Origin of the sequence: Streptomyces sp. RKAG337, from assembly GCF_023701715.1 — a bacterium.
Classification (GTDB): domain Bacteria; phylum Actinomycetota; class Actinomycetes; order Streptomycetales; family Streptomycetaceae; genus Actinacidiphila.
Window position 1 is genome coordinate 1 of sequence record NZ_JAJOZA010000001.1, and the last position, 56,601, is coordinate 56,601.

The following is a 56,601-nucleotide window of genomic DNA, read 5'->3' on the forward strand; positions in this document are numbered from 1 at the left end:
GACCCGGAGCTGCTGGACATCGAGCGGCACCGCGCGGAGGCGGAGCGGCGCACCCGGGCCACGGAACAGAACCAGACACTGCGGAAGGGGCAGTCGCGCCCCGGAGCGGGCGGGGTATGACGCAGGCGCCGCCGTCGTGCCCGGGCCGACGGTGGGCGGTTCGCCGGCGCCGCACTGCGCAGCGGTGAGCCGTTCACCGTGCTGTACGGCCCCGGGTCAGCGACGTCTTCGTCAACAGCGCCTACCTGGTGTGCGACCTGGAACAGACCCTGTGGCAACTGCTGCGGGCCGAAGGGTACGAGCGGATCGCCTTCTGCTCCCTGCAGCACCCGGTGTACTTCCTGGACGCCAGGTCCCGCGACCTGTCGGTCCGGGGCGGCGGCACGGGACGGCGGCCGGCGCGGCGGTCCCGGGACCATGCGCACGCCGGGGATGCGGGTCCGATGGGCAATCTGGTGGTGCCGGCTTCCGCGCCCCGCACCGAACCGCGAGCCCGGGCACCGCTCCCGGCTCGGGCGCAGCCCCGCCCCGCCCCCGGCGGCCCGGCGGACGGGACGCCGGTGGCACCGGCGCCGGGCTGGAGCGACCCGTTCGGGGTGATGACTCCTCGGCTATCTCCAGCGGGCACGGCCCGGACCGCGGTGGTGTTTCCTTCGCCGAGGAACTTCTGGAACACACCGAGGCGGCCCGCCCGCTGGCGAGCGCGATGGCCCAGTGGGCTCAGCACGGCGACGACGGCAACCTGTGGGTGATGGTCTTCCGGAAACCGTCGCTGGAGGACGTGGCGCAGTACGTGGAGGCACGCCGGCACTTCCCCTTCTGGAGACGTTCGTCCGCGGCCAGGCCGCGCTGTCGGGCCGGCCCGGAACGGTGCGGATCGATCACCCGCAGGGGCGGGCTGGAACGGCTGATCCATGTGGCCCGGCTGCGGTGGGGGCTGCGGATCGAGGACTGGCGGGAGCTGGACTCGATCGTCAAGGCGCTGGCGACCCACCCGCGCAGCACCCGCACCTGGCGGGGTCGCTGCGGCAGCTGACCAACCCGCCGGAGCGCGCGCTGAACGGCGCCGTGGTGCGCGACATCCTCGGTGGCGGCGCCGTCACCGACCACCGGGACCCGTGGGAACGCCTGAACGCACTCCAGGGCATGGACGTGATCCGCAACCACTTCGAGCAGCTGCGCGGAGTGGTCGAGGCGATGGAGGAGCTGGGGGCCGGCCGCCCGGCCGGCTTCGAACCGCCCTCCCTGCACCTGGTGTTCACCGGCAACCCGGGTACCGGAAAGACGACGGTGGCCAAGCTGGTCGGCGAGATCTACCGCGATCTCGGGCTGCTGAGCCGGGGCCATGTCGTGGAGGCCAAGCTGCCGGACCTGGTGGCCGGCTTGGTCGGCCAGACGGCCGGGCTGACCGATGCGACGGTCGACCGGGCGCTGGACGGGGTGCTGTTCATCGACGAGGCGTACGGCTCAGCGATCAGCAGGACGGTTTCGGGAGCGAGGCCATCCAGGTGCTGCTGCGGCGGATGGAGGACGACCGGGCACGGCTGGTCGTGGTGGTGGCCGGCTATCCGGACAAGATGGCCGAGTTCCTCGCCGCGAACCCCGGGCTGGCCAGCCGGTTCCCCGCGGACAACGTGCTCAGGTTCCCCGACTACCCGGCGGAGGTCCTGGCGGACATCGCGCTGCGGCGGCTGGCCGGCCACGGCGCCCGCGCGGCCGAGCGGACCGAGGCGCAACTACGGCAGATCGTCGACCGGTTGCACGAGACGCGCGACGAGTCCTTCGGCAACGCGCGGGACATGCGCACCCTCGCCGACGCCGTCTTCACGCGGTGGGCGGCCCGGGTCCGCCGGCGGGTCACGGAGCCGGTGCTGCCCGAGGACATCCCCGAGCGCTACGGCGACTACCTGGACCGCCGCACCCGACCCGGCGGCGCTGCTGGCCGGACTCGACGCCTACGTCGGCCTCGGCCCGGTCCGCGAGGTGCTGACCAGCCTCACCAACCGGCTGCGGCTGCGGCAGGCCAGGGGGCAGAGCGGGTTCGCGGCGCCGCACCTGCTGTTCACCGGGCCCCGGGGACCGGCAAGACGACGGTGGCCCGGATGGTCGGGACGCTCTTCCGCGACCTGGGCCTGCTGCGCAAGGGCCATGTGGTGGAGGCCGGCCGGGCGACCCTGGTCGGCTCGTACCTCGGGCAGACCGCACCGATGGTGCAACAGGCCGTACAGGACGCGCTCGACGGCGTGCTGTTCATCGATGAGGCGTACAGCCTGGTCCAGGACAGCCAGTACGGGGGTACGGGGCCGAGGCGCTCGACACATTGACTCTGGAGATGGAGAAGTGGCGGGGCCGGCTGGTGGTGATCGCGGCCGGCTACCCACGGGAGATGGACGCGTTCCTGGCCGGCAACCCCGGGCTGCCGTCGCGGTTCGCCGAACGGGTGCCGTTCCCGCACTACGCGATCAAGGACCTGGTGGAGATCCTGAGCCGGATGGCCGCCGCCGACGGCTGCACCCTGGGGCCCGGTGTGCCCGAGCGGGCCGCCGCCTGGCTGGAGGACTCCCAGCGGACCGATCCCAGGGGCTTCGGCAACGCGCGGACGGTCCGGAAGTTGCTGGAGACCATGGAGGGGCGGATGGCCGACCGCTTCGTGCGCGGCGGCGGAGAGTTCGCGAAGCCCGACGACCCCGCACGGCACGCACCCGGCCCGGCCGCCCCTCCGAATTCCTCCCGGCCGACGTCCCGGACCCGCCGGGCCGCACGCACCCGGGCAGCCGATGAGCGGGCGGCCCGGCCCGCCGCCGGCACCCGCGCAGCCGGCGGTCCGGCGCCTCAGCCGGTGCGCTGCACCATGAACCGCCCGTCCCGGTCCTGGAGCTCCCGCTCCGCCAGCACCCGGGTCAGCGCGTCGTCCGCCGCACGCAGCCGCCGCTCGATGTCGGCGGCGGCGGTCTCCACCTCGCCAGTGAGATCTGCTGCTCCTCGGTGGCGGTCCCGGCGGCGCGCCCTGCGGCGTCTGCAACGCGCGCGCCAGATCCCGGTCGGCGGCGTACCGCCGCAAGGACGCGAGCTGCCCGCCGCGTTCGCTGCGGATACGCTCCGACCGGTCCTGGTACGCGGCGAGTTCGGCGGCGCTCGCGGCGTGCTCACGCTCCTGGGCGGCCAGCGCCCGCTGGGCGTCGGCGGCCCGCTCCAGCACCTGCCGGGTCTGGGGCGAGCGCGGCCAGCTGGTCGTCGGAGAGCCGGACCAGCGCGTCGCTGCTGGTCCACAGCGCCTCGTCGACGCCGCTGTCCCGGCCCCGCTCCGCCAGCCGCCGGGCGATGACCTCCTGCTGCTCCTGGAGCGCGTCCAGGGCGAGCACCAGCCGTTCCAGCCGCCGCAGTTCGTCGACCTGGCGGCGCAGCCCCTCGTGGGCGGCCAGCCGGTCCCGCAACGCCTCTTCGGTGGCGGCGAGCTTCTCCAGGGCGGCCCGTTCGCCGTCGACCCGTTCGCTGAGATCGGTGAGCTCCCGCATCAGCTCCTCGGTGCGGCTGCCGGGCCCCTGGCCGGGTGCGGCCACGGCCAGCAGCCCGGCCATGGCCTCGGCCAGCCCGCGGCTCTCCTCCAGCGCATCGTCGAGCGCGAACAGCGCGACGAGGGCGCGGCTGCCCGCGGCGCCGCCGTCCACATCCCAGTGCCGCGGCGGACCAGCGCAGTGCCCGGCCGAGGACCCGCAGCGCGGCCTCCGGCTCGCCCACCGCGGTGTCCGCCAGCGTGGCGATCTCCTGCCTGGCGTCGCCCACGTCGGCCACCGTCCCCCGTCGACCGCTCGGCGGGCCGTCTTCTGGGCCGCGCCGCAAGACGGTCATCGTATCGCCGCAAACCCGCGCCGATCCGGCGTTCGGGCTATTACGATCACCGGCAGGGGAGTTCCAACATCCTTGATTCACAAGGCACTTGGGGGCCAATGAGTGAGATCGTGCGTTTCGAGGGTCCGGACGGCACGTCGTTGCAGGTCGAGGTGGCCGATGACGCGCCGGGACTGGAGCGGATCTCCCGGGAGCCGGGCGGAGTGGTGCGGGCCGGGCAGCGGCTGGAGGACGCCCTCGACCATGCCCGGCCGGCACTCCGGTCGGTGATCGACTCGGTACGGGCTGGGACCGGACTCGTACGAGATCGAGTTCGGGATGAAGTTCAACGCGGAGTCCGGCATGGTGATCGCGAAGAGCGCGATCGAGGGCCACTTCACGGTGAAGGTGCACTGGAGCCGGCCCGCCGCCGGCGGCACGGCCTGAGTCCGGTGGCCCGGACCGGGAGCGGCCGCCCTGGCTGGTCAGCGTGCGCCGGTCGGCGACCGGGGACCCGGTCGGCGCCGGCCTGCTGGTGACGCCGCGGCATGTGCTGACCTGCGCCCATGTGGTGCGGTCGGGCCGGGCCCCGGGTGTTCCGGCGGAGCCGGTGTTCGTCCGCTTCCAGTTCGCGTCCGCACGACCCCTTGCCGCGACCGTGGTGGCCGACGGCTGGCACCCGGACGCCGGCGACGAGACCGGCGATGTGGCGGTGCTCGAACTCGGCGCGCCGGCGCCTCCGGAGGCGCTGCCGGCCCGCTGCGGACCACCGGCACCGGCACCTGGGACCACCGTTTCCGGGCGTACGGCTACCCGGCGGAACACCGCGCCAGGGCGTGCCGGTGCGTGGCGAGATCATCGGGCACGCCGGCGACGAGTGGCTCCAGGTGGAAGCCGGACCGCACGCCGGCTGGGGGCTCGAGCAGGGCTTCTCCGGCTCGCCGTGTGGGACGTCAACCTCCAGGGCGTGGTCGGGATGCTGGTGCCCGCGACAAGGTGGTCGCGGTGGACGGCGCACCGCGTACGCCGGTCCGGGTCGAGACGGTGGCCCGGTACTGGCCCGGCCTCGCCCCGTACATCAGGGACACCACCACACCGAGCTGCGCGACCGGCTGGAGAGCCTGCTGTGGCTGCCGCTGCCGGGGACGGCGCGATCCCCCGGGTGGACGAGGTGGATCCGCACGACATCGGGGTCTCCCGCTCCAAGTACAGCGACCTGCGGGACGGCGCGCCCTACGTGTCCGCGCCCCAGGACGACCAGCTGGACGCGTACCTCGCCGAGGAGCGGTTCGTGGTGCTGGCCGGCCGGTCCAAGGCGGGCAGTCCCGCACCCTGTACGAGGCGTTGCTGCGGACGATGCCCGGCGCCCGGCTGATCGTGCGCGCCCGGACGGCCCGGACCGGCGCGTGCTGGACGATCTCAGCCGGCTGCTGCCGCTGCCCACGGCTCGACCCGTGGTGGTCTGGCTGGACGACCTGCACCGCTTCCTGCGGCCGGGGGCCTGGACCTGCAGATTCTCGAACGGTTCACCCGCCAGCGGGGTTCACGGTGGTGGCGACCATCCCGGCCAAGCACCGGGCCGCCCTCACCGGCATGGAGAACGATGTCGGCCGCACCACCCGAACCGTCCTGGCCAAGGCGCGGACCGTGGAACTGCCGTCGCTGCTGAGCACGGAGGACGCGGAGCTGGCCAGGGAGCTGTACCCCGGGAGGACTTCGACGTCCGCGGCATCGGTGAACTCATGGTCGCCGCACCCGGTTGGAGCAGCGCTTCAACGACGGCGCGGACAGCGACCCGGCAGCTGGGCACTGGCGCGGGCGCCACGACTGGCTGCGGATGGGCCTGGCCGAGGGCGTCCCCGAGGAGCGTTGCGGGAACTGTTCGACGCCTACCTCTTCGCCTACCACCCGGAACTCGACGCCGACGACGCCGGGTACCGGACCGCGCTGGCCTGGGCCGGCAGCCGGTGGCCGGCAGCATGCACTGGTCCAGCAGGTGCCGGGGCCGGACGGCGCCCCGGGCATACGCCGCGACCCCGTACATGGCGGAGTACCTGGACACCCGCGACGACGACCCGTCGGCCGCGGTGCCGCGGTTCGCCTGGCAGTACCTCACCGACAGCCGGCCGCCGGCGAGCTGCTGGCGACCGGTACACCGCGTGATCCGCGACGAGACGGAGATCGCGAGCAGACGCTGCTGCGGATCGTCGGGACGGCGTCCGAGGACCGGGACAACCCGGCCTGGGCGGCGCTGATGCTGGGCGAGATGTTCTGTACCTGGCCCGGTTCGGTCCGGCGGTGGAGCAGTTGGGCAGCGCGGTGGCCTCCGATGTGGAGAGCGTGGTGCCGCTGGCGCAGGTCGTACTGGCCGGGGCGCTGATGGTGACCGGCGACCGGGAGGGCCGGGAGCTGCTGGAGGCCGCGGTGGGCTCGCGCGATCCGCAGGTCTCCAGATGGCGCAGGTGGGTCTGGCCGGAGTGCTGGTCAGACAGGGGAGAGCGACCGGGGCGGAGCGGCTGCTGGAGGCGGTGCTCGCCGCGGGGACACCGAGGTGACGCCGTTGGCGCAGGCCCAGTTGGTCAAGGCTCTCACGCTCAGCGACGGCGAACCGGCGGGCGTACGGCCGGCCGCAGGCCGGGCGCGGTGCGCGGCAAGTCCGGGTCGGGAGCCGCCCCGGGCATCGTCCGGGGCGGTCCGGCGGACCGGCCGAGCAGCCGTGGACCTTGTCCCGGGCGGTCGTGAGTCGATCGCCGGCAGATCACCGCGATGGCCCGCGCCAACCTCGGCGGTCTGCTGGTGAACCAGGGCAAGCTGGACCGTGCCGAGGAGCTGCTCCGTTCGGTGCTGGACAGCGGGCAGTTCCACGCGGTGCCGTTGGCCCAGGCCTGCCTGGGTGAACTCCTGATCGTGCGGGGGCGGTACGAGGAGGCCGAGACGCTGCTGCGGCGCTGATCCGCTCCGGCACCCACTGCTGACCCCGCTCGCCAAGGTCTTCCTGGCGATCACACTGCTGCACAGGAGCGCATCGACGAGGCGATGGAACTCTGCTGGAGGTGGCCGGCTCCGACAACCCCGACCAGTCGCGAGGGCGGCCTGCGCGCTCGGCGAGTGCTATTCCGCGCAGGGCGACGGTCCGCGGCCGTCGAGTGGCTGGAGCGGGCGATCGCCACCGGACACCCGGACTGGTCGGTGGCCGCCCTCGTCGACCTCGCCGACGTCGTCATCAGCCTGGCACGGCGCGGTGACGGGGACGGCGCCCAGGAGGGTGCCGGTGACAGCGCCGGGACGAACCGGATGGTGCGGAGCGGGCGGTGACCCTCCTGACCACCGCGATCGCCGCCGGCCACCCGGACCTGTCGCCGGGCGCCGCCGACATGCTCGGCGACTTCCTGTCCCAGAGGGCCGGTACGAGGAGGCGGAGGCCGCGTACCGGACCGCCATCGGCTCCGGGCACCAGCACTGGTCACCCATCGCCCGGATCGACCTCGGCCTGATGCTCAGGGCGCCGGGCAACGAGCCGGACCGGGTGGTGGAGGAGCTGACCGGTGCGGTGGACGCCGGCCACCCCGTCCAGTCGCCGCGCGCCGCCGACCTGCTCGGCGACTTCCTCGCCGGGGAGGGCGGTACGAGGAGGCGGAGGACGCGTACCGGACCGCCATCGACTCGGGGCACGAGCAAGTGGTCGCAGATCGGCCGGATGGACCTCGCCCTGATGCTCGCCGACCAGGGCGACCTGGCGCGCGCCGAGAGCCTGCTGCGGGTCGTCGCGGACTCCGACGACCCCACCGTCGCGACCTGGGCGGTCACCGTACTCGGCATGGTCCTGATCCAGAACGCGCAGCGGCCCGAGGGACTGGGCCACCTGCGGTCCGCGAGCGACGCGAACGTCGCCCCGGCTCGCAGATGGCCCGGTTCCAGCTGGCGAAGTGCTCGTCGAGGACGGCGACGCCGAGACCGCGGAGGAACTGCTGCGGTCCGTGGTGGACGACGAGCCCACCGACGTCACCGAAGTGGCCCGCGCCTACCTCGCGGTCCAGTTGCTGCGCGGCGGCGACGAGGAGGCGGCCGAGGAACTGCTGGCCGGGGTGGAGAACTCCGGTGACCAGGTGGCCATCGTCTCGCCTACCTCGGCACCGGCGAGTACCTGCTGGACACGGGCGAGGTGCAGGCGGCCGGTGAACTGCTGGCCGCCGCCATGGAGATCGCCGATGAGGAGACGCCCCCCGCGCCGCCGTACTGCTCGGCGTCGTACGCCGCTCGACCAACGACCTGGAGGAGGCCCGGCAGCTGCTCTCCGACGCCCTCGCTCCGGCGACACTTCGGTGGAGCCGATGGCCCGCCGCTACCTCGGCAGCACGTTGTTCCGGCTGCTCCAGTACGCCGAGGCGGAGCGGACGTTGCTGCCGCTGGGCACGTCGGACGACACCGAGCACCGGCCGCAGGCGCTGCTGCTGCTCGGCCAGGTGCTCACGGCCGCCGGCCGGCCGGAGGACGCCTACCCGTGGTTCGAGCAGGCCATCGAGTGCGGCGACCCCGAACGGAGGCCGTGGCCCGCTACGACTACGGCCGAGCTGCTGCTGAGCGGGGGCACCGTGACCGGGCCGAGGAGGTCTACACCCGCAGGTGGCCGAGGACCAGGAGGCGCCGGCCGACCTCACCGACCCCGCCGGCCTCGCCGCGCCGGCCGACACCCCGCGTCCCGCACCGGCGGCCCCCGGCGAGCCCGCGCCGAGGCACCGCACCCGCTGCCGGCCGTCGTGCTCGCGCTCCTCGGTGATGTGGCGGACGCCGAGGGTGCCCGGAGGAGGCCCGCTTCTGGTACCGGCTGGCTGGTCGGCCGGTACCGGAACCTGAGCCGGGGCCGGTGGGCGAAACTCACTGCGCCGCCGTCGCGGCGGGATGTCGACGCTCGCGGCTCTGCGGGCCGGCCAGAGCGAGGCGAGCAACGCCCCGGCCAGGCGATGAGCACGCCGAGCGCGAGGCGTCCCAGGGGAGGACCAACGTGTAGCCGCGACGGTCTCCTGGAGGGTGCGCCCGAGCGCCAGCCCAGGAAGACGCCCATGACCGTGCCGAGGGTCGCACCGAGTCCGCCGATGAGCAGGGCCTCCAGGCGGATCATCCGGGTCACCCCGGCGCGGTCCAGGCCGAGGGCGCGCAACGTGCCGATCTCCTTGCGGCGTTCGAGGACCGACATCGCGAGAGTGTTGGCGATGCCCAGTGCGGCGATCACCAGGGCCATGCTGAGCAGGGCGTAGAAGACGTTGAGTTGGTCGCCGATGGGGCCGCTGCCCTCGGCCCGGACGGCTGCTTGATCGAGGACGGCCAGGGCCGGGTTGTCGCCGAGGGGTGGGTGATGGTGCCGAGTGCGGCCCGGCCGGGTCCGCCGTCCGTGGCGACGAGGACCGCGGCGGTGTTCGGGGTGGAGTCGTAGCGGGCGACGAGGGAGTCCGGTGCGGTGATGCTGGGCAGCAGGTCGCTCTGCTCGTCCGCGTGGTAGACGGCGCCGATGGTGACGCTGCCGCGCTGGTCGTCCTGACGCTGGAGGGAAAGGGTCTGGCCACGTGCCAGCCGGCCTGCGCCGCCTTGAAGTCGGCACCGCGATCTGGCCCTTGGCGAGGCAGTCGAGAGAGCCTCGAGCACGTCGTACCGCAGCAGCCGGCCGATGGTGGCGGGGTCGACGCCGGTCAGCACGGAGGAGGTGCGTCCAGCCGGTATTGCGTCGACTGGTTGAGCGGGCTGACGACGGTGCCTGACAGTTTCCTGAGGGCGCCGTGGTGACGGGGGTCATCCGCATGGCGCCGTCGGCGGCTTCACCTGGTAGTCGGCGATGAAGTCGTGGGCGGTCGCGCGGTCGAGGTACTGGGTGGCGGAGGCGCGAGGACGGACAGGCCCGACGCGAGGGTGAGGGCGATGGCGAGTGCGGCGGCGGTGGCGCCGGTGCGGCGCGGGTCGCGCACCGTGTTGCGGGCCGCGAGGTCGCCGTGCACCGGCCGCAGACGCCTCAACAGCGGTTGAACCAGGCCCACGAACGGCCGGGACAGCAGCGGGATCAGGCCGATCGTCCCCGTCAGGGTCAGCGATGCGCCGAGTCCGATGACGGTCCGGGTGTCTTCTCCGTCGTGAGGGCCCGTACACCACGGCAGCGGTGCGGTGAGTGCCAGTGCGGCGCTGAGGCCGGTGCGCAGGGAGCCGGCGCGCGCGGGCGCCGTGGGCTCGGCGGCGCTGAGCGCGGCGACGGCGGGATGGCCATCGCCCGGCGGATCGGAAGCCAGGCGGCGACCATGGGCAGGAGGGTGCCGACCAGCAGGGCGATGATCACGGTGCCCGGGGTGAGGACCAGCGGGCCGGCCGGGGTGTCGGCGGGGGTGAAGAGCGTCTGGAGCAGAGCGGCGACCCCGGTGCCGGCGGCGAGTCGGCGGCCGAGGCGATCGCGCCGACGAGGAGGGACTCGGTCAGCAGGATGCGGCGCACCTGCCGGCGCGAGGCGCCGACGGCCCGCAGCAGGGCCAGCTCCCTGGTGCGCCGGGCGATCAGCATCGTGAAGGTGTTGGAGATGAGGAAGGTGGCGACGAACACGGCGACCGCGGCGAATCCCAGCAGGATCTGGCTCATCGTGCTGCTCGTGCTGGTCGCGAGGTTCGTCTTGATCCGGGCGAGTTGGCCCGGGTGACCGCGCCGGTGCCCTGGGGCAGCGCCGATTCGACGCGGCGCAGGAGCTCCTGCGGCTGTGTGCCGGGTGCGGCCGTGAGCTCGACGCTCCGGTAGCGGCCGGGCCGGAGGAAGAGCCGCTGGGCGGTGGCGTCGGTGAACAGCACCAGGCTGCTTCCGGTGGTGAGCCGCATCCCGTCGGTGCGGAAGACCCCGCTGAGGGTGTAGGACGCGGCGCCTTGTCAGTGCCCACGCGCACGGTGTCACCGACGGGTAGCCGCCCTGTGCGGCGCTGCTCTCGTCGAGGGCGATCGTGTCGTTGCCGGCCGGGCCGGAGCCCTGGGTGAAGCGGTAGGCAGGGTCCGTGCCGTCCGGTCCCGGGGCGAAGTTGGCGCCCTGGTGGGACTCGCCGTGACCGAGCGGGCGGCCGTCGCGGCCGGCGACGGCGGCGAAGCCGTCGACCCGGCCCGCGGCGACGGCGACGCCGGGGACTCGGCCAGGGTGGTCACGGCCTGGGCGTCGATGGCGCCCGGGCCGGGGCCGCCGCCGGGGGAGCCGTTGAGATCGACCTCGACGGCGATGCGCTCGTAGCCGTCGGTGGCCTGGGCGGTGGCGGCACGGTTCAGGCTGTCGCCGAAGACGAGGCTGCCGGTGATGAAGGTGACGCCGAGCATGACCGCGAACGCGGTCATCAGCAGGCGGGCCTTGTGCGCGGACACGTTGCGCAGGGCGGTTCGGAACATGGGTGCGGATCCTGAGTCAGGGGGCGGGCTCGGTGGATGCGAGCGGATGTCTGGTTCGGTGCCGGCGGGCGCCGCGGGTCAGCTCGTGCGCACGGGTCAGCTCGTGCGGGCGCGGGTGTCGAAGGCCTTCATCCGGTCCAGGACCCGGTCGGGGGTGGGCTGTGCCATCTCGTCGACCAGGCGGCCGTCGGAGAGGAAGACCACGCGGTCTGCGTAGCCGGCGGCGACGGGGTCGTGGGTGACCATGACCACGGTCCGGCCCAGCTCGCGCACCGAGTCGCGCAGGAAGCCGAGCACCTCGGCCCCGGCACGGGAGTCGAGGTTTCCGGTCGGCTCGTCACCGAAGATGATCCCGGGGCGGGAGACCAGCGCCGGGCCACCGCGACGCGCTGCTGCTGTCCGCCGGACAGCTCTCCGGGCCGGTGGTCGAGGCGCTGGGACAGGCCGACCATGGCGATCACACGGTCCAGCCACTGCCGGTCGGGCCGACGGCCGGCGATGGTCAGCGGCAGTGTGATGTTCTCCAGCGCGGTCAGCGTCGGCAGCAGGTTGAACGCCTGGAAGATGAAGCCGATCCGGTCGCGGCGCAGCTGGGTGAGCTGCCGGTCGTTGAGCGTGCTCAGTTCGGTGGTGCCGATGCGCACGGAGCCCGAGCTGAACGAGTCGAGCCCGGCGGCGCAGTGCATGAGCGTGGACTTGCCGCAGCCGGAGGGGCCAATGATCGCGGTGAACTCGCCCTCCCGGAACGCGATGCTGACATCGTCCAGGGCGACGACGCGGGTGTCGCCGCTGCCGTAGACCTTGGACAGGCCGGTGACGGCGGCCGCGGCTCCGGTCGTCCGGTGCGCGGTGCGAGCGTCAAGGGGTGCGGCGGTCACGGGGACTCCTCTTCGGTGCCGAATGGTGCGCTTCGAAGGGTGTCCGGGGTACGTATCGGGACCTGGACCGCCGTGTATCGGCGACCGCTCATCTGTGTATCAGTTCTGTAGGGCTGGGTGGTCGGGCGGGGCGGTCCGGCAGGGCGGTCGGGCCGGCACTTCAGGCCGGGCGGTCAGTCCGGCAGGCGCAGGGTGGCGACGGCGCCGCCGTCGGGGGCGTTGTCCAGGAGCAGCTGCGCGCCGAGGAGCCGGGCCTGGCCCAGGGCGATGGTCAGGCCCAGACCGTGGCCCGTGCCGCGCTCCGTCGCGCCTGTGTAGAACCGGCGCGGGCCGTCGCGCAGCAGGTCCGGGGGGAAGCCGGGGCCGTGGTCGCGCACGACGACCGTAGGGCCGTCGACGGTGACCTGTACCGGGGCGGCCCCGTGCCGGTGGGCGTTGCCGACAAGGTTGCTGATGATCCGTTCGAGTCGGCAAGGGTCGGTCTCCACGGTCTCCGTGGTCGGTCCGGTTTGCGCCTCGGCGACGGTGACCGCTGTGTCCAGGCCGGTGCGCGCCACGGCCTCGGAGACGACCGCGTCGAGCGGGACATGGGCGTGGACCGGTTGTTCGGCGCCGGCGTCCAGCCGGGAGATCTCCAGCAGGTCCTCGACCAGGCCGCGCAGGTCGCGCACCCGGGCCCGGAGCAGATCCTCCGTCTCGCCGGGCGGCAGCAGATCGGCGGTGGCCAGCAGACCGCCGACGGGGGTGCGCAGTTCGTGGGCCACGTCCGCGGTGAACCGGCGCTCGGTGCGCAGTTGCCGGCTGAGGCTGTCCGCCATGAGGTCGACGGTGCCGGCGATGTCGGCGACCTCGTCGCGGCCCTTGATGTGCCCGGTCCGGGCATCCAGGTCCCCGGCGGAGATCCGGCCCGCGGTCTCGGAGACCCGGCCCAGCCGGCGGCCGATCAGCCCGGCTCCGTAGACCGCAGGGGCGTGGCCGCCGCGAGGGCGATCAGCGACGCGACCGCCATGACCAGGTCGAGCCGGAACAGTTCGTGGCGCTCCGTGCTCATGTTGACCTGAAGGGCGAGCACCGGGCTGCCCGGGCCGTCGACCCGCTGCGCGGCCCAAACGCTGGGTCCCACATTGCCGTGGACGCTCCCGTCATAGGCGGTGTGGCGGTCATCGTCGGCCGGGTTCCGCAGCGCGTAGGGCAGTTCGGCCGGATCGAGCACGGCACCGCCGGTGAGGGTTCCGGTGCGCCGGTAGGTGTCCACTGCAGAGAACACACCGTTGGAGGCCCGCATTTCGGCTCTGCCCTGGATGTCCTGCGCGGTCCAGACGTGCACCAGCAGCCCGACCGCCACCGCGACCAGACAGGCCGTGGCCGCGGCCAGTGCGGCGATCTTCCAGCGCAGGGGCACACGGGCCGGACGCATGCGGTGGAACGGGTGCACCGGCCTCAACGCCTGAGCTTGTAGCCGAAGCCGCGGACCGTCTCGATCCTGTCCCGGCCCAGCTTCCTGCGCAGCCGCTGCACGCACAGGTCCACGACCCGGCTGTCGCCGTCCCAGCCGTACTCCCACACGTTCCGGAGCAGGGTGTGCCGCTGCAGCACGATGCCCGGGTGCGCGGCGAACTCCAGCAGCAGTTTCAGTTCGGTCGGGGTCAGCGCCACCTGGCTTCCCGCGACGAACACCTCCAGGCCGCCGGTGTCGATGGTCAGGTCCCGAGGACCAGCAGGTCCCCCTCGGAGGGGAGCGGCTCGTCGCCCGCGGTCTGCCCAGGTGCCGGGGCGGGCGGGTAGGTCGCCCGGCGCAGCAGCGAACGGATGCGTGCCACGAGTACGTAGCTGTCCACGGGTTTGACCACGTAGTCGTCCGCCCCGGCCTCCAGACCGGCGACGACGTCGAGTCCGTCGCCGCGGGCGGACATCATCAGCACCGGCACCAGGCTGGTCTCCCGGACCTTGCGGCACAGGCCGATGCCGTCCAGGCCGGGCAGCAGCACATCCAGGATCAGCAGGTCGAAGGTCTCGGCGCGGAAGACCTCCAGCCCCGTCAGCCCGTCGGCCGCGGCCCGCATCCGGTAGCCGTAGCGATCGAGGGCGACGGTGAACGACCGGCGCATCAGATCGTCGTCCTCCACCAGCAGCACGCGAGCGGGTCGCGGAGCGGCCGGGGCCGGGGTGGCGGGGGACACGGGCAGCTGACTCCTGTTCGGACGGCTCGGGCGGTTCGGATGGTTCGGAAGGTCGCGCGGCAGAGGTCCCGGGTGTTCTCACGCGGCCGGCGACCTGGAAGGAACGATATGCCAGACCCTCCGTGGCCCTCTTCGCCACGGCCCGGCGCCCCGATTCGATGGACAACGAAGCGCTCGCCGATACCCGCCCGATACAAAAGACGATGCGGTCGAAGGCGCCGGGCAGAAGCGGCAAACGCACACCCCGCCTACGCCGCGAGCGGCGGGATGTCAGTGGTGTCGGCGATGCTGGGAGGCTCACCACGTCTGCATGCGCATGAAGGAGCTTCCCGATGGCGATCCACGTTGCCAGCCGTCGCCGTGCCGTGGCCTCGTTGGCGGCTGCGTTTCCCGGCGCTGAGATCATTGATGTCACGTCCCGGGCGGTGGATCCGTGGGTGCGGCTGAGTCCGTTCTATCCGCATGGCGGCGTACCGGTCCCGTACGGCGAGGGTGAGACCGGCCAGTGCGTGGAGGGGATCTGGCAGGCGCTGAAGGTCTTCGAGCACGCCGATGTCGACCCGGCGAAGCTCGACGTCACTTCGATGAAGGGTCTCAAGCGGACCGTGCGCCGCTACGGGCCGGTCCGGGGCCACCGCACCGGGCTGCACGGCGAGGAGCTCCTGTCGTACGAGACGGCCCGACGCCGGATCTACCTGCCGGCCTACCGGTGGGTCCTCGACAACCGCGTCGCGGATCTGGTCGGGCAGCTGCGCGGGAAGGCCGAGGTAGTGCTCCTGGACTACACGACCAACGGTGACGTCGCCGATCTGGCCACCCCGCTTTCACATGCCGCGCTCCTTCAGCTGCACATCGAAGGCCGCTGGCCTGACGAGGCGTGAGCCCTGGACGTCAACGACGCGCGGGGCGCCAAGGTCTGTAGCGGGCAGGGCATCGTCGCGGACGTCATCCCGGACGTTGTCGCGGACATCATCGTCCAACCCGCCGGACCTGTGCGTTCACAGCACCCGCACCGGGATCAGTCCGGCCTCATCGGCGGATTCCCGCAACGCCTGGACAACGGCGGACACGACGGGATCCGGTCCCGAGCGGCGGAACAGCGCGGTGATCCTGCGGTGGCCGACGACCGGTACGGCGGGCACCGCGACCGCTGCCGGCGGTGTCGAACCGAGCGCCAGCGTCGGCACGACGGCCGCTCCCGCACCGGCTGCCACCATCGCCAGGACGGTGGGGAACTCCCTGCACAGGTGGTCGCGGCGCGCGGTGAAGCCGTTGTCGGCGCAGATCCGCAGGAGCGCCCGGCCGCAGGCGGTGTCGTCGGGGCTGGCGACCCAGGGGCGGCCGGCCAGGTCCCGGATCGAGGCCGGTCGCGGCCAGCTCGCGGGCGTGACCACGCGGTACTCGTCGTCGGCCACGGGGGAGGAGGCCAGGTCGTGCCCGTCGGAGGCTTCGGCACTCTCGCCGTCGTGTTCGGTGATGACCATGTCGCAACCGCCGGTGCGCAGTTCGCGGAGGGCCGCGGGGCCCTCCAGCTCGACCACCCGCGGTTCCAGCTCGGGATACGCCTCCACGATCGCGCTCAGTGCCGGCGCCACCAGGTGGCAGATCGCCGTGGAGAACGCGGCGATCGTGACCGGTCCGGCCACCCGGCCGCTGAGTTCCGTCAGTTCACGTCGCGCCTCGGTCAGCTCCTGCTCGATGCGTTCCGCGCGGGCGGCGAGCAGGTGTCCGGCCGGAGTGAGTCCGATTCTGCGCCGGGAGCGGTCCACCAGCGGCAGGCCCACCTCCCGCTCCAGCTGCGCGAGCTGCTGGGAGACGGCGGACGGGGACAGGTGCAGTAGCTGGGCCGCGTCCATGACACCCCCGCGCAGAGCGACCGCACGCAGGACGCGAAGCCGCCGGGGGTCGAGTTCCATAAGCAGAACTGTAGTGGCACTTCAGAAAATCGTGATTGAAATACAGCAGGGCTTCACTGATCATCGGAGCATGGAAACCAGTGAGGAATGGCGCGTCCAGTTCGACGCCGATGTCGTCTTCGCCAACGGCGGAGCCCTGCAGACCCAGGGGTTCCGGCTGGACGTGCCGGGTCCTGACATCAGTGACCAGGAGGTCGGGGAACTGCTCGTACGCCACCTCGGTCTGCTGATGGTCGGCGAGGTACGCATCAGCGAGCGGCAGCTGCTGCGCGAGCCCCACAAGGGATCGCGCGGCACCGCGGGGACCGCTCGTGCCGGGGGACGGACCGTGGACCTGAGCCATCCGATCCGTCAGGGCATGGTGACCCTTCCGGGGGTGCCCGGACCCGAGATCGGCGAGCACCTCTCCCGCGAGGCTTCTCGCGGCACCTATGCGCCGGGTACCGAGTTCTCCATCGGACACATCGCGATGGTGGCCAACACGGGTACGTACCTCGACGCTCCCTTCCACCGCTTCGCCGACGGGGACGACCTCGCCGCGCTGGCGCTGGAGCGGCTGACCGACCTGGACGGCGTGGTGGTCCGGGTGACGGGCACCGAGGGGCCCGAAGTCGACCGGTCGCTCCTGCTGCCGCACGACGTGGCCGGCAAGGCCGTGCTGATCCACACCGGCTGGGACCGGCACTGGGGCACCGAGCAGTACGGCGACGGTCACCCCTTCCTGACCGCCGAGGCGGCGGCCTGGCTCGCCGAGCAGCGGCCGGCCCTGGTGGGGATCGACTCACTCAACATCGACAGCACGACCGACGGGACCCGCCCCGCCCACACCCTGCTCCTCGCCGCGGGCATCCCCGTGGTCGAGCACCTGCGGGGGCTGGAGCAGCTGCCGCCCCACGGGTTCCGCTTCACCGCCGCACCGCCGGCGGTCGAGGGCCTGGGCACCTTCCCCGTACGGGCCTACGCGCTCGTGGACCAGGACCGGTAGTTCGATGGAGATGTTCCTGGCGGCCGTCGGCTGGGCGGGAGCGGCCTTCCTGCTGGCGGCCTACGCCCTGGTCTCGGCCGAACGGATCCGTGCCGGCGGCGTCGCCTTCCAGGTGCTCAACCTGTTCGGCGCCGCCGCCCTGACCGCCAACTCCGCGTATCACCGGGCGTGGCCCTCAGCGGTACTCAACATGGTCTGGATCGTCATCGGCACGGCCGCGATCACCACCCACGCCCGCACCCACGCCCCATTGCGGTAGGAGAAGACCCGGTTGGCGCGCGCCCCTCCTTCACCGGCTGCTCGTAGTGGACGACCGCATCATCACGGCGAAGCACGCGGGGAACGCGGTTTCCGCGCACGATCACCCTGCGCCGGCCCCTGCCGCCGCACCCCTGCGTCCGGGGATCCCTCAGGCGTCCAGCACGGCGCTGGTGACCTGGCCCTCCAGGCGGTCGACGGCCGGTGGGCCGGAGCCGCCGAGGGTGCGGATGGCCATGAAACGCGACGGCGCATGCCCGGTCATCGCTTTGAACTCGCGGTTGAAGTGCGCCTGGTCGTAGAAGCGGCATTCCATCGCGACATCGGCCGAGCTCCTCCCCTCGGCCATCATCGTCAGGGCCTGCCGCAGACGCAGCACCCGGCCCGCGCCTTTGGGGGAGAGCCCGATCTGCTCCAGGAATCGGCGTTCCAGGTGGCGCTCGCTCCATCCGGTCGAGGTCGCCAACTCCCGGACGGGCATCGTGCCCCCACTGGCCCGTAACTGATCCCAGGCGTGGATCGTGCGCGGGCAGGGCGTTGCGCCCGTCTCGGTCCAGAGGCGCAGTGCCGTGTCCAGCAGCGCGAAGCGCTCCGGCCATCCCGGCGTCTCGGCCAGAGCATCCGACAGGATCTGGCACCGCGCGCCGATCACCGGGTCGGCCGGCGCCATGGCGTCGGCCAGCTCGCGCATGGGCGTGTCGAACAGGCGGAACGCGGCCCAGGGCTGGAGCGCGACCTCCATGCCGTGCAGCCGGCCGGAGTGTTCACCGATCGAGGGACGGGTGAGCATGCCGGCCACCACCGGTGCCGACGAGGACGCCAGGACGCGCCCGCTGGAGGCACAGGTCACCCGCAGCGGCCGGCCGAAGTTGAAGACGACGGTGACGGACCCGGAGGGTAGCTCCAGCCGGCGTCTGGATCCGCCGAGATCCATGCGGAAGCCGCGATATTGCAGCACCCCTGGTCGCAGTGCGGGATGCGGTAGCTGCCGAGCCACCTCCCACGTTCCGGCCGGACATTTTCGATGCCACACCCTGATTCCCCCATTCGTCGTCGACGGATCCCGTCGACCCCTCCCGGCGGTCAAGGGTCTCGCGTCGGGGGCCTGATGAACAGACCGCATCGGCCGGGAGTATTCGGTTATCCGACAACTCCTCATCTGCATACCCCTATCCGACCCCAGCGAATAAGTAAAGAGAATCGGCGCCAGGTCGGATTTTACAAGAAGCGCGTCGCCGACTGCGAGAGATTGATCGGGCACCGCCGAGCAGAGAGACGAAGCAACGCCCTCGATTCTTCTCCTGGGAATTGCGAATTGTTGTCGCACGGACTGTTGGTCGCAGTCCATCGGCAATGGCTCTCACGCTGGGAAACCGTCGTATCCAAAGAGAGGCACCATCATGAGCAACGTCAAGTCCTGGACTGTCCGCACCCTGGTCGGCGGCGCCTTCGCCGGCGCTCTGGCGCTGGCCACCGTCGCCCCGGCGAGCGCGACGGTCTACGAGTACTCGGGACACTCGGGCTCCCACACCTACGGCTCGACGAGCGTGGTGTGGACGTCCAGCAACAGCAACAAGAAGATCAACATGGTGGTCAACGGCAGCGGGTCCGGGATGGTGCGTGCCCAGTGCACGCGGGCCAACGGCGGAACCAAGTGGTACCAGTCCACGATCGAGGCGTCCCACGGCGGCAACTCGCACTACGACTGCGGCAACAACAGCACCTACGACCACGCGCTCGCCGGCTACGGCATCGACCTGTAGCAGCCGCTTTCCCGGGGTCCGCACCCAGGACTCCAGGTCAGCACGACAACCGATCACGGCGTGAGGGAGAACAGAAATGCAGCGCAAAGTCCTGGTCCTCCCGGTCGCCCTGGCGGTTGCTGCGGCCGTCGGGGTTGTGTCCTCGTGCACGAGTTCCGCAGGACACAACCCCGCCTCCGCACTCACCGCAGCTCAACACGCACGTGCGGACCGCCTCGTCCTCATACTGGCCGGCCTCCTCCCGAATGCGGAAGACAATGCATTCGATCTGGAAAAGGCCGCGGACTCAGAACGCAGAGTGGCCTCATGCATGACCGGGGCCGGTTTCTCCTACACGGCGAAGAACCCGCACAGCCTCGTCGACACGGACGACAACACCGACTTCGCCAGCGCGTCGTACGCAAGGACGCACGGGTTCGGCATATCGGCATGGCCGGCCTTCACGCCGGACAGGACCAACGCACAATACGCGAGCAGTCTGTCGACGGCCGATCAGAAGAAATTCGGCGACACCCTCTCGTCCTGCTCCGAGCACGCGGAGGAGCAGTCCCGGCGGGAGTTCGGCGTGGAGTTCGCCAACAGCCGCTTCGACAGGATCGACGGCTCGGTTCGATCCAGCGCCGCATACAGACAAGCCGCCGACGAATGGCGCACGTGTGCCGGTCGTGCCGGGTACGTGAGCCAGGACAGAACCTCCCTGATCGCCGCTCTGCACTCCCGGTACGACACGCTCATCACCCGCATCACGGGCACCGCCGAACTCACCCCGGCACAGACGGAACAGCGGGCGCAGTCGGACCCGCTCTACCGTGGTTTCCAGCAGGAGGAGATCCGCGCCGCCGTGGCGACGTTCCCCTGCTCGCAGAAACTGGACGCGACCTACCGTGATGCCTTCCGGACGGCAATGAAGAACATCCCGTAGCCCGGCCGCTCACGACGACCGAGCGGCAGCCGGCTCACCTGGAGAGTTCGGCCGGTTCCGCCAGCCGTGTCAACTTCCGTGGGTTTCTCACCAGGTAGACCCGTGTGACCCGCCCGTTCTCCACCACGACACTCAATGCCGTGGCCAACTCGCCGTCGATCTCGATCCGGCCCGCGGGCGCGCCGTTGAGCCATACGGCGGTCGTCTCGAGCGAGGCCACGGCCACCCGGTTCACGCGCGCGAGGACCTGCGCCACCAGGTCGACCCCATGGATCGGAGCCAGAGCGGCGGCCGCGAACCCGCCACCATCGGCGATCAGGACCACGTCCGGAGCCATGACCTCCACCAGTTCCTGCAACTGCCCGGTCCGCAACGCTTCCAGGAAGCGCTCCACCACGGCCTGCTGCTCCGACCGGCTCACCTGCACCCGCGGCCGCCGAGCCGCCACATGTTCGCGGGCCCGCCGCGCGATCTGCCGCACCGTGGCCGCGGACTTCCCGACGGCTTCGGCGATCTCGCCGTACGGGATGTCGAAGACCTCGCGGAGCACGAACACCGCCCGCTCCGTCGGTCCGAGCGTTTCCAGCACGGTCAGCATCGCGATCGAGACACTCTCCGCGAGTTCGACGTCCTCGGCGACATCGGGGGAGGTCAGTAGCGGTTCAGGCAGCCACTCGCCGACGTACTCCTCGCGGCTGCGCGACAACGCTCGCAGGCGGTTGAGCGCTTGCCGTGTGACGACCCGGACGAGGTAGGCCCGCGGGTCGCGCACCTGCGACCGGTCGACGTCGGCCCACCGCAGCCAGGACTCCTGCACGACGTCCTCCGCGTCGGCCGCCGACCCGAGCATTTCGTAGGCGACCGTGAACAGGAGGCTGCGATGGGCCACGAACGGGTTCTCGGTCATGCCGGCGACGCCAGGTCGGACTGAGGACGCGCGGCCAGAGGAATCTCGCAGGCGTCGGAGAAGCCCTGCGACGCGACCCCGTTCGCATTGTTGTTCCGGGTCGCCATGTTGGAGAAGGCGATGAACGCGGTGAGCTCGACCATCGCCGCCGGGCCGAGCCGCTCGAGCAGACTCGCGTACAGCTCGTCGGTGACGGTCAGCGGCGTGTCCGTCATGGCCTCGGCGTACTCCAGCACATCCCGCTCCAGCGGGGTGAACACCTCCGACTCCCGCCAGCGGGGCACTTGGCTCGCCTTGGTCAGGTCCAGGTTCTCGTTCTGCGCCTGGAAGTAGCCGATGTCGAGGCACCAACTGCAGCCGACCTTCGCCGCTACGGCCAGGTGCGCGAACGACTTGAGGCTCGCGTCGGCCGCGTCCCACGTGCCCACCTTGGCCCCGAACTCGATGTTGGACGTCGCGACCTTGGGCTGTGCCACACCACTTCGACGGGCTCGGGCACGGCACCGAGCTGCTTGATCATGCTTTCGCTGAGCTCGGTGGGGAGCTCCGCTTTGGGAACGCGTATCGCCATGGTTTCCTCCTTGGATGTCTGCCTGTTCGACATGAAGACACCGCCGGGTTCGCGAATGTGACATCCCGCATGCCGTGTCCAGCGCTGCGAAGCCCTCCCGGCGCAGGTCTTCGTCACCAGGCCGCTGCTCATGCCCAGGTCGAGGCACCCCCGCCGTGGTCCGCTCCGAGGCGACCGCCGGCCACCCGGAGATGAGGGTCGGTCGACGGCCTGCCAGGGCCTGTACAGATGCCCATCCCACGGCCACGGGTGCACCGTTGCCCATCGCCAGGGAAAGCGCACCGCATGGTGGACCGTTCACCGTGACAGGGAAGGGTCCGCGAGGAACCGCAGGTACTCCTCGGGATCGAGCGGATTGCCGTCGGTCCGGGGGCGGCGAGGAGGAACACCGCGTACGGGGCGGTCCGTGCCGGGGCGGGACCACACGGCGCCTTCTCCGCGGGTGAGGCCGGGAAGGGCGTCGCCCAGCTCCTGCATCCTCGCGGTGGGCAGCTCGGCGCCGAGGGTCCACCGGTCGCCGCTCTCCTCCGTGGCACCGATGGTCCCGCCGAGTTCGGCGATCCGGGCGGCGACCGGTCCCAGGGTGTCCTCGGGGATCTCGGCCTCCACCTCCCTGCACGGCTCGTGGACCCGCGTTCCCGCGCTGCTCAGTGCGCGCATCAGCACCAGCGGCGTCAGCTTGCGGAAGTCGGCCGCGGTGCTCATCGGGGAGGCCCAGCCCGTGCGGATCACGGTGACGGTGCAGTCGGTGACCTCCCAGCCGAGGAGCCCCTGCCGCAGGCCGAGGCGCACCGACTCCTCGATGGCGCGGTGGAACGCGCGGGGCAGCGCGCCCCATTCGGTCTCCCGCGCGTACCGGACGCCGGAACCGTAGGGAGCGGGCTCGACGCGCAGGCCGACCGTGGCGAAGAACTCGCTCGGTCCGGAGCCGAGTTCCTGCACCGCGACGCCGGTGCCGACCGGCCGCTCCCGGTAGACGGGCGTGACCGCGGCGAACTCCGCCGCGATCCCGAACTCCCGCTGGAGGCGGTCCGCGAGGACCTCACGTTGGACCGCCCCGTGCAACAGGAGCGAGAGCGTCCCGTCGGAGGCGGTTCGCGTCCTGATGAACGGGTCTTCGTCCGCAAGGGCGCTCAGCGCGGCGTGCAGGGCGCCCTGCTGGCCGGGGCGGCTCGCGCGCACGACGGCCTCCAGTCCCGGTGGGGCGAGCCGGGCCGCCGGTCGGTCGGCGCGGGCTGCACCGACGCGGTCGCCGACCCGGACGCCCGGAAGGCCGCGCAGGACAGCGATCCCGCCGGGGGTGAGCACCCCCCGGCGCTGAGCGTCGTCGCCGCTCTGCGCGGTCACGACGTCGAGCCGGGAGATCCGCCCGGTGACGGTCATCGTTCCCTCCGCCTCGTCCCGGTGCAGGGCGAGACGCTGCCGTTCGCGCAGCAGGCCGGAGAAGAGCCGGATGTACGCCCGCTTCTCCCCGCCTTCCGCGCGGTCGACGGCGAACACCGTGCCGCACGCGGGGGCGAGTTCGTCCGCGGGCGGTGCGGGCAGCAAGGTCGCGATGCCCTCGGCGAGTTCGGCGATGCCCGCTCCGCTGAGGGCCGAGCCGAAGAAGACGGGCTGCACCAGCGCGGCGGCCGTCTGCCGGAGCAACTGCTCGCGGATCTCGTCCTCGGCGGGTGGCGGGCCGTCGACGAGCCGGGCCAGCAGGGCGGTGTCGTGCTCGGCGAGTACGTCGGCCGCCCCGGGCTCTCCCCGCTCGCCAGCGAGCGGAACCGGGAGCGTGCGGGCGGCCGGGGTGCCGGCGCCGACGGTCGACACGAGCGGAATGAGACGGGGCGCCAGCGCGCGGCGCAGCTCCGCCAGCAGCGCGGCATCACGGGCGCCCCTGCGGTCGATCTTGTTCACGAAGATCAGGGTGGGCAGGCGCAGCCGGCGAAGTGACTTCATCAGGACCCGGGTCTGGGCCTGGATCCCCTCGACCGCTGACACGACGAGGACGGCCGCGTCGAGGACGGAGAGGGCGCGTTCGACCTCCGCGATGAAGTCGGGGTGGCCGGGGGTGTCGACGAGGTTGACGTGGCGCCCCGCCATGATGAGCGGTGCCACGGCTGTGCGGATGGTGATCCCGCGCTCGCGTTCGAGCTCGCCCGCGTCGGTGGTGGTACTGCCCTTGTCGACGCTGCCGAGGGCGGCGAGGGCGCCGTGTTCGAACAGCAGCCGCTCGGTGAGGCTGGTCTTACCGGCGTCGACGTGGGCGAGGATGCCCAGGTTCAGGGGTGTGGTGGTCAAGGTGGTCCTCGGGAGACAGAGAGAGGGCGTGGGGCGACGCGACTGCTCCGTGATGACGGCGCATGTCTCTCTCCTTGCTGCGAGGACGTTCGTACGGGCACGGTGGACGTGCCGGCCGCACGTTACTGCACTCCGCCCGTACGGCGCCGCTCCTTTTCCGCGCCGCTGCCGGCGGCCGGGGCCGGCGTGGTCGACGGCCACCGGGCCGGGGCCGGTCCTCCAGGACCACCGCCACACCGGCGGGCCGCGCGTTCCCGGGGAGGGTCACGGCGTGTCGCCCCGGGTGAGGACGATGGCGTAACGGCATTCGGCCGGGCTGTTGTTGGCGAAGACGCACGGGGCGGGCTCGCCCAGTTCGATCGTGTCGCCCGCGGCGAGTTCGTGCACCGTCTCGCCCTCGTGGAACGTCAGCCGGCCCTCCAGCACCCAGACGACCTGCCGGATGAAGACGAAGGCCGCGGCCGGATACGGCACGCGGGCACCGGCGGGCAGCCGGACGTCGGCGATCTCCGCAGGGAAGTGCGGACCGGTGATCTGGCGCCGGCGGTACCCGGTGGCGGGATCGCGCCATTCCACGGCGTCCGCCGAGCGGCGCACGCCCGCGGTCGCCTCCCCGCTCCCGCCGGTCGCGCCCTCGGCGAGCGCCAGCAGGGAGGAGACACTGAGCTGGAAGGCGGCGGAGAGTTTGCCGAGCACGGCGGCGGTGGGGCTGCTCTCGCCCCGCTCGATCCGGTTGATCATGGCGCGGGACACACCGGATGCGTCGGCGAGTTGCGCCAGCGTCCACTGCCGCCGGGTCCGTTCGGTGTGGATACGAGCTGCGATCTGCCTCACCAGGGGGTCTACTATATTGGACATGAATCCAATATACGAGAACTCGGGGGCGGTGACGGTCCGCCCGGCACAGCTCAAGGACGCGGAAGCCGTTCTCGCCATTCGCAACCATGCGATCGAGCACTCGACGGCCCTGTGGACCACGACGCTGCAGTCCCCGGCCGAGGGGGCCGCCTGGCTCGCCGTTCACCTGGACCGGGGCTCGGCGTTCGTGGCCGAGAAGGCGGGCGAGGTCGCGGGCTTCGCGGTCTACGAACCATGGCGGCCGAAGGACGGATATCGCCACACGGTGGGGAACTCCGTCTATGTGCGCGAGGGCGCCCACGGGCTCGGCATCGGCTCCGCCCTGATGACCGCCCTCGTCGCCTCGGCGCGGCAAGCCGGCCATCACGTGATGATCGCCGACATCGAGGCGCGCAACACCGCCTCGATCCGGCTGCACGAGCGCTTTGGCTTCCGTCACGTGGGCACCGTGCCGGAGGTCGGCACCAAGTTCGGCAGGTGGCTCGACCTGACGATCATGCGCCTTCCCCTGGCCTGAGCGGCATCGCCTCCGACCTGTCGCTGTCCTCTGATGCCTCGCGCGGCTCAGCCCTGTCGAGAAGCGCATGGCTCAGGGCTGGGAGGAGCTCGTCCTGCGCAGCTGCCGCCCCTGACCGGCGGGCCGGCCGTACGTCCCGTCGACGTCAGTTCCGTTGCGGCCTTCTCCGGTGCAGCCGTCGTTTCCTCCGGCAAGATCGTTCGTTGAACCCGGTATGACGGATCGCCCTGTGCGATGGCGTTCTTGTGGTTCGGCGTGAGGGAGGGGCTGTTCATGGCCAGCGTGTTCCAGCGGAACAAGATCAAGGGAATGTTCGCGGCATTCGATGCCGACGGTGACGGCTATCTGCGGAGGGACGACTTCGAGGCCCTCGCGGTCCGTTGGGGCCGACTGCCGGGAGTGGGGCCGGGGACGGAGCTGCGCGCCCGGGTGGAGGCGGTCGTCATGGGCTGGTGGGAGGGGCTGCTGGCGGTCGGCGACGCCAACAACGACGGCAGTGTCGACTTCGACGAGCTCGTCGTGCTCGTGGACCGGCTGCCGTCCATGCGCGAGTGCGTCACGGCGACCGCCGACGCGATCTTCGACGCCGTCGACGAGAACGAGGACGGCCGGATCTCCCGCAGCGAACACCGCCGCCTCATCGAGACCTGGCACGGGCAGAGCATCGACACCGACGAGGTCTTCGACCTTCTCGACCTGGACGGTGACGGCCACCTGAGCCGCCCGGAGTTCGCCGTGCTGTGGGCCCAGTTCTGGATCAGTGACGACCCGACCGAGCCGGGCAATCTGGTCTGCGGGCGGATCCCGCACCAGGGGCACGCGAGCACGGTCGAGGCGTGAGCCGGCAGTACTCCCGGCCTCCTTCCGTTCTTCAGCCCAGGAACGCCGCAGTGGTTGCCACGAACCGGTCGGCGTCATCGAGCCAGGGATAGTGACCCGCCCCCGGCTGCACCACGAGCGTGGCATCGGGGAACAGCGCCGCGAATTCGGCCACCGGCCGAGGGGGACTGTTCAGGTCGAACTCTCCACCGAGCAACAGGACGGGGGCCTCGCAGGCGGCGAGCGCCGCACGCGTGGCCTCCGGGCTGAAGGCGCCCTCGGCCGCGAAGCCCGCGACAGCGTCCTGGTTGCCCGGCCGGGCGACGGCATAGTGCTGCCGCGCCGCGGCATCCCACCGGCCGCAGAAGAACGGAGCGATGGCCTCCCAGTCGCTGCCGGTACCTTCGGTGATCGCCTCCAATGCGGCGAAGGCCACCGGGAACCACGGCTCGTTCCTCCGCAGCTGCGCGAGCTCGCGGCGCGTCTCCCCGCTGATCTCCACCCCGACAGCTCGGGTACCAGGGCCGATCAGGGCGAGTCTGCCGACGTTCGCCGGGTACCGGGCCACGTATTGCGTCGCGATGTTCGCGCCGGCGGAGTGACCGAGGAGATCCGTCCTGGCGAGACCGAGGTGCTCGCGCAGCGCCTCGACGTCGTCGACGAGACGGTCACAGCGGTAGGAGGAGGGGTCCTGCGGAACGGCCGACCCGCCGGTGCCGCGCAGGTCCAGGACGATCAGCTTGCGGTGCCCGGACAGGCCGCCGAGATCGCCGAGGTAGCGGGAGTCGGTGGGACCGCCCGGGATGCAGACGACCGGGTCGCCGTCTCCGTGTACGCGGTAGGAGAGCTGGGTTCCGTCAGGTGCGGAGAAAGTAGGCATGCCGTGGATCCTGACACTCATAACCTGGTTGTACAACCCGGTTATCATGGTGAGGTGCTCAGGGTATATAACCGCTTCATGGCGGGCGAAGAGAACACGCACCAGATCCCCGAGGGACTGACCCAGGGGCTGACCGAGGCGCAGGCCGAGCGGATGCTCGCCGACATGAACGAGGTCATCCGCGCGGGGGAGGAGATGCGGAAGCTCCGCACCGAGATGATCAAGATCTTTGTGGACCTCGGCTGGACCCAGGACAGGATTGCCCGGCTCGCCGACATGAGTCAGCCCGCCGTGTCCAAGCAGGTGGCGAAGTACCGGTTGGGCGAACCGCTGCCCCCGACGACGTTGTCCCTCGACCAGCGCGACGTGCCGTGGCTCGAAGGACGTCTGTGGGGCCTCGCCGAGGAGATCGCCGAGACCGTCGACTCCGCTCGCTGCGCGCGCTACGTCAACGCCATCGCCAGGGGGAAGAAGCGCTTCACGCCCCGGAACGTCGACGAGCTGCGCCGCCTCGTCGAGGAGGACCTGAGGCTGCACCGGGCGGAGCTGGCCGGCAGCCACCGGAACGCGTACGACGAGATCAGCCGCGGCCTCGACGTCCCCGCGAAGGTCACCGCCGCCGGATCGGCCTCCGTGCGTCGCGCCCTCGCCTGCCAGGTCCAGCGCGACCGGCTCAGGAACGACGCCTGAGTGCCTGCGGCCGGTAGCGGCACCCCACTACAGCCGACCGCCACTGCCGGACCCGCCTGGCGGCGAACACCGACCCCGGCTGGAACTGGGCATGTTGACGCCCGGGTCGGCGATGGCCGTGTCAGGTCCGGCGGGCCAGGAGGTAAGCCCGGCGCGTGTCGACTTCGGTGGCGTAGGAGGCGCGTTCCATCCGCATCGTCACCTCGAAACCGGCCTCCTCCAGCAGTCCGGCGATGTGGGAGGGGGCGAGGAAGCGGAAGTCGACATCCACGTCATGTCCCCACCATTCGTCCAGGTGCCGGACCTCCTCCCCGATGTGGAACGAGAGCAGGAGCAGCCCGGAAGGGCGCAGCACCCGCCGTATCTCCTCGAAGGCGCGGAGCAGTTCTCGGGGTCGAGGTGGATGATCACGTAGAAGGCGATGGCCGAGGCGAATTCGCCGTCTTCTGCCGGCAGTGCCAGCAGGTCGCCCTGTCGGAACTCCACCTTCGGATAGCGGCGTCGGGCGGTGGCGACCATCCCCGCTGACAGATCGATGCCGACCGTACCGGCACCCTGTTCGGCGAGCCAGGCCGCCACGTGTCCGGGGCCGCAGCCGAGGTCGGCGATCGTGGCGTCCGGTCCCGTCTCCTCCAGGAGGCTGGTGAGCAGCGCCCGGTCGAGCGGCTTCCCGGCGAGCTCGTCGTGCAGCCGCGCCGCGTACTCCTCGGCCACGGTGTCGTAACTTCGCCGGACGGAGTCGCGGCTTCCCTCGTCTTCCATGACAGCCGTCTTACCACGGACCTGCCGCCGTCGACGGGCCGTTGCAGCGATCCCTCACCTGTCGACGGGAGGGGGTGGCTCTGGCCGCTGTTGCCAACGGGTTGCTGCCTCAGTGTGCGGCGGACTCGTCGAGCATCCAGCGGCGGACGGCCAGGACCCGTGGCAGGGCGATGACCCGTTGCGGCGAGCCGTCCTCGCGCTCGACGACGAACTGTCGCTGGACAACGACGCCAACCTCGGCGCGGTCGGCGAGTACCGGCGCGGTGCGCTGGCGCACACCCAGAACCTCGTCTATCTGACCGGTGAGGTCGGAGTGGGCGGTGGCGTGATCATCAACGGCGCGCTGATGCGCGGCTCTTCGGGGTACGGCGGCGAAGTCGGGCACATCACGCTGATGCAGGACGGGCCGCTGTGCGGCTGCGGCCGCAGGGGCTGCTTCGAAGCACTGGTCGGCATCGGCTCGATCATCCAGCAGGCGGCGCCGGACCTGGCCGGCAGTACGGCGCAACCGCTGACCGACCTGGCCGCGAAGGTCGCCGAGGTGGCCCGCCGGGCCGAGGCCGGTGACCCGCGGACGACCGCCGCGCTGGTCCGGGTCGGCGAGTGGCTGGGCCGCGGATCGGCGATCCTGCTCAATCTGTTCAACCCTCAGGCCCTCATCCTCGGCGGCTACTTCGTGACGCTGGCGCCCTGGATCATGCCGCCCGCCCGGCGCACGCTCGCCGCGCACACCATCGCGCCGAACCTCGGCGGCTGTCAGGTCGCGCTGTCCACCCTCGGCTTCACCGCGGCGGCCAGGGGCGGAGCGTCGTCGATCATCGACGCCATCGACACCGCGCGGCTCCCGCTGCCGCGCGGCGGCTCCGCGGCACACCGATAACCGGTGCGGGACCTCTTGACGACGGCCCTCACCCCACTTACTTTCTCCCCTCAACTAACGAACACCTCCTGAGAGTTCAGGAGGACCGGTCACCGGACGCCTCGGCGGGGCGTCCTTCCGCAAGGCGGCTTCGCGCTGCCCTGGAAGGGGAACCCCGTGCGTTCAGTCCTGCCCGCAAGCCTCCTGCCCGCAAGGCCCGCGAGACGTCCACGTCCACACCGCGTCCGGTTCCGCACCCTGTTCACCGCTCTGCCGGCCTCGGCACTGCTCCTGCTGGGCGCCACCGGAGCCATTGCCCCGGCGGCCGCCCACGACGGCCCGCACCCGGCCGCCGCGGCCGCCTTCCAGCAGGTGCAGCTCGCGCGGGGCACCGCGCAGACCGGCGAGCCGATGAGCCTGGCGGTGCTCCCCGACCGCACGGTCCTGCACACCGACCGGCGCGGCACCATCTTCAAGACCGACGCGGCCGGCACCACCTCCGTCGCGGGCACGCTGCCCGTCTACACCCACGACGAGGAGGGCATCCAGGGCATCACCACCGACCCGGCCGTCGCCACCAACCACTGGATCTACGTCTACTACTCACCCGTCCTGAACACCCCGGCGGGCGACGCCCCCTCCGACGGGACGGCCGCCGACTTCGCGCCCTTCGCCGGGCACAACCAGCTCTCGCGCTTCACCCTGCGGGCCGACGACACCATCGACCCCGCCAGCGAGAAGCAGCTCCTGCAGATCGCCACCAACCGCGGCATGTGCTGCCATGTCGGCGGCGACCTGGACTTCGACGCCGCGGGCAACCTCTTCATGACCACCGGCGACGACTCCAACCCCTTCTCCTCCGACGGCTACAGCCCGCTGGACACCCGCGCGTCGCGCAACCCGGCCTACGACGCCCAGCGCTCCGCCGCCAACAGCAACGACCTGCGCGGCAAGCTGCTGCGCATCCACCCCGAGGCCAACGGAACGTACACCGTCCCGGCCGGGAACCTGTTCGCGCCGGGCACGGCGAAGACCCGGCCCGAGATCTACGCGATGGGCTTCCGCAACCCGTTCCGCATGAGCGTCGACCGCCCGACCGGCACCGTCTACATCGGCGACTACGGGCCGGACGCCGGAGCGCTGAGCGCCACCCGGGGACCGGGCGGCCAGGTCGAGTTCGACCGGGTGACCTCACCCGGCTTCTACGGATGGCCGTACTGCACCGGCACCAACACCACCGACGAGACGTACAACGCCTTCGACTTCGGCACCAACACCTCGGGCACGAAGTTCGACTGCGCGGGCGGCCCCGTCAACAGCTCGCCCAACAACACCGGGATCAGCAAACTCCCGGCCGCCCGGTCGTCCTGGATCAAGTACGACGACTGCAGCATCACCCAGTTCGGCTGCGGCAGCGAGTCACCCATGGGCGGCCCGGTCTACCACTACGACCCGAACCTCGTCTCCTCGGTGAAGTTCCCGCAGTCCTACGACGGGCATGCCTTCATCGGCGAGTTCGGCCGCCGCTGGATCAAGGACGTGCAGGTCAACGCGGACGGCAGCGCGGGCACCATCACCGACTTCCCCTGGACCGGCACCCAGGTCATGGACATGGCCTTCGGCCCGGACGGCGCGCTGTACGTCCTGGACTACGGCACCGGCTTCGGCGACGGCGACTCCTACTCCGGCCTGTACCGCATCGAGGCGATCGGCGCCGACGGCCGCGCGCCCGTCGCCCAGGCCGCCGCCACCCCGTCCTCGGGCCAGGCGCCACTGGCGGTCACCTTCTCCTCGGCCGGCACCACCGACCCGGACGGTGACGCGCTCACCTACGCCTGGGACTTCGACGGCAACGGCAGCACCGACTCCACCGCCGCCAACCCGGCGCACACCTACCCCGACAACGGCCAGTACCCGGCGAGACTCACCGTCACCGACACCCACGGGCTGACCGGCACCGCGAGCGTCACCGTCACCGTCGGCAACACCGCACCGGTCCTGACCATCACCGCGCCCGCCAACGGCCAGATCTTCCACTTCGGCGACGCCGTCCCCTTCCGGGTCACCGTCACCGACGCCGAGGACAGCGCCGTCGACTGCTCCCGGGTCCAGGTCCAGTACCTGCTCGGGCACGACAGCCACGCGCACGCCATGACCGACGCGACCGGCTGCTCGGGCACCATCCAGACCGTCGTCGACGGTGAACACGCCGGCTCCGCCAACCTGTTCGGCGTCTGGCGCGCCTCGTACACCGACAACGGCGCGAACGGCCAGCCCGCGCTGACCGGCACCGCCACCAACATCACACCCACCGCGACCAAGCAGGCCGAGTACTACACCGGCTCCAGCGGCGTCCAGCCCGCCAGTCATGACGCGGCGGAGGGCGGCACCACCGTCGGCTACATCGAGAACGGCGACTGGATCTCGTTCACCCCCTACAACCTGGCCGGCATCACCACCTTCACCGCCCGCGCCTCCTCGGCCGGCTCCGGCGGCACCCTCGAACTGCGGGCCGACTCCCCCACCGGCACGCTCATCGGATCCGCCACGGTTCCGGTCACCGGCGACTGGAACACCTTCACCGACGTCACCGGAGCCGTCACCGCTCCGAGCGGCACCCACACCCTGTACTGGGTGTTCAAAGGCGGCGCCGGGAACCTCTACGACCTCGACCAGTTCACCTTCGGCGGGTCCGGCACCGTTCCGGGCACCGTCCAGGGCGAGGCGTTCACCAGCTCCGCGGGCGTCCAGACCGCCCCGCACGCCACCGCGCACGGCGGCCAGACCCTCGGCTACATCGACAACAACGACTGGGCCGGATACGCCGGAACCGACCTCAGCCACGCCAACGGCCTGACCGTACGGGTCGCCTCCGGCGGCATCGGCGGCACCCTCGAAGCCCGTGCCGGATCGGCCACCGGACCGCTGCTCGGCAGTGTCACGATCCCCGTCACCGGCGGCTGGGAGAACTACACCAGCCTGACGCTCCCGCTGACCCCGTCCCCGACGAGCGGACTCTTCCTGGTCTTCCACGGCGGCACCGGCGGTTCGCTCTTCGACGTCGACGACTTCACCGTCACCAACGGCGCCGCCCTCACCACCGTCACCCAGGCGGAGATCTGGACCGCCACCGGCGGGCTGCTGCCCGCCGACCACGCGGCCGCGCACGGCGGGAAGACCGCCGGCTACATCAACAGCGGCGACTGGGCGACCTACGCGGGCTTGGACCTGTCGAAGGTCACCCGCTTCAGCGCCCGGGTCGCCTCCGCCGGCGCCGGCGGCACCCTGCAGATCCGGGCCGGATCGGCCACCGGAACGGTCCTGGGCACCGTGGCCGTCACCGGCACCGGCGGCTGGGAGACCTTCGCCGACGTCTCCACGACCCTCACCGCGAACCCCGCGACGACGCTCTGCCTGACCTTCACCGGCGGCAGCGACTACCTCTTCGACGTGGACGACTTCACCCTCACCCGCGGCGCCTGATGGCGCGCACGCCCGCACCGCTCCCCCTCGAACCGCGGAAAGGCACTCCATGTACCCACCCATCCGGTTCCGCCGCAGGCACGGCGCGCGCCGCCGGCCGCTGCTGCCGACCCTGGCCGCCGCGCTGCTCGGCCTGCTCGCCCCCTTCGCCCTGACCTGCTCCGCCCAGGCCGCGCCGTCCTTCAAGGTGCTGGTCTTCTCCAAGACCGCCGGCTTCCGCCACGACTCCATACCGCCGGGATCGCCGCCATCCAGAAACTCGCCAGGACAACGGCTTCGGCGTCGACGCCACCGAGGACGGCGCCGCCTTCACCACCGCCAACCTCGGCCAGTACCAGGCGGTGATCTGGCTCAGCACCACCGGCAACGTCCTCGACGCCGCCCAGCAGTCCGCGTTCGAGCAGTACATCCGCTCGGGCGGCGGCTACGCCGGAGTGCACGCCGCGGCCGACACCGAGTACGACTGGCCCTGGTACGGAAGCCTGGTCGGGGCGTACTTCGACTCACATCCCGCCATCCAGCAGGCCGCCGTCACCGTGGAGGACCGCACCGACCCGGCCACCGCCCACCTGCCGGCCCGCTGGACCCGCACCGACGAGTGGTACAACTACCGCGCCAACCCCCGCGCGCAGGTGCACGTCCTGACCGCACTCGACGAGAGCAGCTACTCCGGCGGCACCATGGGCGGCGACCATCCCAACACCTGGTGCCACCCCTATGACGGCGGACGCGCCTGGTACACCGGCATGGGCCACACCCAGGAGAGCTGGGCCGATCCCGCGTTCACCACGCTGGTGCTGGGCGGCATCCGCACCGTCGCGGGAGCCGTCGCCTCCGCCTGCAACAACCCGGTCGGCTCGCCCGGCGGTACGACCGTTCAGGGTGAGGCCTGGAGCAGCCAGAGCGGAGTCCAGGCCGCCGCGCACGCGGCGGCGCACGGCGGAGCGACCGCCGGCTACATCGACAACGGCGACTGGAGCGGTTACGCCGCCCTCGACCCGCGGACCGCTTCGACGGTGAGCGTGCGGGTCGCCTCCGCGGGCGCGGGAGGCACCATCGGATTCCACTCCGGCTCTGCCGCGGGCCCGCTCCTCGGTTCCGTCGCCGTGCCGGTGACCGGCAGTTGGGAGACGTTCACGAACGTGTCGACGCCCCTTGCCGCCGGCACCGCACCAGGCCTGTACCTGACCTACTCCGGAGGGCAGGGCGCGCTGTTCGACGTCGACGACATCACTCTCTCCCCCGGCTCGACGGCCCCCACCACGACCACGCTCCAGGCCGAGAACTGGACGAGCCAGAACGGGGTCCAGGCCGCGGACCACGCGGGGGCCCACGGTGCCCGCACCGCCGGCTACATCGAGGCCGGCGACTGGATCGCCTTCGCCGGTGAGGACACCTCCCACCTCACCCGGATCTCCCTGCGGGTCGCCTCGGCGGGCTCCGGCGGCACCACCGCCGTCCACGCCGGCTCGCCCACCGGCCCGCTGCTGGGCACCGTCACCGTCCCGGTCACCGGCAGCTGGGACACCTTCGCCGATGTCGCGGCCTCCCTCACCCGAGTGCGGGCACCGGCCTGTACCTCGTCTTCAACGGCGGCGGCGGGTTCCTGTTCGACGTAGACGACCTCACGCTGACCAGGACCGGCTGACCGGGTGGCCCACCGGACTGCCCGGACCGGCTGACCGGTCCGGGCGGGCGGGAGGGAGTGCGCACGCTCCGGGAGGTCCGGGGTGTGCGCATTTCCCGTTGCGGCGGGCTGGGCGCGGCCGTTACGTTCTCCTGGCCGTCCACGACCGCGGACCGGCGCCGTCGGCAGGAGGTGTGCAGCGGATGCGTACGAGCTCTCAGCAGCCGGACCAGCGTTCTGCCGCCCTCCACCTCTCTCCGACGGAGTCACCTTGCCCATCAGCATCACCCCGCTGACCGACCCCGACACCACCCCCTCCGGCTACCGGCTCGCCTGGCTGGCCGCCGACGCCACGGGCACCCCGGTCGGATCCGCGTTCCTGCGCGTCTTCACCCGCACCGGCCAGGATCATCTCGCCGAGCTGGAAGTGCGGGTGCATCCGGCCGAGCGCCGCCACGGCACCGGCTCCCTGCTGCTGGAGGCGGCCGTGGCCGCCGCACGCGCGGCCGGCCGGCGCTGCGTCCTCGCCCAGACCGAAGCCGACTCCCCCGGTGACCTGTTCCTGCCGGCCAGGGGCTTCCGCAAGGTGCTGACCCTGACCTACACCCGGCTCCCGCTGGAGCGCGCGGACCTCGCCGCGCTCACCGGCATCACTGAACGCCCGCACCCCGGCTACCGGTTGGTCTCCTGGGCCGGAACCGTCCCCGACGACCTCGCCGGGACGTTCGCCGCGTCGCGCCGGGCCATGGACGACATGCCGATGGACGACACCCACTACGGCACGGTCGTCTGGGACGTGGAGCGGGTCCGGTCCGTGGCCGAGGCGGTCGCGAAGCGCGGGGATCTGCTGCACACGGTCGCCGCCGTCGACGTGTCCGACGGCTCCATCGCCGGATTCAGCGAACTGGTCGTCCCCGGGGACGGTACGGGCGACGGCCAGCACTACGGCACGGGCGTGCTGCCCGAGCACCGCGGGCACGGCCTCGGCCGCTGGATGAAGGCCGAGTCGATCCGGCAGGCCCGGCTGGGCCATCCCGCGCTCGCCGGTCTGCTGACCGACACCGCCGACAGCAACCGGCACATGCGGGCCATCAACGACGAACTCGGCTACATACCGACACACCGGTCGGCCGAGTACCAGCTCGACCTCCAGGGTTTTGGCGACACGGCGGAGAAAGTGATATTTACTCAGTCGATCAACGCACCGCCGGTGCTGATCCGCGCCGCCCCGCCCACCTGTTGAGGACTCCGTGTCGAACCGTCGTCAGCCCAAGCAGCGCCGCTACATAGCGCTGTCCGTCGCCAGCCTGATCCTTCTCGCGGGCGGCGGCGCCATCGCGGCCGAGGCCGTGTCCTCGCGGGGAACGACGACACACAGCAGTCCGAGAACGTTGCCGATGGGACCGGGCCGGACGGCGCCGCCGGCACCGGCGCCACCGCCGGATCCGTCAAGCCGTCCGTCCCGGGAGCGGTCAAGCCGGCGGCGGGTGCCTCCTCGCCGGGGAGCACCACGCCGCCGGCCGGGACCCCGGGCGGCGCGTCGGCCCACGCGACCCCGGCCGCCACCACCGCCGCGGGCACGCGTGCCGGTGGGCAGCCGGCGGCGGGGCAGTCGAGCACCGTGGTGCGGTTGCCTGCGGCGCGGGTCTTCACCGGTCAGGCCTTCGACACCTGCACCGCCCCGAATCTGACCACCATGAACGCCTGGCGCAAGAGCTCGCCGTACGGCGCCGCCGCCGTCTACATCGGCGGAAAGAACCGCGGCTGCGCGCAGCCGCAGCTGACCAGCTCCTGGGTCCGGTCCGTGCACACGGCCGGCTGGCAGCTGATCCCGCTGTACGTCGGGGCGCAGCCGCCCTGCCAGACCAGCAGGAACCCGGAGCGGATCACCGCCGCCAACGCCGCCTCACTGGGCACGGCGGACGGCGCGGACGCCGTCGCGAAGGCGTCGGCGCTGGGGATGCGCTCCGGCAGTGCGATCTACCTGGACATGGAGGCGTTCGACATCGGCAACGCCTCCTGCGTCCAGTCCGTGCTGACCTATGTGCAGGCCTGGGACCGGGCAGCGCACGCGAAGGGCTACTGGGCCGGTTTCTACGGGTTCAGCCAGTCCAGTGCCGCCGCGATCGCCACCGCCGCCGGCAGCCACAAGGCGGACCTCCCGGACGCCCTCTGGTACGCCCGCTACGACAGCAACGCCGACACCACCACGGGCTTCCCCTTCGCCTCCGGCCTGTGGACCGGCCACCGCCGCGGCCACCAGTACGCGGTGAACAAGAAGGAGACCTTCGGCGGAGCCACCGTCACCGTCGACCACAACGCCTGGGACGCCCCCGTCGCCGTCGTGAACTGACCCGCCGACCGCGATGGCGGTCAGCCGCCGGCCGCGGGCTCCTGTCCGTCGCGAGGGCGTCCAGCGCCTCCGGCGACCAGGACAGCCGGCCGGCCCGCAGATCGTCCACCACCGAGCGCACCCACTGAACCTCCGCGGCCGTCACGGCGCGGAGGTATTCGGTTTCCAGCAGGGAGATCCGCGGCAGCCCGCGGGCGCTCTCGGCGGCCAGGCTCGCGTCGAGGCCGGCCAGGGTGTCGGTGAGCGCGTCTGCGCGGCGCTCCAGCGCGGCCAGCATCTCCTGCGGGGTGAACAGCAGCAGCAAGGACAGCGCCGCCGGGAACTCGGGAACTCCTGCTTGGGCGCGGCGAGCATCGTGTCCAGCCATTCGCGCGTGGTCGCGCGCCCGGCGTCGGTCAGCTCGTACACGGTCCGCTCGGGGTACTGGTGGTCGCGTTCGGTCTCCCGGACCGTGATCAGCTCCGCGGCGAGCAGCCGCTCGATCGTCCGGTAGAGGCCCGCGCGCTGGCTGACGTTGACGACCTGGTCCTTGCCCCACTGCTTGATGAGCCGCTGCACGCCGTACGGGTGCAGCGGCTTGTAGTGCAGCAGGCACAGGACGGTCAGGGCCAGCGGGGAACTGCGAGGGGGAGGGCTCATGCCCTGATACTACCCACACATTTACTAGTTGACTCAAGACTAGTTGCACTGCAACTATCGATCCATCGAGAGTTCGGCCGCCCCGACCGGAAAGGATCGTGTCATGTCCTCCACCACGCCCTCCTCCACCACCCGCAGCGCCCTCGTCATCGGCGGTGGCATCGGCGGCCCGGTCGCCGCGCTGGCCCTGCACCGGGCCGGTATCGAAGCCACGGTGTACGAGGCCTACGCCGGCACCGCGGACGGTGTGGGCGGCGGGCTGGGACTCGCCCCCAACGGTCTGGCCGCCCTCGACGTCATCGGACTCGGCGACCTCGTGCGCGCGATCGGCACACCCACCACGGCCATCGTCCTGCAGAGCGGGAACGGCAAGCGGCTCGGCGAGTTCGGCAGCCCGCCCGGTGTGGAGTCGGCGCGGTTCGTCTGGCGCGCCGATCTGTACCGGGCGCTCCTCGACGAGGCGGCCCGTCGCGGGGTCCGCACCGTGCACGGCAAGCGGCTGGTCGCCGCGCGGGAGACCCCCGGCGGTGTGACCGCGCACTTCGCGGACGGGACGACGGCCGAGGCCGATGTGCTGATCGGGGCGGACGGCATCCGCTCGACGGTGCGTGCGCTCATCGACCCGGACGCGCCACGGCCCCACTACGGCGGCCTGTTCAGCTTCGGCGCCCCGGTCAAGGACACCGGGCTGCCGTCGACCGGCGGAATGATGTACATGGCGTTCGGCAAACGCGCCTTCCTGGGTTACCAGGTGCACGACGACTCCTCGGGCGTGTGGTTCGTGAACCTGCCGCATCCGGAACCGATGACCGTGGCCGAGGCCGCGGAGACCGGCGCCGAGGAGTGGCTGCGCGTCCTGGCCGCGGCGTTCACCGGCGACCGGGTCCCCGCCGCGGAGCTGCTGCGCAGGACCGACCCCGCCGATCTGCTGATCGCCGGCCCCATGGAGAACATGCCGCGGGTGCCGGCCTGGAGCCGGGGCGGATGGTGCTCATCGGCGACGCGGCGCACGCCGCCTCCTCCAGCTCGGGACAGGGCGCCTCGCTCGCCGTCGAGAGCGCCGTCCAGCTGGCCCGCTGCCTGCGCGACCTGCCGCACGAGGAGGCGTTCGCCGCCTACGAGGAGCTGCGCAGGCCCCGCGTCGAGCGGATCATCAAGGCGGCCGACCGCACCAACAGCAACAAGGCCGCGGGCCCGGTCGGGCGGGTGCTGCGGGATCTGCTGCTGCCGCTGGTGATGAAGCTGAACAAGCCGGAGAAGTCGGCCTGGCAGACCGGCTACCGCATCGACTGGGACGCCCCGGTCAGCGCCGCCCCGCACCCGGACGGCACCCCCGCATAGCACCACGACCCCTTCGTGGTCCGCGGCCCGCGCGGCCGGGGGGAAATCGGGGGCGTCGATTCCGGGTACCTTTGAGGACGGCAGCCGCGTCTGCCTGTTCCGAGCCCGGACCGCGCAGGTGGGTCGTGAGGGCGAGGACAAGGGTCATCGACTCACGCCATCGCCTCAGTCCGGTCTTCCCGGCCTTCTGCGGGACCGCGTGGAAAACCGCTGGAGGACTGTATGACGACGAACCGTGCCCGCAAGGACGTGATCCGCGACCGGATGACCGCGACGGGTGAGACGTACAACGTCGCCGCCCGCAACATCCTGGCGATGCGCCACACCTCGCAGACGGCGGAGGCGTGCCGCGTCCAGCGCTGGCAGCCCCCCGTCCGGCTGGACCTGCCGTGTCCGTGCGGCAGCACCTGCGAGCCCGGCGAGAAGTGCGGCCGCTGCCACGCCCTGCACAAGCACGTCGCGCGGAACCCCGGCAGCCTGGTCGACGTGGAGGTCTGGGAGGACCGGTACGAGTGCATGGGCTGCTCGGCCTCGTACGTCGTCACGGTGCTCCTGCCGGACAGCCCCTGGGGCGTCGTCGAGATGGTGCCGCAGGGCGGTGTCGCGGAACCGGTGGCCAAGGCCCGGCTCTACCCCGGCGTGCTGCACCCGCGGATGGCCTCCGAGGTCAACCACGACCCGTCCTGAACCCCTCCGCCTCGTCACCGGCCCTCCGGGCTCCCCGGCGGGTCCAGGTGCGCGAGGGCGGCTGACGTCAGGGCCGTGATGCCCGCGGGGACGGTGAGCCGCGGGTCCGGGCGGAACTCCGGAGCGTGGTTGGGCGGCAGCGCGGCCAGTTTGGCGGCCGCCGAGTCGCCCGGAGCCTCGGCCCACTGCTTGGGCCCGACCGAGCCGAGCATCCAGTAGGCCGTCCGTATGCCCTCGACGCCGTGCAGGGACGCCCCGGCGGGCCCGTAGAGCGGGAAGTCCTCGGTCGCCAGCGACGGCGGCCAGACGGCCACCCGCTGCGGCCCGAAGGCGCGCTGGTGCGCGCGCAGCACCGCGGCCGCCGTCCCGTGGTCGGCCCGGGTGGGATGGGACCGGGACACGGTGCTGATGACGGGCTCCGCCGGGCAGTCCGATGCCGCGCACTCGGCTCGCACCACCCGCCGCACGGCGCCGGTCGCCCGGTCGAGGGACTCCTGGGTGAAGGCGCGGACGGAGATGTCCAGGGTGGCGTGATCGGGGACGACATTGCCGCGGGTGCCGGCGTGCAGCGATCCGACGGTGATCACGACCTGGTCGGCCGGGCTGGTCTCCCTGGCGACGACGGTCTGCAGCCGCAGCACGATGGCCGCCGCGGTGACCACGGGGTCGACCGTCAGATGCGGGGCCCCCGCATGACCACCGCGCCCGTGCACGATCACCTGCAGCATCGCGCTGCCCGCCAGCACGGGCCCGGCCGCGTGCGCGACCATCCCGGCGGGCAGCGGGACGGTGTGCTGGGCGAGCACCACGTCGGGAGGAGCGAACCGGGTGTAGAGGCCGTCGTCGAGCATGGCCCGCGCGCCGGTCAGGGTCTCCTCCGCCGGCTGGCCGACGACCATGACCGTGCCGGACCAGTGCCCGGCGGTCCGGGACAGCAGCGCGGCCGCGCCGGCCGCGCAGGCGAGGTGCATGTCGTGGCCGCAGGCGTGCATGACGGGGACCGGCTGCCCGTCACCGCCGGGCGCGATGACGTCGCTGGCGTACGACAGGCCGGTGCGCTCCTTGACGGGCAGCGCGTCGAGTTCGGTGCGCAGCAGCACCACCGGGCCGGGGCCGTTGCGCAGCAGCCCCACCACGCCGTGGCCGCCGATGCCGGTGGTGACCCGGTATCCCGACGCACCGAGCCGCTCCGCCAGCCGCCCGGCCGTGCGCTCCTCGGCCCCGGACAGCTCGGGGTGCCGGTGGACGTCCAGGTAGAGCTCGACGGCGGGCCGCAGGACGTCCGGCACTCCGGCCAGCACAGGGGCCGTGTCGACGGCGGTCGGGGTCATGGGCGGCACGCTCCGGTCCGGGTAGGGGTTGCCAGGGGTGGCCTGCCCGACAGTGAGGTGACAGCGGTACGCGCGGCGATCTGCCAGCGGACCCGCGTAGAAAAGAAGCAGGCGCAGCGCACGGAACCCCGTGAGGCTCGCGAATCCCGCATGATTCGTGATTCCCCCGCGAACGTTCCCGCGCAGGCGCCGTTCCCCCGGATGGACCGCTGGGTCCGGCCGGCCCGGCCAGTGTTGACGAGGAGTCACAATGTCGAACAGCCCCCTGGAGTCGCTCGCCCTGGAAATCCTGGAGCTCGAGTCGGAGACCTTCGAGATCACCGACTACTCGGACGCCAGCGAGGTCATGCTCGGCTCGTCCACCAGCTGCAGCAGCACCAGCACGTGCAGCAGCACGACCAGCACCACCAGCTGCACCGCCTGACCGAGGCGAACACCCGCCGCGCGACCGCGAACACGTCCTGTCCGTGTCGCGGTCGCGCGGCGGGGCCGTAAGTCTCCGCGGCGTTACGACCGACGGTACGACCGGCCGTACCGCCACCCGTTTCCGGCTCACGGGAACGGGTGCGGCACCCGGCGCAGTTCGCCGTCCGCCAGATCCGTGTCCCGCAGTCCGGCGCGGCGGAACGCCGACCGCAGCCGGGGCATGTTCAGGGCACGCTGCCGCGTCCAGCCGAAGTCGATGGGCAGCAGCCCCGGCACCAGCGTGCAGACCGTCCGCAGTCCCAGCTGCTCCTGTTCCGGGGTCGTCTGGTCGACCACGATCACATCGAAGCCCGCTCCGACGAGTGCGTCACGGCACAGCACCACGTCGTCGAGCAGATCGCCCGAACCCGAACGCGTCCGCTCCCACCCGCTGTACAGCTCCGCCAGCGGGCGGACGGCCGTGGGCCGGAGATAGCTGTCGGCGTGGGCGGCCATCCGCTGCAGTCCGAACAGCGCGGCGTGGTCCGGCAGCCGCCGTACGAGGTCGAAGTCCTCGGCCATCGCGTCCAGTTCGGCCGGCCGGGCCCGTACCTGGCCCGGCAGGTGCGGGATGTACGTGAGGATCTCGGACAGCGCCGACTCCACGGCCGTCTCCGGGTCGAAGGCGGCGCCGGCCGCGAAGGCGAGCGTGCCGGGACCGCCGTCCCTGCGCACCGCGAGCCCCGTCGCCACCGGGACCGGCAGGTCCACCCGGTTGTCGAAGACATGGACGTCATAGCCCTGCAGTGCCGCCCGGTCGACCATCGCCCGGGTCACGCCGCGGGTGCAGGAGTCCAGGTCGATCTCGGTCAGTGCGGCGTTCCCGTACCAGCCGAGCAGGAACGCATCGCGTTCGATGAGCTCCAGCAGCCCGAACAGGATCGCTTCCTCCAGACAGCTGCCGATGGCACAGCCGTTGGAGCACTCGAAGACGAAGTTGTCGGCGGCGAGGCCCGCGCTGTAGTGGGACAGCCGGGCCGGGACCAGGACCGGCCGCTCGTCGCGCAGGGAGTAGCCGGTGACCCACGGGATGGGCCGCTCCGGCGCGAACGGGCTCAGCATCGGGTCGTCGCGGTAGGTCCGCGGGTCGTAGAGTCCGCAGTCGCGCGGGTCCAGGGCGCGGTCGCCCAGGACGTCGTACGACTCGGTGAGCAGCGGTCCGAGCCGGCGGCGATGGGTGCCCGCATAGCGTTCGAGCCCCTCGAGGAACGCGAGATCGCGGCTGGACTCGAAGGAGTTCGACTGGCCGCTCCACGTCACGTCGGTCAGGCCCGCGTAGCCGCGCATGAAGACGCTGCCGGCGACGGGCGCGGTCGTGGGCGAGGTGATGTCGGTCCAGGTCGCTGCGCCGAGCACACCGCAGACGGGATTGGCCAGCGCGGCGGCCGGCAGCTCGTAGGACCGCGGTGACCGCAGCCGGTACGCGTCGGGGGCCGGCTTCGGGCGGGAGGTCAGCGGCGTGAACGGCACCTCGCCTGCGGCACTCGCGTCCGGGCCCGGCGCGGCGCAGTGCGGGCACAGCGGCTCGGCCAGCAGGGGCACCGTGGCGACCTGGAGGGTGGCCAGGTCCAGCCGGGTGACCTGCGGGAGCCGGTGCTCCCCGGCGCGCTCGACAGCGTCCCGCGCGACCGTGTGGGCGTGCACGGACCGGACGGCGTCGGCGACGTACCCGGGGAGCGCGGGCCACTCCCCCGCCGCCCGGGTCGCCGTCCCGGTCTCCCAGGCGTCGCGTTCCGAGCGGGTGCGCAGCCGCTGCCAGCGCATGGCCAGGCACTGGCCGCAGGCGCGCCCGGCGGGGTCCGAACCGCCCCAGGGGCCGATCAGCACGGCGTCCCAGGTGAGGTGGACGGTGGCCGACGGGCGCCGGTCCGCGTGCGGATCGCGGCCGGGACGCAGCACGTCAGCGGCGCCGAGCGGCACCACGACCGGCGGCGCGGCGCCGTCGGACCCTTCGGCCAGGGCCTGTTGGAGGTTCCGGCAGGCGGCGGCCATGAGGGCGGCGCCGGTGAGTACCGGTGGCGTGGGAGCAAGGTCGGTGGTCATCCCCGGTTGCTCCAGCGGAAGGTCTTCGCGGCGATCAGCGCGAACACCGCGGTGAAGCCGATCAGACCCGCGCAGGCCACGGCGAGGTCCGTCGAACTGCCGCGGTTGGACAGCACGCCGATGATGCCGTCGTTGAAGTACCGCAGCGGCAGGGCCCGCGAGAAGGTGCGCAGGAAGCCGGGCATCAGATCGCTGGGGTAGAACGAGCCGGAGAGGAACGCCATCGGCACCATGATGCAGTTGGCGATCGCCGCCACCGCCTCCGGAGTGTCCGCGATGCTGCCGACGACCAGCCCCAGCGCCATGAACGTGGTGATGCCGAGCACCAGCACCGGCACGGCCAGCGGCCAGGTGTTCGCCAGGTGCAGTCCGAACAGCGGCAGCAGGGCGATCCCGACGAACAACGCGGCCTGCACCAGGCCGACTCCGACCGCCACTGCGTAGCGGGAGCCGAGCACGGACGGCAGGGACGTGGGGGTGCGCCAGATCAGCCGGAGGATGTCGTCACGGCGCCAGTGCATGAGGGTGAAGGCCACCCCGAACATCGCGGCGTTGCCGACTCCCCAGGACAGCACTCCGGGCGCGATGTAGTTGATGTACGGCGGGCCGCCGTCCTCCACCGTCTGCCCCTTGAAGATCAGCCCGAACACGACGAGGAAGAGCAGCGGGAAGGCGAAGGTGAAGAAGACGGTCGTGCGATCCCGGACGTAGGCACGGTAGTTGGCCCTGGTCAGTGCGGTGTACGCGCTCACAGTCGGTGCTCCGATCCGGTCAGTTCGAGGTAGGCGTCCTCCAGGGTCGCCGTGCGGGTCTGCACGGCGTCGAGCCCGGCGATCTCCCCCACCGCGATGAGGACCCGGCCTGCGGACCGGGTCTCGATGACGACCTCGCCGCCGTCGAGCACGGCCGCGTCCGCGCCGTCGATGGCCCGGGCCCGTTCGACGGTGATCCGGTCGGCGGGGACGAGCACCCGGGTCGGTGCCTTCAGGTCGCGGATTAGGTTGGCCGGGCTGTCCAGCGCGATGATCCGGCCCTCCGCCATGATCGCCACCCGGTCGCAGAGTGCTTCCGCCTCGTCCAGGTGGTGGGTGGTGTGGACGATCGTGCGCCCTTCGCTCTTCAGGGTCCGCAGCACCCCCCACAGGGCCCGGCGGGCCTCCGGGTCCAGGGCGGCGGTGGGTTCGTCGAGCAGGATCAGCTCGGGGTCGTGGATCAGCGCGGTCGCGATGGCCAGCCGCTGCCGCTGGCCCCCCGACAGGTCGTCGACCCGTACATCGGGTCGGTCCGTCAGCCCGACCAGCCGCAGCGCCCGGTCGGCGGCGTCCGGCAGCAGGCCGTAGAGCATGCCGACGGTCCGCAGGTGTTCCATGGCGGTCAGCCGGGTGAAGAAGGCCGACGCCTGGGTCTGCACTCCCATCCGCTGGAGCAGTGCGGTGTTGCGGGGCCAGGGCGCGGAACCGAGGACGGTGACCGAGCCCGAGTCTGCCTGGCGCAGCCCTTCGACCATCTCGATGAGGGTGGTCTTGCCGGCGCCGTTGGGTCCGAGGATCCCGAAGAACTCCCCTCTCCGCACCGTGAGGGAGACACCGTCGACAGCATGGACCGGGCCGTAGCGCTTGTGTACGTCCTCGATCGCCACGGCCGCGCCGGGGGCGGCTTCCACTGAGGTCATCTCACGTTCCCTTGCCTGGGGATGTGCCGGGGTTTGCGTCGGGGATGGGGCGGGCGGGGCCGCCGGGGGACGTTCGTCTGCCGGGACGTCGGCGGAAGCTTTATCAGGATCGGACTTCTCAGGCCCGCCCTTGTCGCGCTCGGCCCTGCCGCGCGCTGCCAGGCCCAGCCGCCACAGCACGACCGCCGCGGCCAGCAGCAGGACCGGGGCCAGTGCGACGAACATTCCGAAGTGGTCGGCCAGGAACCAGGTGCAGCCGCCGAGGAGGGCGATCGCCGCCCCGACCGTCAGGGCGCCGGCCGCGAGTCCGTAGCCGGCGTAGACGACGCGCGCCCGTACCGGGTAGGCGCGGGCGCCCTCGCCCGGCCGGAACAGCGCGGCCGCCGACTCGCGCAGGAAGGTGCGGCTGTCGGTGGCGAGCCGGCTCGCGCCCAGCCCGTAGCCGAGCAGTTTGTACCCGTCCAGCGGCGGCAGCGGCAGCAGGTTGGCGGCCGCGATGGCGCAGCCGAGCACCATCATCCCGCCGAGCGCGTAGTGCGCCGGATCCTCCTTCGGCAGCAGCGTCCACACCGGCCAGAAGGGCAGCAGGAACACCACGTTCATGGCGGGTCCCGCGGCCGCGGTCGCCATCTGGTGCCGGCGCCTGGCGAAGAACGGCACGTCCTGGACCAGGCAGTACAGGTACGTCGCCGGCAGCCGCCAGCGCAGCCCGATCTCGGAGACGGTGCCGCCGAAGGCCCGGCCGACCAGGCCGTGCGCCAGCTCGTGCAGCGCCAGGCTCACCCACAGGGCCACGCCCACCGCCAGCAGCAGCACCGGACGGCGGTGGAGCTCCGTCAGATCGTGCCGCAGCGTGCCGGACTCGGTGCCGAGCTGGACCAGCATCACGGTGCTCAGGGCCAGCAGCGACCCCAGGAACAGCCGGGTCCGCGCGAAGCCGGTGCGCCGGTGCAGCCCCTCGATCAGCGCTCCCGCGTCGGCGACCAGCCGGGTACGCCCGCTGAACAGCGTCGACCTGGCCGGCGCGGGGTCGTCGGCGGTCCGCGGCGCGGCCGGTTCCGGCGGCCGCTGGTCGCCGGCGAGCAGCCGCCGGGCGTGCAGCAGTCCGAGGAGCTGCTGCCAGTGCGCGTCGCCGAGCCGGGCGCCGAACCGCCGGGCGTACTCCTCGCCGATCTCGTCGAGCGTCCGCACCCCGTCGAGCCGGGTCAGCACGAAGTGCTCCTTGGCGCGCAGCTCGAACCGCCGTCCGCTGACCGGGTCCTTGACCGGGTGGATCTCGGTGCGCCCGCGCAGCGCGGGCGGGCCGACCAGCAGGTCGGGGCGGCTCCGCGGGCGCAGGTCCCGCAGTACGGTCGCGGTCACCGCTCACCCTCCGGCGGCGCGCCCGACTCGCGCAGCGCGCGGGCCAGGACGTAACTGAGGAACGCCTCGTCCCGGATGGTCACCGACATCCGGTTGTTGGTCATATGCATGTACGGGGACATCAGGATCGGCAGCGCGCGCACCGGGTCGGTCACCCGGAAGTCGTCGCCGCCGCTCCAGGACTGGAACTCCAGCTCCCCGCGCACCGCCAGCTCCCGCACCCGGCCGGCGAGTTCGCGGCAGTGGGCCGCCCAGCCGCGAAGGAACCCGGGCAGTTCGTCGTCCGTTCCCCGGGCGATCGCGGACCGGATCTCGCCGAAGCGCCGGCCGAGTTCGGGGCCCATCTCCGTGTAGGCGCGGTCGTAGCCCTTCCTGGCGGTGAAGTTGGTGTCCGAGAAGGCTCCGTCCCAGAACGCGTGATAGTGCTCGAGGAACCGGGCGATCTCCTCGTCCTCGCCGAGGAAGACCGCGGACATCACCATCATCAGCTGGGCCGAGACACCCAGGAGCACGGTCCTCAGGTGCAGGTTCATCGACCGCAGCGACTCCACGACCAGATCGCTGGAGTGCTCGAAGTGCCACTCGGCGAGTTCGACCCCGGCCTGGCCGCCGTACTTGCCGTACTCGGGCTCGTACTCCTCGAAGCTCGCGGAGTTGTTGTCGCGCAGCAGCATCCGGCCGTCGGGGCCCATCAGCCGCTCGCGCTGGTCCTCGGTGTACTCGAGCTCGAACAGCGTGTTGTACAGGTCGGCCAGGAAGCCGGCCTTCACCTCGTACAGGGCCGGACGCCTGCGCAGGAACGCCCCGACCGCCTCGTAGGCGCGCTCGCGCACCTGCTGGGTGGCGGCGGCGCTCGACGGCTTCAGCCGCAGTCGCACATGCGGGCCCTGCAGCCAGTAGTTGATGAAGAAGTGGCCGGACAGCAGCCCCTGCTCGGTCAGTTCCTCCACCAGCGGCTTGACGCATTCCAGCAGCAGCGGGCGGGGGCTCGCCGCGTAGAAGATGTGCAGTGCCTGCCACTCACCGGGCGCGGTCTCCTGTGGTGTGGTGCGGGCGGTCTCCAGCGCGGGTGAGGTCATGTCCGCTCACCGTGTCCTTCCCGATCGGTGGTGGGGTGGGGCGAACGGCCGGGGAAGATCTCCACGGCGAGCTCCGCGACGTGCCGGCCGCGTCCTGATCTGACGTGCAGCTGGTCCTCGGCGGGCAGCATCTCCTCCAGCAGCACCCGGGACGTCCGGTCGCCCAGCAGGCCTTCGAAGGCGACCAGCGACAGGGGGCTCTCGAAGTCGACGTAGTGCGGTTTGGAGCCACCGCTCCAGCCGGCCGGCTGCCCCGTCCCGTCGCCCGCCAGCACGGTGGCGAAGACCTGGCCCGGTATGCGGTGGGTGTGCCGCCAGCGCTGCCAGCCGAGGAACCAGTCGGCGTCGCCCTGTCCGGTCGGGCGCTGCGGCAGGGTGGCCGACGGGGCGGTCCAGCCCCGGCGGCTGAGCACCACGGAACCGTGCCGCACCCGCGGCCGGAGCGTCACCCCCTCGTGCGCCGCCGCGGCCGGTACGCCCGTCCAGACGTCCAGGCCGGTCTTGGAGGTGGGCGAGAGCAGCAGCAGGGTGCGGGGGATCTCCGGCAGCACCATCGGCACCAGATAGCCCAGATAGAGCGGGATGATCTCCTTGCCGAGCCGCCGGGAGCGCACCACCAGCCGGTCGGCGGCGGCATCGTGCTCCACGTACAGGTCGTCGAGGTCGATGCGGCTGTCGGGCGGGGCGGAGCTGGTCTCCCCGGGGCACAGGATCTGGTGGTCGGTCAGCCGGCCGTGCAGATTGAGGTTGGTGGTGGCCGAGCCGGCGGTGATCTCGGCGAACAGCGCCCCGTCCGGCCGGACTCCGCGCAGCGTGCCGAGCAAGCGCTTGGAGAGTCCCGGGTCGTCGGCGGGGGTGTCGAAGCAGTGCGTGAAGCGCGTGAACGGGAAACACAGCCCGCCGAAGGACCCGTTGAGGACGACCAGCGGGTCCTCGTCCCTGCGGACCAGTTGCAGGAAGTGGCTCTGCGGGTCGAAGTGCCGGGAGAGTGGACCGAGTTCGGCGGCCACCGCGTCGACGAAGGCGTCGTCGAGGCGGAGTTCCTCCGCGTCCGGTGCGCGCTCCTCCCACAGCACCCGCATCCGGCGGACGAACTCCGCCCGTGCCGCGTCCAGGGCGGTGATCTGCGGCAGTCCCAGCCAGTTCTCCTCGGGCGGGTGGCCGTCCTTCGGGTCGTGTCCGCTCTGCTGGGAACTGAAGCTCAGGTACTGGTCGAAGATGTCCTCGTGGAAGTCGTGCACGAGCTTCAGCAGGTCGTCGCAGCGCGCTCCGCGGCCGTGGCGGGCCAGGAAGAAGCCCTTGAACGTCAGCCGCTGGGCGAGCGAGACGTCGAAGGCGGGCAGGATCCGGGCCAGTGAGCGCAGCGGATCGGCGGCCAGCTCGGTCCAGGTCCGCAGATCACCGCCGGTGACCTGCTCCGCCGCGCGGGAGTCCTCGTAGAGCAGGGTCTGCGGCAGTGTCCGGTGCGGGTTCTGCTCCCCGGCCGGGCCGTCCGGGGCCAGGGATTCCAGCACCCCCAGCAGTTCGCGGCGCAGCTCGGCGAGCAGCGCGCGACGGCCGGCCAGCGGCGCCGCCGCGTACCGTGCCACGCAGGACGCGGTCCCGTCCAGCCGCCCGGCGGCGGTGTCCGCCCAGGGACGGCCGACCGCCCGCAGCGCGGACTGGAAGGCCCGCAGCGGATCCTGGCTGTGCACTTCCGGGTACAGGCCGGACAGTTGCACCATGCCGAGTTGCAGCAGCGCGGACAGATAGCGGCCGGCCTCCTCGGCGGTGGCTCCGCGTTCCGTCGTCAGCCAGTGCGCCAGTTCCCGGTACCGGATGCCGGGCCGGTCCCGGAAGAGGATGAGCATGGCCTCCAGGGCGCCGCTGCGGCGCAGGAAGAACAGCCGGTCGCGGGCCGCGTCGAAGCTGATCGCGGCGTCGTCGTCGCCTGCGGTCACCGAGCGGCGGACGAAGCGGACCCGCTCCTCGTCCAGTTCCCAGCCGGAGGCGAGCGATACGTGCAGGTCCCCGCGGTGCTCCTCGTCGGCGGCGACGGCTTCGGCGAGCCGCCACAGGACCACGACGTTCAGCCGTGGATGGCTCGACCACCGCTCGGCGATGTCCGTCATGCCGTCGGAACGGACACCAGGTGCTCCGTCCGGCGCGGCCCCGTCCTGGAACTCCCCCAGCGCGACGCCGGTGAAGGTGCTGAACGGGCTCGTCTTGCACGCGGTGCGGTAGAGGTAGGCCAGCAGGGACCGTTCGATCTTGCGGCCGCGCTTGCCCGCGGTGGACGACGCGCCGCGGATGTAGGCGTCCAGCTGCCCGTCCAGCGTGGGAGAGGCCAGCAGCAGACCCAGCCGCAGCTGGTCCTCCGCGGCGAGTTTCCGCAACGCGGCGCGCCCGCGCTCCAGTTCCGCGGTCAGCACCTCGGGGCCACGGGCGCGCAGCGACTCCAGCTGCTCCCGGTCCCGCAGCCAGCCGGCGAGTTCCCGCGCGGTCGGGTCATCGAACCCGGCGGCCAGGGTGAGGGCCGCCGGCACGTCCTTCGGCAGCCGGTTGTTGAACACCTGGCGGCGCAGCTCGAGCACCTGGCGGCGCGAGCGGTCGTCGGTGTTGTCGGTGACGAACGCGGCGAGCGGTCCGCTCAGCAGCGCGCCCAGCTCCCGCAGCCGGTTCTCCTCGGCCAGCACCTCGTCGGCCCACCGCCGGGCGGCGGGGCTGCGCAGGCTCTGCACCGATTCGACGGGCAGACCGGCGAGCCGGAACATGAAGTGACGGGAGAGACGGCCCGGTTCGGGGGCTGCGGCGGGTCCCGCGGTACGTTCCAGCGAGGTGCTCATCGGGTCCCCTGTCGGCTGCGGACGTCCGGGTCCGGGGACGGTGCCGGTGGTGCGGGCCACGGGTCCGGGTTCGCGGACGACACCAGGTCGTAGCGGAAGTCCGCGGGCCGCTCCCGCTCGTTGCCGATCATCATCAGCAGCAGCGGCAGTTCGCCGGTCGCGGCCAGTCCGAGTTCCTCGGCGAAGGAGACGCTGTCGAAGCCGAGTGCGACCCCGCACGCCGCTCCGGCGGCGGCCGTCGCCGTGTACACCGCCTGCGCGGCGGCTCCGATGGCCGCGCTGACCAGCCGGTAGCCGCGGTCGCCGACGGCGTCCAGGACGGCGTGGGTCCTGACGGCCGGCACGATGACGGCGGCCGCGTGCTCCAGGTTGTAGTTGGCCAGGAAGTAGTTGGCCTGCAGAAAGGATCCCGGCGGGCCGGCCGTCAGCAGCCGCAGCTCACCGGCGGCCGCGTCATGGACGTAGATCCCGGGTCGATCCCCTCGACATGGTTGACGAAGACGTACAGCGAGGTGAGCGGCGCACTTCCCGGTCCGACCGCGTCGCTGGTCAGACCCGCTCCCGCGACCGCCGCCCGCAGTGCCGCGGCGAGCTGCGCCGCGGCCAGCGGCCGCTGGTCGGTGAAGCGTCCGAAGCTGCTGCGCCGTGCGCGCAGCGCCCGGCGCACGCTCAGCGTCATGGGCGCGGCGGGCGGCAGCGGGCGGCGCTCGCCGCCGGCCGGGACGGGCGGCGCGGCGGCCGCGTCCAGCGCTCCGGGGGCCGGGCGTTCACGCGCGGCCCGGGTGGTCGCGTCGTGCATCTTCAGGACGGTGTCGAAGGAGATGACCTGACGGGAGCGCTCCTCCGTACGGCGCTGGACGCCGCCGCCGTACGCGCCCTCGCCGGGCGCGCCGGCCGGCAGGGCCCGTTCGGCCGGGGCTCCTTCCCAGCGCAGCGGGACGACGGCGAAGACGCCCTCCTCCCCGGCCGGGAACCCGAGCAGCCGCCCGAGCCGCTCCTCGTCGAACCAGAGGGCGGGTTCCATCCGCAGCCCGCGGGACCGCGCCCACATCCGCCAGGTCTGCAGCAGCGCACCGATGTCCATCGTCACGGCGTGGTAGCTGAAGCTGTTGTATTTGAACGCGTTCTGCCAGAAGCGGATCCCGAGCACCAGGAACTGGTCCGTGTTCCCGTCCGGCAGTTCCCCGTCCGGCCCCGCTCCGCCCAGCGCGGCCCGCACCTCGCCCGTCACATCGCCCGACAGCAGGCGCTGCATGGCGTGGTGGGCGGGCGAGTAGTGGTAGACGCCCGGTGTCAGCGGCCCGCTCGGGCCGCTCACCCAGTGCACCCCGACGGGGTAGAGGCCGCCGCCCGACGCCGTACCGCGTGACCAGTTGGCGTGGGTGTACAGCGGCAGCGAACCCAGGTCGGTGTTGGCCTGCACCGCCAGCCGCCGTCCCACCAGGCCGTAGGAGTCACGCAGCATCCCGCCGAGCAGCGGCAGGCTGAACTCCGCGTCGCCCCCGGGTCCTGACAGACCGCGCTCGACGGAGGCGTCCTCGGGGAAGTCGCCGTCGGGCAGCGGGAACCGCTCGGCCCCGGGGTAGAACTTCTCTTTCCTGGGCCGGTCGTCCCAGTCGGGTACGAAGTCGACGGGCTCCATCGCGACCCTGCCGCGCCGCATCACCGCGGTCGCGTAGTCATGGGCGTAACCCACGTCTGGTCCTCTCTGTGCTGCCGCTGTGCAAGGCGGGTCGGCGGATTCACGGGAACGGGTGGGGGGCGGGGTTGACATCGGCGGGGTGCAGATCGCGGTCGAGGCGCCCGGACTCGCGCAGCGCGGTGCGCAGCCGTGGCATGTGCAGGGCGCGCTGGCGCTGCCAGCCGAAGTCGATCGGCAGCAGGCCGGGCACCATGACGGACACGGTGTGCAGCCCCAGGTCCCGCTGCTCCGGCATCGTCTGATCGACGACCACGACGTCGAAGCCCTTGCCGGTCACCGCCTCGACGGCGGCGTCGAGGTCGTCCCGCAGATCGGCGGCGGGCGGCCGCCCGGTGGCGAGGTCCGCCACGCCGCGTGGCGGCGGACGGCCGGTGCCGTCCTCCTCGTCCAGCAGGAACGCGGCGTGCCGGGCCATCTCGGGCAGTCCGTACACCAGCGGGTGGTCGTGCAGCACCAGGACCTTGTCGAAGTCCGCCGCCATCGCGCTGAGCCGGTCGTGATCGCGTTCGGTGCGGCGCCGGACCTTGACGGCGTCGGTGGCGATCTCGCACAGGCCCGCGCTCAGCGCGGCCTCCGGGTCCCAGCTCGCGCCGGCGCCGAAGCACAGGGTGCCGGTGCCGCCGTCGACCCGCTGGGCGACGGCCGTCACCACCGGGATCGGGAAGGTGATCCGGGTGTCGAAGAACCGCGCCCGGTAGCCGTACATGGCCAGCCGGTCCGCCATCTGCCGGGTCCCGGGGCGGGTGCTGGTCGCCGGATCGATCTCGGGCAGCGGCACCTGCCCGTACCAGGCGATCAGGAAGGCGTCCCGCTCGACGGCCTCCATCAGGCCGAAGTACACCGCCTCCTCCAGACAGCCTCCCGAGGCGCAGCCGTTGGAGCTCTCCTGCACGAAACGGTTCTGTACGCCGCCCGGTGCGTGGTAGTAGGCGAGCACCTCGGGGACGAGCAACGGCCGGTGGTCGCGCAGCGAGTACCCCCATACCCAGGGGATCCGCCGCTGCGGCGAGAACGGCCGGACGGTCTCCTGCGCGCGGTGGAAGGCGTCGGAGTAGAGGCCGCAGGTGCGGGGGTCGAGGGCGTCCGCTCCGAGTTCCGCCAGTGACGCGACGACGGTGGTGCGTTTGCCGCGGGCCCGCATCCCGGCGAACCGCTCCATGCCCTCCAGCACGCCGACCCGGACGCTGCGCGCGTAACTGTCCGTGTGGCCGCCCCAGTAGGACTCCCGCAGATACACGCCGGACCGCAGGGTGAAGGCCCCCACCGTCGAGGCGGTCGACGCCGAGGTGAGATCGGGGGCGACGGAGGGTCCCAGCATTCCGGCCACCGGGTTGACGAAGGCTTCGAGCGGCAGGTCGTACGCGTCGATCCCTTGGCGGCGGAACCCGGCCGGGTCCTCCTTCGGGGCGCTGCGCAGAACGATGCGCGCGTCCTCGGCCGTGTCGTCGGTGCGGCGGTCGCAGCGCGGGCACTCGGCGTCGGGGATCAGCGCCGCCCGGTTGACCCGCAGGGTCTCCAGATCGAGCAGATGGACGGACGCGAACAGGCCGGTGTCCGCACTCTCCGCCCGCTCGCGGTGGGCGGCGGTCAGCGCGGCGACGGCGTCGGCCGCGAACGCCGTCACGAAGGGCCACTCTCCCGCCGCGCGGGTGCCGGAGCCGAGTTCGAGGGCGTCGCGCAGCGCGGCGGGACGCACCGCCTGCCAGCGCCTGGCCAGGCAGGTCGGGCACGGGGCGGCCGCCTGTCCGGTCCGGGGGGACGGTCCGACGACGACCTGGTGGCCGTAGACGTGCACGGGTGTGGTCCGGTCGCCGCCGAACGCGGCTTCTTCGGAGGCCGGTCCGTCGGCGAGTTCGTCACGGACACCGAGTGCGATGACCCGGACGTGCCCGTCCAGGCCCGGATGGCCGCGCAGGCTGCGCGCCAGCGGCCCCTCCAGGGCGTGGCCGCCGCTACCGGCCGGAGCCCCGGGGCCCGTCTCCTGGGGCGGGTCCGGCGGCCGGACGGATCCGGCCGCTCGGACCGGCGGTTCAGAGCGCATCTATCGCCCCGTGCACCAGGAGGATCCGGACCACATGGATTCCGCCGGTCCGCAGATCGGCGGATCCGGTGGGTACCGCGAGTGCGGTGAGACCGCGGGCGCGCAGCCCCGCGGAGAGCGTGACGCCGTCGGCCGCCGGTCCGGCCTCCGTCAGGGAGCCTTCCGCGGTGACGACGAGTGTCCCGGCGTCGAGATCGCCCAGCAGCGGATCGCCGGTGTCGGCGGGCGCCGCGTCACCGGACCGCCGGGCGAGCTGCACCTGGCCGAGCAGATCGCGCAGCGCGTCCACGGCGGCCTGCCGCCGGGTACCGCCTCCGGCGGCCGCCCACCAGAAACGTCCGGTACCCGGATCGGCGGCGCGGGCGAGCAGCACCGCGGCTGTTCCGTCGACGGGACCGAGCGCGAGCAGTTCCGCGTCCAGGCCCAGGTTCGCGGCCGAGCGCCGGAGGAAGACCAGTTCACGATCGTCGTCCGCCGGAGCGGCCGGCACCAGGGTCACCGGGGTCCGTGCGCGCAGCGCCCGCGTCAGCGCGTGGAAGGCCAGCGCGGACATCAGCCCGCGGGCCGCGGCCACCGCGGCGGACGGTCCTGAGCCGGATCCCGCGGACGTCGGCACGAAGATGCGGTCCTGGTTGTGCCGGCCGAAGGGGCGTACGGCGCCGGCCGGTACGAGGGCGGTCCGCGCGTCGGTGAGCGAGGTCGCCCGTACCCAGGTGCGCACCTGATCGGCGGCGCCGCCGGTCCCGGCGGCGGTGTCGAGCGAGGCCGGGGCGACCAGCGACCACTTCTCGTTGGCGGCCTCCAGCGCGGCCCCGTCCAGGGTGTGCGCCTGCGGGACCACGTGCTCGGTGTACACCTCGGCAGCCCGGTGCAGCGCCCGCAGCCGCGCCCCGGCGACATGGTGGACGTCGAAGGCCGAGATCTCCCGCTGTCCGGCATGGCCGACGCCGATGCGGACGGTGCCGACCTTGAGCGGCGTCTGCTCCCAGCTGTCGTCGGCGTAGCCGCCGAACACTCCCGCGTGGGGGTGCACCAGGCCCGCGCTGGCGTCGAGTTCGGCCAGTACGCCGTCCGCGTCCTCCTCCGGCGCCACGTCCCCGTCGGACCGGGGTCCGTCCGCCGTGAGGCCGGCCGCCAGGTCTGCCATCAGTCCGGGTTCCGTGAGCTCCGCGGTCGGTTCCGCCGGAACGGCCGGCTCGTCGGAGGAGGTCCGGCAGTACGGACAGGCCGGGTGCGGCAGCAGCGGCTCGGTCGCGACGTCGAGCGAGTCCAGGTCCTGCAGGACCAGCCGGCCTTCGGTCTCGGCGGCCAGGGCGCCGGTCGTCAGCCGGAACACCTCGTATCCCAGCAGATTTCCGAGCATCGCCGCCGACGGACCGGACACCTGGCGTCCGGAGGACTCTCCGTCCCGGCCGAGGCAGGCGGCGCTCCACACGTCGGCCGCGGCGCCGGGTTGCCCGTTGGCTCCCAGTCGCAGGGCGGCGCAGGCCCAGCAGCCGGCCGAACCGGCCGCCATGACGGGGCCGACGACGGCCTGGCTGCCGAACGTCCACGCGGGGAGCAGCCGGGTGCCGTCCGGGATCCCCGCTTCCAGCAGACCGGTCAGGGTGTGCGGTCCGGCGCTCGCCACCACGATGTCGAACCCGGCCAGGCCCTCCCAGCCGGGCGCCGCCTGCCCGTCGAGCCGGACGACGTCCACCGGGCAGCCGTCCGCGGCGAGCGCCGCGGCCTCCGCCACCGTCTCGGCGAAGGGGTCGTCGGCACCGGAGGCCGCAGGCACCGCGACGGTCGCGACGCCGTTGCGCACCAGGCTCAGCGCGCACCAGCGCGCGACGTCGTCCTGGCCGAGCACGGCCACCCGCGTCTCACGGAACCGCCGGAACCTGCCGCCCGCCTCGCCCGTGTAGTGGTCGATGTACGCGATCTGCGGCGCGAACCGCCGGGTGACGTCCGCGGGCAGTTCGTCCAGGCCGTCGCTGCCGGGCGCCACGTCGCGGGCGAGGCCCCGGCCGTACAGCGCTCCCACCAGCTCGGCCACCATGGCCCGCTGCTTGTCGCCCAGACCGTTGCAGATGTCCTCGACCCGGCTCGCCCCGTTGAGATGGGGAACGATGAGGGAGGCGAATCGATAGGCCGATCTGCCACTGAGGTTGAATCCTCCGTGGGCGTTGTGGAAGACAACTCCTGAGGGTGTCTCGGTGAACAGGACATCACGGCGGATGCGCGGGCGGGTGTCCGCGACTTCTTCGTACGTTGCGGTCATGCTGGTATTACCCCCTGTCGGGCGCGGAAATCGGGTAACGGGGCAGGGCATTTCTTTCCCGCGACGCCCTTTCAGGCTCCGGAGGAGGTGTCGGAACCGGCTGCGTCACTGCGGAAGGCCACCGCGCCCCTGGTGAGTGTGCGGAGCAGGTCGTGCATGCGGTACCGGCCTTCCGGCTCTTCTTCCAGCAGGCCCGCGCCGACCAGCGTTTCGAGGACGTCCTCGGCGACTTCGGACGGGAATTCCCTGCCGTCAGATTCGAGCGCCGGGGGAATCGCGGGCGGCAGGGAAAGGCCGTGCCGGTTGCCCGGCGGCAGCATCGTGAGGCCGGGCCCGGCGGCCGGGGCGGAGAGGTCGTCGCCCCGCAGTACCGCGAGCTCCAGCTGCTGCAGGGCGGGCCCCGGGTCGACGCCGAGCT

General features: G+C 72.3%; 48 protein-coding genes and 14 pseudogenes (1 of these 62 only partly in view). 28 read left to right on the forward strand and 34 right to left on the reverse strand.

Annotated features, from left to right (window positions below):
* Positions 1-706 precede the first annotated feature (706 nt).
* The 4 genes and pseudogenes from LNW73_RS00005 to LNW73_RS36175 all read left to right on the forward strand — a co-directional run.
* On the forward strand, positions 707-1,036 hold the full coding sequence (locus tag LNW73_RS00005; RefSeq protein ID WP_250988335.1) for a hypothetical protein: 330 nt from the start codon (positions 707-709) through the stop codon (positions 1,034-1,036).
* 161 nt (positions 1,037-1,197) lie between these two features.
* Positions 1,198-1,422, forward strand: a pseudogene (locus LNW73_RS00010) (AAA family ATPase); the annotation flags it as partial.
* 101 nt (positions 1,423-1,523) lie between these two features.
* Positions 1,524-2,324, forward strand: coding sequence for an AAA family ATPase (locus LNW73_RS00015; protein ID WP_250988336.1), 801 nt, complete (start codon positions 1,524-1,526; stop codon positions 2,322-2,324).
* Positions 2,325-2,491: 167 nt separating this feature from the next.
* Positions 2,492-2,602, forward strand: a pseudogene (locus tag LNW73_RS36175) (hypothetical protein); the annotation flags it as partial.
* Positions 2,603-2,832: 230 nt separating this feature from the next.
* Here the strand turns inward: LNW73_RS36175 and LNW73_RS36180 are convergent.
* Both LNW73_RS36180 and LNW73_RS36185 read right to left on the reverse strand, forming a co-directional pair.
* Entirely contained in the window at positions 2,833-2,958 is a 126-nt protein-coding gene (locus LNW73_RS36180; RefSeq protein WP_308407809.1) for a hypothetical protein, read from the reverse strand.
* 188 nt (positions 2,959-3,146) lie between these two features.
* Entirely contained in the window at positions 3,147-3,668 is a 522-nt protein-coding gene (locus LNW73_RS36185) for a hypothetical protein (RefSeq protein ID WP_250988337.1), read from the reverse strand.
* A 499-nt stretch (positions 3,669-4,167) separates the two neighbouring features.
* Between LNW73_RS36185 and LNW73_RS00035 the strand changes: the two genes are divergently transcribed.
* The 5 genes and pseudogenes from LNW73_RS00035 (at position 4,168) to LNW73_RS00055 (ending at position 7,143) form a co-directional block, all read left to right on the forward strand.
* Positions 4,168-4,275 (forward strand): hypothetical protein, encoded by a 108-nt coding sequence (locus LNW73_RS00035; protein WP_250988338.1) that lies wholly within the window; start codon positions 4,168-4,170, stop codon positions 4,273-4,275.
* 34 nt (positions 4,276-4,309) lie between these two features.
* A pseudogene (locus tag LNW73_RS36575) lies at positions 4,310-4,642 on the forward strand (trypsin-like peptidase domain-containing protein); the annotation flags it as partial.
* A gap of 312 nt (positions 4,643-4,954) precedes the next feature.
* On the forward strand, positions 4,955-5,203 hold the full coding sequence (locus tag LNW73_RS36195) for a hypothetical protein (protein ID WP_250993133.1): 249 nt from the start codon (positions 4,955-4,957) through the stop codon (positions 5,201-5,203).
* 1,391 nt (positions 5,204-6,594) lie between these two features.
* Positions 6,595-6,780 (forward strand): tetratricopeptide repeat protein, encoded by a 186-nt coding sequence (locus LNW73_RS00050; protein ID WP_250988339.1) that lies wholly within the window; start codon positions 6,595-6,597, stop codon positions 6,778-6,780.
* Between the two features lie 156 nt (positions 6,781-6,936).
* The gene (locus LNW73_RS00055) at positions 6,937-7,143 is read left to right on the forward strand and encodes a hypothetical protein (RefSeq protein WP_250988340.1); all 207 of its coding nucleotides are present in this window, start codon (positions 6,937-6,939) and stop codon (positions 7,141-7,143) included.
* Between the two features lie 148 nt (positions 7,144-7,291).
* Here LNW73_RS00055 and LNW73_RS00060 read toward each other — a convergent pair whose 3' ends face one another.
* The 12 genes and pseudogenes from LNW73_RS00060 to LNW73_RS00100 form a co-directional block, all read right to left on the reverse strand.
* Positions 7,292-7,690, reverse strand: a complete 399-nt coding sequence (locus LNW73_RS00060) for a hypothetical protein (RefSeq protein ID WP_250988341.1) — start codon at positions 7,688-7,690, stop codon at positions 7,292-7,294.
* Between the two features lie 792 nt (positions 7,691-8,482).
* Positions 8,483-9,067 carry an ABC transporter permease gene (locus LNW73_RS36580; RefSeq protein WP_374118018.1) on the reverse strand — a complete coding sequence of 195 codons (585 nt, stop codon included), beginning with the start codon at positions 9,065-9,067 and terminating at the stop codon, positions 8,483-8,485.
* A complete protein-coding gene (locus LNW73_RS00065) occupies positions 9,055-9,519 on the reverse strand; it encodes a hypothetical protein (protein WP_250988342.1) in 465 nt (154 codons plus the stop codon). Before LNW73_RS00065 ends, LNW73_RS36580 begins: the two co-directional genes overlap by 13 nt.
* Before the next feature lie 119 nt (positions 9,520-9,638).
* Positions 9,639-9,815 carry a hypothetical protein gene (locus tag LNW73_RS00070; RefSeq protein ID WP_250988343.1) on the reverse strand — a complete coding sequence of 59 codons (177 nt, stop codon included), beginning with the start codon at positions 9,813-9,815 and terminating at the stop codon, positions 9,639-9,641.
* A 328-nt stretch (positions 9,816-10,143) separates the two neighbouring features.
* Complete coding sequence (locus tag LNW73_RS00075) at positions 10,144-10,440, reverse strand: ABC transporter permease (RefSeq protein WP_250988344.1); 297 nt, start codon at positions 10,438-10,440, stop codon at positions 10,144-10,146.
* Positions 10,437-10,670 (reverse strand): hypothetical protein, encoded by a 234-nt coding sequence (locus LNW73_RS00080; RefSeq protein ID WP_250988345.1) that lies wholly within the window; start codon positions 10,668-10,670, stop codon positions 10,437-10,439. Before LNW73_RS00080 ends, LNW73_RS00075 begins: the two co-directional genes overlap by 4 nt.
* 69 nt (positions 10,671-10,739) lie before the next feature.
* A complete protein-coding gene (locus tag LNW73_RS00085) occupies positions 10,740-11,219 on the reverse strand; it encodes a hypothetical protein (RefSeq protein WP_250988346.1) in 480 nt (159 codons plus the stop codon).
* Between the two features lie 96 nt (positions 11,220-11,315).
* Positions 11,316-12,097: pseudogene (locus LNW73_RS00090) on the reverse strand (ABC transporter ATP-binding protein).
* A 173-nt stretch (positions 12,098-12,270) separates the two neighbouring features.
* The gene (locus LNW73_RS36200; RefSeq protein WP_308407771.1) at positions 12,271-12,915 is read right to left on the reverse strand and encodes a sensor histidine kinase; all 645 of its coding nucleotides are present in this window, start codon (positions 12,913-12,915) and stop codon (positions 12,271-12,273) included.
* A gap of 42 nt (positions 12,916-12,957) precedes the next feature.
* Positions 12,958-13,044: pseudogene (locus tag LNW73_RS36205) on the reverse strand (hypothetical protein); the annotation flags it as partial.
* The gene (locus tag LNW73_RS36210; protein ID WP_308407621.1) at positions 13,041-13,514 is read right to left on the reverse strand and encodes a hypothetical protein; all 474 of its coding nucleotides are present in this window, start codon (positions 13,512-13,514) and stop codon (positions 13,041-13,043) included. The pseudogene LNW73_RS36205 and the gene LNW73_RS36210, both read right to left, overlap by 4 nt.
* Before the next feature lie 23 nt (positions 13,515-13,537).
* Positions 13,538-14,205: pseudogene (locus LNW73_RS00100) on the reverse strand (response regulator transcription factor).
* Between the two features lie 404 nt (positions 14,206-14,609).
* On the opposite strand from LNW73_RS00100, the gene LNW73_RS00105 reads away from it, so the two are divergent.
* Positions 14,610-15,158 carry a DUF6939 family protein gene (locus LNW73_RS00105; RefSeq protein WP_250988347.1) on the forward strand — a complete coding sequence of 183 codons (549 nt, stop codon included), beginning with the start codon at positions 14,610-14,612 and terminating at the stop codon, positions 15,156-15,158.
* Between the two features lie 117 nt (positions 15,159-15,275).
* Here the strand turns inward: LNW73_RS00105 and LNW73_RS00110 are convergent, their stop codons facing one another.
* Positions 15,276-16,193, reverse strand: coding sequence for a LysR family transcriptional regulator (locus LNW73_RS00110; protein ID WP_250988348.1), 918 nt, complete (start codon positions 16,191-16,193; stop codon positions 15,276-15,278).
* A gap of 70 nt (positions 16,194-16,263) precedes the next feature.
* Between LNW73_RS00110 and LNW73_RS00115 the strand changes: the two genes are divergently transcribed.
* Positions 16,264-17,178, forward strand: coding sequence for a cyclase family protein (locus LNW73_RS00115; RefSeq protein WP_250988349.1), 915 nt, complete (start codon positions 16,264-16,266; stop codon positions 17,176-17,178).
* Between the two features lie 4 nt (positions 17,179-17,182).
* Positions 17,183-17,437 (forward strand): CBU_0592 family membrane protein, encoded by a 255-nt coding sequence (locus LNW73_RS00120; protein WP_250988350.1) that lies wholly within the window; start codon positions 17,183-17,185, stop codon positions 17,435-17,437.
* A gap of 150 nt (positions 17,438-17,587) precedes the next feature.
* On the opposite strand, the gene LNW73_RS00125 is transcribed toward LNW73_RS00120, so the two are convergent.
* Complete coding sequence (locus LNW73_RS00125; RefSeq protein ID WP_308407772.1) at positions 17,588-18,469, reverse strand: helix-turn-helix domain-containing protein; 882 nt, start codon at positions 18,467-18,469, stop codon at positions 17,588-17,590.
* A gap of 367 nt (positions 18,470-18,836) precedes the next feature.
* Between LNW73_RS00125 and LNW73_RS00130 the strand changes: the two genes are divergently transcribed.
* Together LNW73_RS00130 and LNW73_RS00135 are read left to right on the forward strand one after the other, a co-directional pair.
* Entirely contained in the window at positions 18,837-19,199 is a 363-nt protein-coding gene (locus LNW73_RS00130; protein ID WP_250973771.1) for a hypothetical protein, read from the forward strand.
* A 76-nt stretch (positions 19,200-19,275) separates the two neighbouring features.
* On the forward strand, positions 19,276-20,121 hold the full coding sequence (locus LNW73_RS00135; RefSeq protein WP_250988352.1) for a hypothetical protein: 846 nt from the start codon (positions 19,276-19,278) through the stop codon (positions 20,119-20,121).
* Between the two features lie 34 nt (positions 20,122-20,155).
* Here LNW73_RS00135 and LNW73_RS00140 read toward each other — a convergent pair whose 3' ends face one another.
* The 4 genes and pseudogenes from LNW73_RS00140 to LNW73_RS00155 form a co-directional block, all read right to left on the reverse strand.
* Entirely contained in the window at positions 20,156-21,028 is an 873-nt protein-coding gene (locus LNW73_RS00140) for an RNA polymerase sigma-70 factor (RefSeq protein WP_250988353.1), read from the reverse strand.
* Positions 21,025-21,599 (reverse strand): annotated as a pseudogene (locus tag LNW73_RS00145) (carboxymuconolactone decarboxylase family protein). The gene LNW73_RS00140 and the pseudogene LNW73_RS00145 overlap by 4 nt, the downstream one beginning before the upstream one ends.
* Positions 21,600-21,896: 297 nt before the next feature.
* The gene (locus tag LNW73_RS00150) at positions 21,897-23,885 is read right to left on the reverse strand and encodes a GTP-binding protein (protein ID WP_250988354.1); all 1,989 of its coding nucleotides are present in this window, start codon (positions 23,883-23,885) and stop codon (positions 21,897-21,899) included.
* A 264-nt stretch (positions 23,886-24,149) separates the two neighbouring features.
* Positions 24,150-24,743: a helix-turn-helix domain-containing protein gene (locus tag LNW73_RS00155; protein ID WP_250988355.1), complete on the reverse strand. Its 594-nt coding sequence runs from the start codon at positions 24,741-24,743 to the stop codon at positions 24,150-24,152.
* Between LNW73_RS00155 and LNW73_RS00160 the strand changes: the two genes are divergently transcribed.
* Positions 24,742-25,260, forward strand: coding sequence for a GNAT family N-acetyltransferase (locus LNW73_RS00160; RefSeq protein ID WP_250988356.1), 519 nt, complete (start codon positions 24,742-24,744; stop codon positions 25,258-25,260). The two genes, LNW73_RS00155 and LNW73_RS00160, sit on opposite strands and share 2 nt — an antisense overlap.
* Before the next feature lie 273 nt (positions 25,261-25,533).
* On the forward strand, positions 25,534-26,100 hold the full coding sequence (locus LNW73_RS00165; protein WP_250988357.1) for an EF-hand domain-containing protein: 567 nt from the start codon (positions 25,534-25,536) through the stop codon (positions 26,098-26,100).
* Between the two features lie 31 nt (positions 26,101-26,131).
* On the opposite strand, the gene LNW73_RS00170 is transcribed toward LNW73_RS00165, so the two are convergent.
* The gene (locus LNW73_RS00170) at positions 26,132-26,959 is read right to left on the reverse strand and encodes an alpha/beta fold hydrolase (protein ID WP_250988358.1); all 828 of its coding nucleotides are present in this window, start codon (positions 26,957-26,959) and stop codon (positions 26,132-26,134) included.
* A 54-nt stretch (positions 26,960-27,013) separates the two neighbouring features.
* Between LNW73_RS00170 and LNW73_RS00175 the strand changes: the two genes are divergently transcribed.
* Positions 27,014-27,649, forward strand: a complete 636-nt coding sequence (locus LNW73_RS00175; protein ID WP_250988359.1) for a sigma-70 family RNA polymerase sigma factor — start codon at positions 27,014-27,016, stop codon at positions 27,647-27,649.
* Between the two features lie 121 nt (positions 27,650-27,770).
* Here the strand turns inward: LNW73_RS00175 and LNW73_RS00180 are convergent, their stop codons facing one another.
* Positions 27,771-28,004, reverse strand: coding sequence for a hypothetical protein (locus tag LNW73_RS00180; RefSeq protein WP_250993134.1), 234 nt, complete (start codon positions 28,002-28,004; stop codon positions 27,771-27,773).
* Between the two features lie 86 nt (positions 28,005-28,090).
* Positions 28,091-28,411 (reverse strand): annotated as a pseudogene (locus tag LNW73_RS00185) (class I SAM-dependent methyltransferase); the annotation flags it as partial.
* Positions 28,412-28,523: 112 nt separating this feature from the next.
* Between LNW73_RS00185 and LNW73_RS00190 the strand changes: the two are divergent.
* The 6 genes and pseudogenes from LNW73_RS00190 to LNW73_RS00215 all read left to right on the forward strand — a co-directional run bounded on the left by LNW73_RS00190 (position 28,524) and on the right by LNW73_RS00215 (position 36,733).
* Positions 28,524-29,291 (forward strand): ROK family protein, encoded by a 768-nt coding sequence (locus LNW73_RS00190; RefSeq protein ID WP_250988360.1) that lies wholly within the window; start codon positions 28,524-28,526, stop codon positions 29,289-29,291.
* Positions 29,292-29,474: 183 nt separating this feature from the next.
* The gene (locus LNW73_RS00195; protein WP_374118254.1) at positions 29,475-32,753 is read left to right on the forward strand and encodes a carbohydrate-binding protein; all 3,279 of its coding nucleotides are present in this window, start codon (positions 29,475-29,477) and stop codon (positions 32,751-32,753) included.
* Between the two features lie 49 nt (positions 32,754-32,802).
* A pseudogene (locus LNW73_RS36800) lies at positions 32,803-33,994 on the forward strand (ThuA domain-containing protein); the annotation flags it as partial.
* A 45-nt stretch (positions 33,995-34,039) separates the two neighbouring features.
* Positions 34,040-34,372: pseudogene (locus LNW73_RS36805) on the forward strand (carbohydrate-binding protein); the annotation flags it as partial.
* A gap of 279 nt (positions 34,373-34,651) precedes the next feature.
* Positions 34,652-35,623, forward strand: coding sequence for a GNAT family N-acetyltransferase (locus tag LNW73_RS00210; RefSeq protein ID WP_250988361.1), 972 nt, complete (start codon positions 34,652-34,654; stop codon positions 35,621-35,623).
* A 378-nt stretch (positions 35,624-36,001) separates the two neighbouring features.
* Positions 36,002-36,733: a glycoside hydrolase domain-containing protein gene (locus tag LNW73_RS00215; protein WP_250988362.1), complete on the forward strand. Its 732-nt coding sequence runs from the start codon at positions 36,002-36,004 to the stop codon at positions 36,731-36,733.
* A 141-nt stretch (positions 36,734-36,874) separates the two neighbouring features.
* Here LNW73_RS00215 and LNW73_RS00220 read toward each other — a convergent pair whose 3' ends face one another.
* A complete protein-coding gene (locus LNW73_RS00220; protein ID WP_250988363.1) occupies positions 36,875-37,372 on the reverse strand; it encodes a PadR family transcriptional regulator in 498 nt (165 codons plus the stop codon).
* Between the two features lie 103 nt (positions 37,373-37,475).
* Here LNW73_RS00220 and LNW73_RS00225 point away from each other — a divergent pair.
* The 4 genes and pseudogenes from LNW73_RS00225 to LNW73_RS00235 form a co-directional block, all read left to right on the forward strand.
* Positions 37,476-37,934 (forward strand): annotated as a pseudogene (locus LNW73_RS00225) (FAD-dependent oxidoreductase); the annotation flags it as partial.
* Positions 37,935-38,356: 422 nt separating this feature from the next.
* A pseudogene (locus LNW73_RS00230) lies at positions 38,357-38,473 on the forward strand (FAD-dependent monooxygenase); the annotation flags it as partial.
* Between the two features lie 105 nt (positions 38,474-38,578).
* Complete coding sequence (locus LNW73_RS35785; protein ID WP_285393825.1) at positions 38,579-38,713, forward strand: hypothetical protein; 135 nt, start codon at positions 38,579-38,581, stop codon at positions 38,711-38,713.
* Positions 38,714-38,935: 222 nt separating this feature from the next.
* Entirely contained in the window at positions 38,936-39,400 is a 465-nt protein-coding gene (locus tag LNW73_RS00235; protein ID WP_250988364.1) for a hypothetical protein, read from the forward strand.
* A gap of 14 nt (positions 39,401-39,414) precedes the next feature.
* On the opposite strand, the gene LNW73_RS00240 is transcribed toward LNW73_RS00235, so the two are convergent.
* Positions 39,415-40,731: an amidohydrolase gene (locus tag LNW73_RS00240; RefSeq protein ID WP_250988365.1), complete on the reverse strand. Its 1,317-nt coding sequence runs from the start codon at positions 40,729-40,731 to the stop codon at positions 39,415-39,417.
* 250 nt (positions 40,732-40,981) lie between these two features.
* Between LNW73_RS00240 and LNW73_RS00245 the strand changes: the two genes are divergently transcribed.
* A complete protein-coding gene (locus tag LNW73_RS00245; protein ID WP_250979328.1) occupies positions 40,982-41,155 on the forward strand; it encodes a thiazolylpeptide-type bacteriocin in 174 nt (57 codons plus the stop codon).
* Positions 41,156-41,283: 128 nt separating this feature from the next.
* Here the strand turns inward: LNW73_RS00245 and LNW73_RS00250 are convergent, their stop codons facing one another.
* The 9 genes and pseudogenes from LNW73_RS00250 to LNW73_RS00290 all read right to left on the reverse strand — a co-directional run.
* Positions 41,284-43,239, reverse strand: a complete 1,956-nt coding sequence (locus LNW73_RS00250) for a TOMM precursor leader peptide-binding protein (protein WP_374118019.1) — start codon at positions 43,237-43,239, stop codon at positions 41,284-41,286.
* Positions 43,236-43,991: an ABC transporter permease gene (locus tag LNW73_RS00255; protein ID WP_250979327.1), complete on the reverse strand. Its 756-nt coding sequence runs from the start codon at positions 43,989-43,991 to the stop codon at positions 43,236-43,238. The genes LNW73_RS00250 and LNW73_RS00255 overlap by 4 nt, the downstream gene beginning before the upstream one ends.
* Positions 43,988-44,911, reverse strand: a complete 924-nt coding sequence (locus tag LNW73_RS00260) for an ABC transporter ATP-binding protein (RefSeq protein ID WP_250992756.1) — start codon at positions 44,909-44,911, stop codon at positions 43,988-43,990. Before LNW73_RS00260 ends, LNW73_RS00255 begins: the two co-directional genes overlap by 4 nt.
* Before the next feature lie 1,358 nt (positions 44,912-46,269).
* The gene (locus tag LNW73_RS00265) at positions 46,270-47,352 is read right to left on the reverse strand and encodes a lantibiotic dehydratase C-terminal domain-containing protein (RefSeq protein ID WP_250988366.1); all 1,083 of its coding nucleotides are present in this window, start codon (positions 47,350-47,352) and stop codon (positions 46,270-46,272) included.
* Complete coding sequence (locus tag LNW73_RS00270) at positions 47,349-50,177, reverse strand: lantibiotic dehydratase (RefSeq protein ID WP_250988367.1); 2,829 nt, start codon at positions 50,175-50,177, stop codon at positions 47,349-47,351. Before LNW73_RS00270 ends, LNW73_RS00265 begins: the two co-directional genes overlap by 4 nt.
* Before the next feature lie 83 nt (positions 50,178-50,260).
* Positions 50,261-51,873 (reverse strand): annotated as a pseudogene (locus LNW73_RS00275) (nitroreductase family protein); the annotation flags it as partial.
* 46 nt (positions 51,874-51,919) lie between these two features.
* Positions 51,920-53,920 carry a TOMM precursor leader peptide-binding protein gene (locus LNW73_RS00280; RefSeq protein ID WP_250988368.1) on the reverse strand — a complete coding sequence of 667 codons (2,001 nt, stop codon included), beginning with the start codon at positions 53,918-53,920 and terminating at the stop codon, positions 51,920-51,922.
* Positions 53,910-56,183 (reverse strand): TOMM precursor leader peptide-binding protein, encoded by a 2,274-nt coding sequence (locus tag LNW73_RS00285; protein WP_250988369.1) that lies wholly within the window; start codon positions 56,181-56,183, stop codon positions 53,910-53,912. The genes LNW73_RS00280 and LNW73_RS00285 overlap by 11 nt, the downstream gene beginning before the upstream one ends.
* 227 nt (positions 56,184-56,410) lie before the next feature.
* Positions 56,411-56,601 (reverse strand): annotated as a pseudogene (locus LNW73_RS00290) (AfsR/SARP family transcriptional regulator); its annotated part runs 658 nt beyond the window's last position; the annotation flags it as partial.

Coding starts and splice junctions, on each gene's coding strand:
- LNW73_RS00085 (WP_250988346.1), bottom strand. CDS start 11,219: ATGTTCCGAACCGCCCTGCGCAACGTGTCCGCGCACAAGGCCCGCCTG.
- LNW73_RS00115 (WP_250988349.1), top strand. CDS start 16,264: ATGGAAACCAGTGAGGAATGGCGCGTCCAGTTCGACGCCGATGTCGTC.
- LNW73_RS00280 (WP_250988368.1), bottom strand. CDS start 53,920: ATGCGCTCTGAACCGCCGGTCCGAGCGGCCGGATCCGTCCGGCCGCCG.
- LNW73_RS00130 (WP_250973771.1), top strand. CDS start 18,837: ATGAGCAACGTCAAGTCCTGGACTGTCCGCACCCTGGTCGGCGGCGCC.
- LNW73_RS00110 (WP_250988348.1), bottom strand. CDS start 16,193: ATGGAACTCGACCCCCGGCGGCTTCGCGTCCTGCGTGCGGTCGCTCTG.
- LNW73_RS36210 (WP_308407621.1), bottom strand. CDS start 13,514: ATGCGTCCGGCCCGTGTGCCCCTGCGCTGGAAGATCGCCGCACTGGCC.
- LNW73_RS00140 (WP_250988353.1), bottom strand. CDS start 21,028: ATGACCGAGAACCCGTTCGTGGCCCATCGCAGCCTCCTGTTCACGGTC.
- LNW73_RS00250 (WP_374118019.1), bottom strand. CDS start 43,239: ATGACCACCGACCTTGCTCCCACGCCACCGGTACTCACCGGCGCCGCC.
- LNW73_RS00155 (WP_250988355.1), bottom strand. CDS start 24,743: ATGTCCAATATAGTAGACCCCCTGGTGAGGCAGATCGCAGCTCGTATC.
- LNW73_RS00235 (WP_250988364.1), top strand. CDS start 38,936: ATGACGACGAACCGTGCCCGCAAGGACGTGATCCGCGACCGGATGACC.
- LNW73_RS00220 (WP_250988363.1), bottom strand. CDS start 37,372: ATGAGCCCTCCCCCTCGCAGTTCCCCGCTGGCCCTGACCGTCCTGTGC.
- LNW73_RS00245 (WP_250979328.1), top strand. CDS start 40,982: ATGTCGAACAGCCCCCTGGAGTCGCTCGCCCTGGAAATCCTGGAGCTC.
- LNW73_RS36200 (WP_308407771.1), bottom strand. CDS start 12,915: ATGGCGGACAGCCTCAGCCGGCAACTGCGCACCGAGCGCCGGTTCACC.
- LNW73_RS00285 (WP_250988369.1), bottom strand. CDS start 56,183: ATGACCGCAACGTACGAAGAAGTCGCGGACACCCGCCCGCGCATCCGC.
- LNW73_RS00135 (WP_250988352.1), top strand. CDS start 19,276: ATGCAGCGCAAAGTCCTGGTCCTCCCGGTCGCCCTGGCGGTTGCTGCG.
- LNW73_RS00160 (WP_250988356.1), top strand. CDS start 24,742: ATGAATCCAATATACGAGAACTCGGGGGCGGTGACGGTCCGCCCGGCA.
- LNW73_RS00080 (WP_250988345.1), bottom strand. CDS start 10,670: ATGCGGCTCACCACCGGAAGCAGCCTGGTGCTGTTCACCGACGCCACC.
- LNW73_RS00005 (WP_250988335.1), top strand. CDS start 707: ATGGCCCAGTGGGCTCAGCACGGCGACGACGGCAACCTGTGGGTGATG.
- LNW73_RS00260 (WP_250992756.1), bottom strand. CDS start 44,911: ATGACCTCAGTGGAAGCCGCCCCCGGCGCGGCCGTGGCGATCGAGGAC.
- LNW73_RS00105 (WP_250988347.1), top strand. CDS start 14,610: ATGGCGATCCACGTTGCCAGCCGTCGCCGTGCCGTGGCCTCGTTGGCG.
- LNW73_RS36580 (WP_374118018.1), bottom strand. CDS start 9,067: ATGGCCCTGGTGATCGCCGCACTGGGCATCGCCAACACTCTCGCGATG.
- LNW73_RS00120 (WP_250988350.1), top strand. CDS start 17,183: ATGGAGATGTTCCTGGCGGCCGTCGGCTGGGCGGGAGCGGCCTTCCTG.
- LNW73_RS00050 (WP_250988339.1), top strand. CDS start 6,595: ATGGCCCGCGCCAACCTCGGCGGTCTGCTGGTGAACCAGGGCAAGCTG.
- LNW73_RS00015 (WP_250988336.1), top strand. CDS start 1,524: ATGGAGGACGACCGGGCACGGCTGGTCGTGGTGGTGGCCGGCTATCCG.
- LNW73_RS00165 (WP_250988357.1), top strand. CDS start 25,534: ATGGCCAGCGTGTTCCAGCGGAACAAGATCAAGGGAATGTTCGCGGCA.
- LNW73_RS00265 (WP_250988366.1), bottom strand. CDS start 47,352: ATGACCTCACCCGCGCTGGAGACCGCCCGCACCACACCACAGGAGACC.
- LNW73_RS00240 (WP_250988365.1), bottom strand. CDS start 40,731: ATGACCCCGACCGCCGTCGACACGGCCCCTGTGCTGGCCGGAGTGCCG.
- LNW73_RS00075 (WP_250988344.1), bottom strand. CDS start 10,440: ATGAGCCAGATCCTGCTGGGATTCGCCGCGGTCGCCGTGTTCGTCGCC.
- LNW73_RS00170 (WP_250988358.1), bottom strand. CDS start 26,959: ATGCCTACTTTCTCCGCACCTGACGGAACCCAGCTCTCCTACCGCGTA.
- LNW73_RS00035 (WP_250988338.1), top strand. CDS start 4,168: ATGAAGTTCAACGCGGAGTCCGGCATGGTGATCGCGAAGAGCGCGATC.
- LNW73_RS00270 (WP_250988367.1), bottom strand. CDS start 50,177: ATGAGCACCTCGCTGGAACGTACCGCGGGACCCGCCGCAGCCCCCGAA.